This is a genomic window from Williamsia sp. CHRR-6, from assembly GCF_018474015.1.
GTDB lineage: Bacteria > Actinomycetota > Actinomycetes > Mycobacteriales > Mycobacteriaceae > Williamsia_A.
Genome location: NZ_JAHCSG010000002.1, coordinates 287,283 through 344,953, shown reverse-complemented (window position 1 = coordinate 344,953; position 57,671 = coordinate 287,283). Strand labels below are relative to the sequence as shown.

Annotated in this window: 46 protein-coding genes and 1 pseudogene (2 of these 47 cut by a window edge); 10 read left to right on the top strand and 37 right to left on the bottom strand. The window is 68.5% G+C overall.

Annotated features, from left to right (window positions below; all coding sequences use genetic code 11):
* The 17 genes and pseudogenes from KIK15_RS07450 to mrf all read right to left on the bottom strand — a co-directional run.
* On the bottom strand, positions 1-605 hold the 5' portion of the coding sequence (locus tag KIK15_RS07450; RefSeq protein ID WP_214243557.1) for a cation acetate symporter. The gene continues 1,039 nt to the left of window position 1, outside the view; 605 of the gene's 1,644 nt are visible here — the first part of the coding sequence; the start codon lies at positions 603-605; the stop codon falls past the left edge of the window.
* The gene (locus KIK15_RS07445) at positions 602-961 is read right to left on the bottom strand and encodes a DUF485 domain-containing protein (protein ID WP_214243556.1); all 360 of its coding nucleotides are present in this window, start codon (positions 959-961) and stop codon (positions 602-604) included. The genes KIK15_RS07450 and KIK15_RS07445 overlap by 4 nt, the downstream gene beginning before the upstream one ends.
* 222 nt (positions 962-1,183) lie before the next feature.
* Positions 1,184-2,938, bottom strand: a complete 1,755-nt coding sequence (locus KIK15_RS07440; RefSeq protein WP_214243555.1) for a cation acetate symporter — start codon at positions 2,936-2,938, stop codon at positions 1,184-1,186.
* Positions 2,938-3,300, bottom strand: a complete 363-nt coding sequence (locus KIK15_RS07435) for a hypothetical protein (RefSeq protein ID WP_214243554.1) — start codon at positions 3,298-3,300, stop codon at positions 2,938-2,940. The genes KIK15_RS07440 and KIK15_RS07435 overlap by 1 nt, the downstream gene beginning before the upstream one ends.
* Positions 3,297-4,109: a LytTR family DNA-binding domain-containing protein gene (locus KIK15_RS07430; protein WP_214243553.1), complete on the bottom strand. Its 813-nt coding sequence runs from the start codon at positions 4,107-4,109 to the stop codon at positions 3,297-3,299. Before KIK15_RS07430 ends, KIK15_RS07435 begins: the two co-directional genes overlap by 4 nt.
* Before the next feature lie 19 nt (positions 4,110-4,128).
* Positions 4,129-5,232 (bottom strand): annotated as a pseudogene (locus KIK15_RS07425) (sensor histidine kinase); the annotation flags it as partial.
* 64 nt (positions 5,233-5,296) lie between these two features.
* Positions 5,297-5,569 (bottom strand): hypothetical protein, encoded by a 273-nt coding sequence (locus KIK15_RS07420; RefSeq protein WP_214243551.1) that lies wholly within the window; start codon positions 5,567-5,569, stop codon positions 5,297-5,299.
* A 300-nt stretch (positions 5,570-5,869) separates the two neighbouring features.
* On the bottom strand, positions 5,870-6,553 hold the full coding sequence (locus KIK15_RS07415) for an MspA family porin (protein WP_214243550.1): 684 nt from the start codon (positions 6,551-6,553) through the stop codon (positions 5,870-5,872).
* A gap of 69 nt (positions 6,554-6,622) precedes the next feature.
* Positions 6,623-7,219, bottom strand: coding sequence for an MspA family porin (locus KIK15_RS07410; protein WP_214243549.1), 597 nt, complete (start codon positions 7,217-7,219; stop codon positions 6,623-6,625).
* A 387-nt stretch (positions 7,220-7,606) separates the two neighbouring features.
* Positions 7,607-7,783, bottom strand: a complete 177-nt coding sequence (locus tag KIK15_RS07405) for a hypothetical protein (protein WP_250324289.1) — start codon at positions 7,781-7,783, stop codon at positions 7,607-7,609.
* A gap of 70 nt (positions 7,784-7,853) precedes the next feature.
* On the bottom strand, positions 7,854-8,504 hold the full coding sequence (locus KIK15_RS07400; RefSeq protein WP_214243547.1) for a molybdenum cofactor biosynthesis protein B: 651 nt from the start codon (positions 8,502-8,504) through the stop codon (positions 7,854-7,856).
* Positions 8,505-9,872, bottom strand: coding sequence for a S1C family serine protease (locus tag KIK15_RS07395; protein WP_214243546.1), 1,368 nt, complete (start codon positions 9,870-9,872; stop codon positions 8,505-8,507).
* A gap of 232 nt (positions 9,873-10,104) precedes the next feature.
* Entirely contained in the window at positions 10,105-11,520 is a 1,416-nt protein-coding gene (locus KIK15_RS07390) for a HAMP domain-containing sensor histidine kinase (protein WP_250324359.1), read from the bottom strand.
* Between the two features lie 83 nt (positions 11,521-11,603).
* Positions 11,604-12,290 (bottom strand): response regulator transcription factor, encoded by a 687-nt coding sequence (locus KIK15_RS07385; RefSeq protein ID WP_214243545.1) that lies wholly within the window; start codon positions 12,288-12,290, stop codon positions 11,604-11,606.
* Between the two features lie 142 nt (positions 12,291-12,432).
* A complete protein-coding gene (rpmF, locus tag KIK15_RS07380; protein ID WP_214243544.1) occupies positions 12,433-12,606 on the bottom strand; it encodes a 50S ribosomal protein L32 in 174 nt (57 codons plus the stop codon).
* Between the two features lie 65 nt (positions 12,607-12,671).
* Positions 12,672-12,932: a type B 50S ribosomal protein L31 gene (locus KIK15_RS07375; RefSeq protein ID WP_214243543.1), complete on the bottom strand. Its 261-nt coding sequence runs from the start codon at positions 12,930-12,932 to the stop codon at positions 12,672-12,674.
* A complete protein-coding gene (gene mrf, locus KIK15_RS07370) occupies positions 12,932-14,257 on the bottom strand; it encodes a ribosome hibernation factor-recruiting GTPase MRF (protein ID WP_374222829.1) in 1,326 nt (441 codons plus the stop codon). Before mrf ends, KIK15_RS07375 begins: the two co-directional genes overlap by 1 nt.
* A gap of 108 nt (positions 14,258-14,365) precedes the next feature.
* Between mrf and rpmB the strand changes: the two genes are divergently transcribed.
* The 6 genes from rpmB (at position 14,366) to KIK15_RS07340 (ending at position 17,590) form a co-directional block, all read left to right on the top strand.
* Positions 14,366-14,602, top strand: a complete 237-nt coding sequence (gene rpmB, locus KIK15_RS07365) for a 50S ribosomal protein L28 (RefSeq protein ID WP_214243541.1) — start codon at positions 14,366-14,368, stop codon at positions 14,600-14,602.
* Positions 14,602-14,772: a 50S ribosomal protein L33 gene (rpmG, locus tag KIK15_RS07360; protein WP_214243540.1), complete on the top strand. Its 171-nt coding sequence runs from the start codon at positions 14,602-14,604 to the stop codon at positions 14,770-14,772. Before rpmB ends, rpmG begins: the two co-directional genes overlap by 1 nt.
* A gap of 6 nt (positions 14,773-14,778) precedes the next feature.
* Positions 14,779-15,084, top strand: a complete 306-nt coding sequence (gene rpsN, locus KIK15_RS07355; RefSeq protein WP_214243539.1) for a 30S ribosomal protein S14 — start codon at positions 14,779-14,781, stop codon at positions 15,082-15,084.
* Positions 15,085-15,097: 13 nt separating this feature from the next.
* Positions 15,098-15,370 (top strand): 30S ribosomal protein S18, encoded by a 273-nt coding sequence (gene rpsR, locus KIK15_RS07350; protein ID WP_214243538.1) that lies wholly within the window; start codon positions 15,098-15,100, stop codon positions 15,368-15,370.
* Positions 15,371-15,482: 112 nt separating this feature from the next.
* Complete coding sequence (locus KIK15_RS07345; protein ID WP_214243537.1) at positions 15,483-16,421, top strand: AEC family transporter; 939 nt, start codon at positions 15,483-15,485, stop codon at positions 16,419-16,421.
* Between the two features lie 116 nt (positions 16,422-16,537).
* Positions 16,538-17,590: an alpha/beta fold hydrolase gene (locus KIK15_RS07340; protein WP_214243536.1), complete on the top strand. Its 1,053-nt coding sequence runs from the start codon at positions 16,538-16,540 to the stop codon at positions 17,588-17,590.
* A gap of 35 nt (positions 17,591-17,625) precedes the next feature.
* On the opposite strand, the gene KIK15_RS07335 is transcribed toward KIK15_RS07340, so the two are convergent.
* The 12 genes from KIK15_RS07335 to KIK15_RS07280 form a co-directional block, all read right to left on the bottom strand.
* Entirely contained in the window at positions 17,626-19,626 is a 2,001-nt protein-coding gene (locus tag KIK15_RS07335) for a VWA domain-containing protein (protein ID WP_214243535.1), read from the bottom strand.
* Between the two features lie 26 nt (positions 19,627-19,652).
* Positions 19,653-21,077 (bottom strand): sigma 54-interacting transcriptional regulator, encoded by a 1,425-nt coding sequence (locus tag KIK15_RS07330; RefSeq protein ID WP_307851779.1) that lies wholly within the window; start codon positions 21,075-21,077, stop codon positions 19,653-19,655.
* 79 nt (positions 21,078-21,156) lie between these two features.
* Entirely contained in the window at positions 21,157-21,894 is a 738-nt protein-coding gene (locus tag KIK15_RS07325) for a sulfite exporter TauE/SafE family protein (RefSeq protein WP_214243533.1), read from the bottom strand.
* Positions 21,895-22,051: 157 nt separating this feature from the next.
* Entirely contained in the window at positions 22,052-22,798 is a 747-nt protein-coding gene (locus KIK15_RS07320; RefSeq protein ID WP_250324288.1) for a hypothetical protein, read from the bottom strand.
* 5 nt (positions 22,799-22,803) lie between these two features.
* The gene (locus KIK15_RS07315; protein WP_214243532.1) at positions 22,804-23,766 is read right to left on the bottom strand and encodes an MlaD family protein; all 963 of its coding nucleotides are present in this window, start codon (positions 23,764-23,766) and stop codon (positions 22,804-22,806) included.
* Positions 23,763-24,791, bottom strand: coding sequence for an MlaD family protein (locus KIK15_RS07310; protein ID WP_214243531.1), 1,029 nt, complete (start codon positions 24,789-24,791; stop codon positions 23,763-23,765). The genes KIK15_RS07315 and KIK15_RS07310 overlap by 4 nt, the downstream gene beginning before the upstream one ends.
* 38 nt (positions 24,792-24,829) lie before the next feature.
* Positions 24,830-25,930, bottom strand: a complete 1,101-nt coding sequence (locus KIK15_RS07305) for an MlaD family protein (RefSeq protein ID WP_214243530.1) — start codon at positions 25,928-25,930, stop codon at positions 24,830-24,832.
* Complete coding sequence (locus KIK15_RS07300) at positions 25,927-26,934, bottom strand: MlaD family protein (protein WP_214243529.1); 1,008 nt, start codon at positions 26,932-26,934, stop codon at positions 25,927-25,929. Before KIK15_RS07300 ends, KIK15_RS07305 begins: the two co-directional genes overlap by 4 nt.
* A complete protein-coding gene (locus tag KIK15_RS07295; protein ID WP_214243528.1) occupies positions 26,931-27,989 on the bottom strand; it encodes an MlaD family protein in 1,059 nt (352 codons plus the stop codon). Before KIK15_RS07295 ends, KIK15_RS07300 begins: the two co-directional genes overlap by 4 nt.
* Positions 27,986-28,978: an MlaD family protein gene (locus KIK15_RS07290; RefSeq protein ID WP_214243527.1), complete on the bottom strand. Its 993-nt coding sequence runs from the start codon at positions 28,976-28,978 to the stop codon at positions 27,986-27,988. Before KIK15_RS07290 ends, KIK15_RS07295 begins: the two co-directional genes overlap by 4 nt.
* A gap of 47 nt (positions 28,979-29,025) precedes the next feature.
* Positions 29,026-29,883, bottom strand: a complete 858-nt coding sequence (locus KIK15_RS07285; protein ID WP_214243526.1) for an ABC transporter permease — start codon at positions 29,881-29,883, stop codon at positions 29,026-29,028.
* Complete coding sequence (locus tag KIK15_RS07280) at positions 29,884-30,699, bottom strand: ABC transporter permease (protein ID WP_214243525.1); 816 nt, start codon at positions 30,697-30,699, stop codon at positions 29,884-29,886.
* 156 nt (positions 30,700-30,855) lie between these two features.
* Here KIK15_RS07280 and KIK15_RS07275 point away from each other — a divergent pair, with 156 nt between their 5' ends.
* The 3 genes from KIK15_RS07275 to KIK15_RS18565 all read left to right on the top strand — a co-directional run bounded on the left by KIK15_RS07275 (position 30,856) and on the right by KIK15_RS18565 (position 36,584).
* Positions 30,856-32,112 (top strand): CaiB/BaiF CoA-transferase family protein, encoded by a 1,257-nt coding sequence (locus tag KIK15_RS07275; RefSeq protein ID WP_214243524.1) that lies wholly within the window; start codon positions 30,856-30,858, stop codon positions 32,110-32,112.
* Between the two features lie 4 nt (positions 32,113-32,116).
* Entirely contained in the window at positions 32,117-32,794 is a 678-nt protein-coding gene (locus tag KIK15_RS07270; RefSeq protein ID WP_214243523.1) for a TetR/AcrR family transcriptional regulator, read from the top strand.
* A 190-nt stretch (positions 32,795-32,984) separates the two neighbouring features.
* A complete protein-coding gene (locus KIK15_RS18565) occupies positions 32,985-36,584 on the top strand; it encodes a WD40 repeat domain-containing protein (protein WP_214243522.1) in 3,600 nt (1,199 codons plus the stop codon).
* 45 nt (positions 36,585-36,629) lie between these two features.
* Here KIK15_RS18565 and KIK15_RS07260 read toward each other — a convergent pair whose 3' ends face one another.
* From KIK15_RS07260 to KIK15_RS07250, 3 genes are read right to left on the bottom strand one after another with little or no spacing between them, the layout of a single operon-like run.
* Positions 36,630-37,517 carry a DsbA family protein gene (locus tag KIK15_RS07260; protein ID WP_214243521.1) on the bottom strand — a complete coding sequence of 296 codons (888 nt, stop codon included), beginning with the start codon at positions 37,515-37,517 and terminating at the stop codon, positions 36,630-36,632.
* Positions 37,517-38,299: an ABC transporter permease gene (locus KIK15_RS07255; RefSeq protein ID WP_214243832.1), complete on the bottom strand. Its 783-nt coding sequence runs from the start codon at positions 38,297-38,299 to the stop codon at positions 37,517-37,519. The genes KIK15_RS07260 and KIK15_RS07255 overlap by 1 nt, the downstream gene beginning before the upstream one ends.
* A gap of 2 nt (positions 38,300-38,301) precedes the next feature.
* A complete protein-coding gene (locus KIK15_RS07250) occupies positions 38,302-39,465 on the bottom strand; it encodes an ATP-binding cassette domain-containing protein (RefSeq protein WP_214243520.1) in 1,164 nt (387 codons plus the stop codon).
* Between the two features lie 64 nt (positions 39,466-39,529).
* On the opposite strand from KIK15_RS07250, the gene KIK15_RS07245 reads away from it, so the two are divergent.
* A complete protein-coding gene (locus KIK15_RS07245) occupies positions 39,530-39,793 on the top strand; it encodes a hypothetical protein (RefSeq protein WP_214243519.1) in 264 nt (87 codons plus the stop codon).
* 328 nt (positions 39,794-40,121) lie between these two features.
* On the opposite strand, the gene KIK15_RS07240 is transcribed toward KIK15_RS07245, so the two are convergent.
* The 5 genes from KIK15_RS07240 to KIK15_RS07220 all read right to left on the bottom strand — a co-directional run.
* Positions 40,122-40,352: an MbtH family protein gene (locus KIK15_RS07240; protein ID WP_214243518.1), complete on the bottom strand. Its 231-nt coding sequence runs from the start codon at positions 40,350-40,352 to the stop codon at positions 40,122-40,124.
* Positions 40,349-54,085 carry an amino acid adenylation domain-containing protein gene (locus tag KIK15_RS07235; protein ID WP_214243517.1) on the bottom strand — a complete coding sequence of 4,579 codons (13,737 nt, stop codon included), beginning with the start codon at positions 54,083-54,085 and terminating at the stop codon, positions 40,349-40,351. Before KIK15_RS07235 ends, KIK15_RS07240 begins: the two co-directional genes overlap by 4 nt.
* 495 nt (positions 54,086-54,580) lie before the next feature.
* Complete coding sequence (gene purH, locus KIK15_RS07230) at positions 54,581-56,140, bottom strand: bifunctional phosphoribosylaminoimidazolecarboxamide formyltransferase/IMP cyclohydrolase (RefSeq protein ID WP_307851778.1); 1,560 nt, start codon at positions 56,138-56,140, stop codon at positions 54,581-54,583.
* Positions 56,133-56,756, bottom strand: a complete 624-nt coding sequence (gene purN, locus KIK15_RS07225; RefSeq protein ID WP_250324286.1) for a phosphoribosylglycinamide formyltransferase — start codon at positions 56,754-56,756, stop codon at positions 56,133-56,135. Before purN ends, purH begins: the two co-directional genes overlap by 8 nt.
* An 89-nt stretch (positions 56,757-56,845) precedes the next feature.
* A protein-coding gene (locus KIK15_RS07220; RefSeq protein WP_214243514.1) for a DUF6350 family protein crosses the window boundary here: on the bottom strand, positions 56,846-57,671 show its 3' portion. Its footprint extends 668 nt past the window's final position; only the last 826 of its 1,494 coding nucleotides appear in the window; its start codon lies beyond the right edge, outside the window — the gene reads right to left on this strand; it ends in the stop codon at positions 56,846-56,848.

The following is a 57,671-nucleotide window of genomic DNA, read 5'->3' as shown; positions in this document are numbered from 1 at the left end:
ACTGCCTTCACCATCTGCACGTAGGTGGTGCCCTTCATGCCCCCGACGAGCACGTACGCGATCATCAGGACACCCACCACGGCCACCACGACGCCCTGGCCGAACTTGCCGTCGATGTTGAGCAGCAATGCCACCAGACCGCCGGCCCCGGCCATCTGCGCCAACAGGTAGAACAGCGACACCGCCAGCGTCGACAGGGCTGCGGCCATCCGCACCGGCCGTTCCTGCAGGCGGAAGCTCAGCACATCGGCCATCGTGAATCGCCCTGTGTTGCGCAGCAATTCGGCCACCAACAACAGCGCCACCAGCCAGGCGACCAGGAAGCCGATGGAGTAGAGGAACCCGTCGTAGCCGTAAACGGCGATCGCCCCGGCGATACCCAGGAACGACGCCGCCGACAGGTAGTCACCGGCGATGGCGAACCCGTTCTGCGGTCCCGAGAACTGTCCGCCGCCGGTGTAGAAGTCCGACGCCTTCTTGGTGGTGCGGCTGGCGCGGATGACGATCGCCATGGTGATGACGACGAACGCGGCGAAGATGGCGATGTTGAGTGCGGGGCTGCCCACGTCGGTGTGGCCGCCCGCGGCGAGAATTTGCTCGTTCATGCGCTCGGTCCTTCCAGCTCGTTGCGGATGGCTTCGGCGCGGGGGTCGAGCTCACGGTTGGCGAAGCGTACGTAGATCGCGGTGATGGCGAAGGTGGTCACGAACTGTCCCAACCCGAGCAGCAGACCGACGTTGATGTTGCCGAACACCTTGGTAGCCATGAAGTCCTCGGCGTAGGTGGCCAGCAGCACGTAGGCGGCGAACCAGGCCAGAAACAGCCCGGTCACCGGGAACACGAAGGACCGCAGCCGACGGCGCAGTTCCTGGAACTCGGGGCTGGCCTGCATGGCGATGAACGCGTCGGCGTCGGGGGCGGGTTTCGCGTCCGGCGCCGAACTGAGGTCGGATGTGGTCATGGCACTCCCCTGTGCTGGTGGTGGACCTACTGGTGATGTGGCTGACCGTAATGAGGTGTGCGTCACACCCGCGCGGTGTTGTCCCGGTCACACGCCGAACTGTCGAACTGTGCGCCGAACGGTCGCCATGACACGACGAACGGCACGGTCGACGCCCTGTTTCGGCACGGTCGACGCCCTACTTCGGCACGGTCGACGCCCTATTTCGGCACGGTCGACGGGTCAGAGGGTGGTCTCGCGGTCGCGGCCCACGCCTAGACGTTCGGGTGCGTGCAGGCGGGTGAGGATGCGGCCCACATCAGCGGGCACGCGACCTGCGGTCAGCATCGACACGGCCACCATGGTGGCGAACGCCAGCGGCACGCTGATCGCGGCCGGATAGCTCAGCAGCACCTCAGGCCAGCCGTGCAGCACGTCGTCGAGCAGTCCGGACGCCGCGGTGACCACCACCGCCGAACCCGCGGTCACCGCGCCGACCACCAGACCCGCGGCAGCACCGACGGCGGTCAGTCCGCGCCACCAGATGCCCAGCACCAGCAGCGGACACAGGGTGGAGGCGGCGACGGTGAAGGCCAACCCGACGGTGCGTGAGAGGTCGATCGACGAGACCGCCACGGCCAACGCGATCGGCACCAGGCCGGTCAGCACCGAGGCGATGCGAAAGTCGCGGACCCGCCCGCGCAGCACATCGGTGCTCACCACACCGGCCACGCTGACCAACAACCCCGACGCGGTGGCCAGAAACGCCGCCACCGCACCGGCGGCCACCAACGCCGCCAACAGTTGTCCCCAGATCCCCGCCAGCACCCCGCCGGGCAACAGCAGCACCACCGCATCCGATGTCCCGGTGAGCAGCAGCTGCGGCACCCACAGCCGGGTCACCGCGCCCAGCACGGTGGGAAACAGGTAGAACACACCCAGCAGCGCCACCACCGCCATCGAGGTGGCGCGTGCCGCGCGGCCGTCGGGGTTGGTGTAGAAGCGCACCAGCACATGCGGCAGTCCCATGGTGCCCAGGAAGATCCCGATGATCAGCGAATACACCTGATACATGGGGTGCTCGCCACCGAAACCCCAACCCGGACGGGCCCATTGCGCATAGGTGGACGGGGCACCGGCCACCTGTGGAACCGTGGCACCGGCGGGCAACAGCACTCGGCTCTCGGCGTCCACCCGGTGCTCGCCCGGGGCGAGCCGGATGGGTCCGTTCACCGGTCGGCCGTCCACCCGGCCGTCGATCTGCACCGACAGCGGCGTCGAAACGCGCAGCGTCACATCGGTGTTCACCTGTAGTCGGGTGTCTGTGGCCACGGTGGCGGGGGTGTCGGTGGCCGGTGGACGGTCGCCGAGGTACAGATGCAGCCCGAGTACCACTGCGGGCACGGCGATGGCGGTGAGCTTGAGCCAGTACTGGAAGGCCTGTACGAAGGTGACCGAACGCATGCCGCCGCCCACGACGTTGGCGATCACCACCCCACCGACCACCACCGCACCCACCCACGGCGGCAGACCCAGCAGGATGTTCAACGTCAGGCCCGCGCCCTGCAGTTGCGGCACCAGGTACAGCACGCAGATGACCACCACCATCGCGGTGGCCAGGCGACGCAAACCCACTGACCCCAAACGGAACTCCGCGAAGTCGGGCACGGTGTAGGCGCCCGATCGACGCAGTGGGGCGGCCACGAACAGCAGCAGACCCACATACCCGGCGGTGAACCCGATCGGATACCACAGCGCGTCGGCACCGTACTTGGCTATCAGCCCGGCCACCCCGAGAAAGGATGCCGCCGACAGGTATTCCCCGGAGATGGCGGCCGCATTCCACTGCGGTCCCACGCTGCGGGAAGCGACCAGGAAGTCAGATGTGGTGCGGGCCAGCCGAACCCCGTAGGCGCCGATGGCCACGGCGGCCACTGCGGCCGCGATCACCGCTACGACGGTGGCCGGCGGCGCCGAGGTGGTGGTGATGTCGAGCATCAGTCGTCGATCAACTCGGCGAACTCTTGCTCGTTGCGATCGGCGAGGCGGTTGTACACCCAGCACGCGCCCAGCAGCATCGGATACACCGCCACCCCCAGGATCACCCACGGCAGCGCGATACCGGCGACGGTGATGCGGCTCAACGGGTCGATCAGCGCGAACAGCAGTGGCAGCGCACCCAACAGCAGTGCGGTGGCCCCGGCCAGTCGCAGCGCCAGCCCCAGTTGCGCACGCATCAGTCCCCGGATGAACGCCTCCCCGATCTCGGTCTGCTCCACCACCTCTACCCGGGTTCGTACCCGACGCGCGCCCCGCCGCTGCGCGAGCACCACCCGTTCCCGGGGCCGCGGCGTGGTCATCGGCGCGACCCGGGCGAGCCGCCCACCAGACGATCCTTCAGGTCGCGGGTGTGGCGTCGACTGACCGGCAACTCCACCGGCTGACCGCCCACCGCCAGGCACACCACCGTGCCCGAGCCGCGGCTGCGAATCCCGGTCACCAGTGCCATCGCCACCAGGAACGATCGGTGGATTCGGATGAATCCGGCCGGGGCCCAACGGCTTTCCAGCGTGGACAGCGGGATACGCACCAGGTGCGAGCCGGTGGCGGTGTGCAGTCGGGCGTAGTCGCCCTCGGCCTCCACCCACGCCACCGATGACCGCGGCACCAGGCTGGTCACCCCGCCCACCTCGACGGCGATGATCTCGTCGTCGGGTGTCTCGGCGGCTGCGCGGTCTCTGCGGTCGCCGGTACCTGCGCGCGCGGCGACTCGGGCCACCGCCTGAGTCACCCGTTCGGCGCGCAACGGTTTGAGCAGGTAGTCCACTGCACCGAGTTCGAAGGCGGCCACCGCTCGGTCGTCGTGGGCGGTGACGAACACGATCGCCGGTGGGTCGGCGAACGCAGCAAGCACACCGGCGAGTTCCAGTCCACTGAGACCGGGCATGTTGATGTCGAGGAACACTGCGTCGATGTCGGCGCGATCAGTGATCAAACGCAACGCGGTGGTGGCGTCAGCGGCGGTGAGGACATCGGTGATGGCGTGCTGCTCGCGTAGCGCGTAGCGCAGTTCGTCGAGTGCGGGCAGCTCGTCGTCGACGGCGAGCACCGTCAGCCCGCGATGGGCGCCGTCGGCTCTGCTGTCGGAGACTTGCGTCACGCTCGACATCGTGTCATGGCGGGCTCGGTCATGCGGTGACGCCGGGACGGAACTTGGGTATCCGCATGGTCACCTTGGTGCCCGCACCGGGGGCGGTCTCGACCACCAGCCCGTAGTCGTTGCCGAACGCCGCGCGCAGCCGATCGTCGACGTTGGCCAGACCCACGTGCGCGCTCTCGGCCCCGGCGGTGGTCGAACCGCTGCCGCTGGGCACCACTGCGTCGATGGCCCCCGAGCGCAGCAGTTCGGGGTCCATCCCTTTGCCGTCGTCCTCGACGCTGATGACGCAGTCGGTGCCGGCGTCGGCGGCCACGATGGTGATCGTCCCACCGGAGGCCGTGCCGGAGATGCCGTGTCGGACCGCGTTTTCCACCAGCGGCTGCAACGCCAGGAACGGCAGCACCACCGGTAGCACCTCGGGGGCCACCTGGAGTCGCACCTCCAGCGCGCTACCGAATCGGGCTCGTTCCAGGGTGAGGTAGCGGTCGATGTTGCGCAGTTCGTCGGACAGGACGGTGAATTCGCCTGCGGTGCGAAACGAGTATCGGGTGAAGTCGGCGAACTCGAGGATCAACTCGCGGGCCCGATCGGGATCGGTGCGGACGAACGAGGCGACCGTGGTGAGTGCGTTGTAGATGAAGTGTGGGCTGATCTGGGCACGCAGCGCACGTACCTCGGCACGATCGAGGCGAGCCCGGGATGCGTCGAGTTCGGCGAGTTCGAGTTGGTCGCTCACATACCGCGCCACCTCGGTGAGCGCGGCGAGCGTCCCCGGTCCAGGCACCGTGCGCGCGGCCACCCCCAACACCCCCAGCGCACCGGTGTCGTCGAGCAGCGGCTGCACCACCAGCGAGCGCAGCCCCGGATCCAAACGGGCGGTGTCGGTGATCAGGATGCGGCGACCCTGATCGGCCGCACGCGCGGCCTCGGCGGCAAAGGTCTGGGCGACAATCGATTCCGCGCCGGCACCGGGACCGCCGTGCCACCCGAGGGTGACCCCGTCGGCGTCGGCGAGCCCCACCGCGTCGGACTCGGTGAGCGTGCGCAGATGTGGCGCGGCCAGCGCCGCGGATTGGGCGTCGAGACCGCCGCGCAACGGTCGAGCCGCCAACGAGGCTGTGGTGAGTGCACTGCGCGCTCGTGAGCGAAAAAGGCCCGCCCGCGGTACAAAATCACTCACGGGTGCGCAGCACACATCATGCGCGGGCCAGCCACAGACGCTTGCGGCACACCGCCTTCATCTGTTCGACCACCCGACGCGGGACCTCGTCGGTGTCGATGCCATCGAGCCGGTGGCGCAGCTGGGTGAAGTACTCGCGTTCGCTGAGCCCGAACCGCTCGCGAATGGCCTCTGCCGGCCCGCCCCCGCGCTGAAACCAGCCGAGCCCGAAGTCGATCAACTCGTCGTGCGTGGCACGCGAGCCGGTCTCGGTGGTCGAGTGACGTGCCAGGTCGATGTTCACAGTCATGCGCCGTCTTTTGTCGAAGTGATGGTGTTCAGCACGCGCCCCCCGGGCGTGCAGGCCACCATTGTGCACATCGATCCACACCTGTGCCACTGCTTTCGGTCATGTCGGACGCAATAGGTCGGCTTACCCACCCGAGTCTGGAAATCGACCCATTCCCAGCACTTTTCGGCGGTGACGTATCACCGCCCGTTGATGAATCCGAACGCATCCAGACGTGACAGAAGGGGAGCGACCCGATGTGGGCCGCTCCCCCTCTGCGAGAGCACTACTGCGCGTTAGGCGCAGGGTGCGTTCCGCCGATCAGCCACCGAGGGTGAACGGCTTACCGAACAGGGTGACGTAGCCGTCAACCGCATCCGTGGAAACCGAGACCTCGATCTTGGCCTTGGCCGACGCGTAACCGGCACAACCATCAATGCCAAACTGGACTTCGCTGTAGGCAACGCCGCCACGATTTCCATCGAAGCCTGTCGAGTTGACGGTGGAGTCGATGCCGTAGTCGTTGGTCTCGGTGTAGTCGATCATCGGGACCGTGCGGGCTTGGCCGGGCCCCAGGGTGAAGCTTCCGCCCGCGTTGTTGCCACCCTCATTGTCGGGGGTAATGACGGTACCGCCTTGTGGATCGGGCGCGCCGTTGCCCTGAACCCCCGCCGTGACACCAGCGTCGAAGGTGACCTGGCAACCCACGACGTAGGAGGGCGTGATCGAAACCGAGGGCTTTGAGCCAGTCGCTGTGACCAGAACCTTGCCAGACAGCCACACGTTACGCGTCGTGGGCGAGGCCACCACCTTACGGGCATAACGGACTGACTCGTCCTTCAGCGACACGGTGATTTTCGTCCCGTCGACCAGAGTCTGAGTGATGAAGCCACCCGGCAGACGCTGGGCCGAGGCAGCGCCCGTTCCCATGCTGGCCATGGCAACCGCTGAAACGCTGGCGATAGCAACCGCGCCAGCCGTGCGGCGCACGATCTTGTTGTTCATTATTCCCCTTCAGAGGTTCGTCCGCGGGCCTGCGGATCAAGAATGGTGTATGTGTCCAGCGTTCGGAGATCAGAAGTTGACGGGAGTCCCATACAGGGTGGACTGCACGTAGTAGTCACCACGGAGCTCGACAGTCGCAAACGAGCGGGCAATCGCGGCGCCTCCGCAACCTTGGATCTGGATGTCCTGACGCTTGAACTGCACCGCGGACACGCCCTTTTTGATGGACTTCTCGGCCAAGACCACCTTCGTAGTGGTACCAGGCGTGAGGGGAATCGAGACGTTGCCGTTCAGGGTGAAGGTGCCGGCGGTGAGGTTGAGAGCGGTGCTGCCGCCCAAGGAGAGGCTGGAAATGTTGACCTGACACCCGATCAGGTAACCCACGTCGAACACGCCTTCGGCGTCACCCTTGACGTTCGCGAAGTAGTTGCCGCTGATCTCAGCGGCACGACCGACACCGTTGTTGGCAACGGAGGGAACCGGGTAGATGCCTTCGCCTGAGCGGGTGATCTTCACGGCGGTGCCGTCCAGGCCGATGGTGGTCTTCGATCCACCGGGCAGCGGTCCTGCGGCGGCGTTGCCGGCGCCCATGCTGGCGAGTCCGACGGCGGCAACCGCGGCGACGGCAGCCGCGCCGACAACGCGGCGCAGACCAGAGTTGCTCATCTTGCTCATTCGTTCCCTCTCGAGGAAGTGCGTGTTTATCCAGGCGCAGCCGAAGCGTGAGCCCGGAGAGACCTGACGGTTCTGCGAAATAGTGTCGCGAGACCTTGACGATCACATTGCACGGTGTTTCGGGTGCGTTAACTTCGCCCCGCGAAATCCCCCACGTGATCTCAACGACACTGTGTCGGCTGTTCGGGACCCATCAAACTGTGAGACCCCGCTCATCCAGGGAGGAGGTTAGCTTGGGCAACGCCTACGAACAACACTTCCTACCGGGCGCGTCGCGAAGTGCCTGCACAACCGGTGAAAAATCGTTAACACCGCAACGGTCGAAACCAGTCCACCGCGAGAAGTCGTTGGGAACCGTGGTGCTGGTGTGACAAACGTTCAGCCGTGATGTGGCGGCCGGTTCTCCTGCAACCACTGGTCAGAGGCATTGTCAGCGGCATCGCCAGGGCCGCCACCGCTTGCCAGGCCCACCTCATCACGCGTCACCGCCACAAGATCGTCACCGAAGATCTCGGCGATCCGGCGGCGCTGCGCATTGTGATCCACCTCATCCATGGGGCGAAGTTTCCCCATGTATCAATGCCGTGTTCACCGTGCGTTCATCTGATCTGACGATCCGAGAGGATCAGAAGGTGCTGATGGATTCGATGATGTGCTGGGCCAACGGCGTCACCGTCGCCATGCCGTCACGCACCGCCGCCCGGGAGCTGGCCAGGTTCACCACCAGGGTCTGACCCGACATGCCGGCCACCCCGCGCGAGAGCCCCGCATCGGTGGCCCCGGCGGCCAGGCCAGAACTACGGACCGACTCCGCGATGCCCGGCAACGAGCGATCCAGCAAGCTGGTGGTGGCCTCCGGAGTCACGTCGCGCGGACCCACGCCCACGCCACCAACCGAGATGACCAGATCGACGCCACCGATGACAGCGGTGTTGAGCGCATTGCGGATGTCCACCTCGTCGGCCGCCACCGCGACGGTGGCGTCCACATGGAACCCCGCCTCCTCCAACAGCTCACACACCAGCGGCCCGATCAGGGTCTGATCCTCACCGTGGGCGGCCCGGTCGTCGACCACCACCACCAGGGCGCGCCCGAGCTGCTGGGTGCCCAGCCCCGCCGCGCGGTCAGCTGACGCCGCGTTGGCGGCGGCGCGCTCAGCGGCCACCACATCCTCGGGGCTCACCTGCAGGGCGGCGTTCACTGCATCACTGCCGGCGTCGGAATCCAAGGAAGGCAGGATCCGCAGAACCGCCGAGCTCTCGTCTGTCGTATACATTCAGCGTCCTCCGGTGTTCAAGGTGTCCAGGGTGACCTGGACCGTACGGCTGGTTCCGTTGCTGCTGTAGGTGATCTTCACGGTGTCACCCGGCGCGAACGACCTGATGGCCGCCACCAACGCATCACCGGAACCGATCACCCGGTCGTTGACCTTGGTGACCACCGCCCCGGCGGGGATCCCCGCCTTGGATGCGGCGCCGTTGGGCGTCACCTCCGAGATCTGTGCACCCGGGTTGCCGGCGTCGGCCGTCGCCGAGCGAACTGACACGCCCAGGCCGGCCTGGGTGGCCTTGCCGGTGGACTGCAACTCCTTGGCGATGCGCATGGCGTGGTCGATCGGGATGGCAAAGCCCAACCCGATGCTGCCGCCCTGCTGCTCCGAACTCGACGACAGGCTGGCGATGGCGCTGTTGACACCGATCAGCGCACCGTTGGCGTTGACCAGCGCGCCACCGGAGTTGCCCGGGTTGATCGCGGCGTCGGTCTGGATGGCGTCGATCACCGACGCGGTGCTGTTGGGGTCCTCGCCGCGGGTCGACACCGGCCGGTTCAGCGAGGAGATGATGCCGGTGGTCACCGTGCCCGCCAGCCCCAGCGGCGAACCGATCGCGATCACGTCCTGGCCTACCGCGAGGTTCTTCGACGTGCCCACCGCGATGGGCTTCAACCCGGTCTTGTCGGCTTTGATGACGGCGATGTCAGAAATGGGGTCGGCGCCGACCACCCGGGCGCCGGAGGTGGATCCGTCGGAGTAGCTGACCACCAGAGTCGGTGTGCCACTTGATGTCTCCGCAGTGACCACGTGGTTGTTGGTGAGGATCACCCCGTCGGAGGTGAGCACCACACCTGAGCCCTCGCCCTCACGGTCGCCCACCTTGACATCGATGGACACCACCGAGGGCAGCACCCGCGCCGCCACATCCTGCACCGACCCGGGTGGGGCGGCGACCGGTTGAGTGTTCTGCTGGTCGCCCCCGATCGGGGTGCCCACGCTGGAGGCCGAACGGTTGCCCGAGTTGTCGTCGAGGCTGGCCCCGATGACACCACCCACGCCACCGGCCAGCAGCGTCAGCGTCACCGCGCCCAACGCGATGAGCCCCTTGGAATTGCTGCTGCGCGCGGGGCGCTCGGGCGCGGTGTACGCCGGAAATGTCCCGGTGTAGCCCTGGCTGTACTGAGGCGTCGGATAGCTGCTGGTCTGGCCGTAACCGCCCTGGCTGTAGCCGCCCTGACCGTAGGTGCCCTGACCGAGGTCCGACGGGGCATCGTCCGACGGCCGCGACCACGACCCCTGCGCGCCACTGCCCTCAGGGCGCGAGTCGGCGGGATCGTTCGGGGAATCCGACCCGTTCGGGGTGTCGGTCATGCCTGGGTGCCTCCGTCATCGCTGGGGGTCGCGGTGGGCGGCGACCGGCGCAGCCCACAGGTCTGGATCGACCCGACCGTATGACATTAACCGTGCTGCATGGGCCTGAGAGCGGACTGAGACCCACCCCAGGGTTTCCTTATGAGGTCGTGACAATCTGTGCACAACCGCCGCCCAGGCGTAACGGAATCGACTCGAACTGCGGTTGTCGCCGGCCGGTCGCGGGCGGTTCTCAGCTCGGTGCCGGACGACCGGGCAACTCGATGGTGATCAGTGCGCCGCCGAGATCGGAATCGCCCACCGACACCTGGCCACCGTGTTTGGCCACCACCTGCCGAACGATGGCCAACCCCAGGCCCGAACCGGGCATCGACCGGGCCGCATCGGATCGATAGAAGCGCTCGAAGATCAGGGCGCGGTCCTGCGGCCGGATGCCCGGGCCACCGTCGGCCACCGCCAGCTGGGCGCGTTGTGGTCCGATCTGGCGCAGGGTCACCCGCACCGGACGACCCGGCGGCGACCACTTGGCCGCGTTGTCGAGCACGTTGAGCACTGCGCGCGAGAGCCCCGACGGTTCGCCGAAGACGAACCACGGCGCCGCGTGCACCTCGAAGTCGATGTCGCTGCGCCGACGGCGGACCCGCTCCAGCGACCGGTCGAGCACCTCCACCAGGTCGATCTCCTCGAGCACCACCTGCGGAACGTCGTCGCGCGCGAGGTCTACCAAGTCGCCGACGAGGTTGGACAACTCCTCGATCTGGGCCATCACGTCGCTGCGCAACTCGGCCATGTCCGAGGCAGGAACCGCCGGTGCGCCTGGCGCCGAGGACGCGATGAGGAACTCCAGGTTGGTCCGCAGCGAGGTGAGCGGGGTGCGCAGCTCGTGACCGGCGTCGGCCACGAGCCGTGATTGTCGCTCCCGCGATTCCGCCAACGCACGCAGCATCTGGTTGAAACTCGCTGTCAGCCTGGCCAACTCGTCGCTACCGGTGACCGGGATGGGGTTGAGATCGTCGGTACGCGCCACCCGCTCGGCGGCCTGGGTGAGCCGGGCCACCGGGCGCAGACCGGCGCGGGCCACCGTGGTGCCGGCCACCGCAGCCAGGATCACCCCGCAGCCGCCGACGATGGCCAGCACCCACGCCAACCGGCCGAGCACCTTGTCGGTGGGACCCAGGCTCTGCGCCATCACCAACGTGTTGCCATCACCGAGCTTGCGGGCCAGCACCCGTCGGTTGTCGACCGTCCGCAGGCTGTTCACTTGCTCGGATCGTGTTGTCGGAGCGTCGATCACAGCACGCTCGGCGGCACCTATCGGTACGTACCCGATCTGGAAACCCTGCCCACTGGGCAGCACCAGGGCCACCGAGATGTCGGTGGAGAACACCGACGTGGCCACCAGACTTTCTGGCGAGTCGCCCAGCACCCCGTAGTTTGACAGTTGCGTGAGACCTTCTGCGCGATTACGCAATTGGGCGTCGACGTCGGCGTACATCGCGCGATAGACCACCGCGTAGGCCGACACCGCCATCACCGCCACCGCGATGCCCACCACCGTCGCCGCCAGCAGCGTGACCCGCAGTCGCAACGAGATGGACCGCGACAACACCGACCCTTCGGCAAGCCGGTCGGCGTCACGCTCGCGCAGCGCCGCCGCCGCGTGACCGGGGTCGACCACCGGGATGGGTTGCGCCCACGGCTGCCCCGACGCGCCATCGCCGGCGGGTTGACTCACGGTGGCGTCTCGCGCAACACGTAACCGATGCCGCGCACGGTGTGGATCAGACGCGGCTCGTCGTCGGCTTCGGTCTTGCGGCGCAGATAGCCGATGTAGACCTCCAGCGCGTTACCCGAGGTGGGGAAGTCGTAGCCCCACACCTCCTCGAGGATGCGACTACGGGTGAGCACCCGGCGCGGATTGGCCATCAGCATCTCCAGCAGCGCGAACTCGGTGCGCGTGAGGCTGATGGGACGGTCGCCGCGGGAGACGTCGCGGGTCACCGGATCCATGGTCAGGTCGGCGAAGGTCATCACCTCGGAATCGGGATCGGCCTCGGCACCCGCCCGACGCAGCAGTGCGCGCAACCGGGCCAACAGCTCTTCCAACGCGAACGGCTTGGGCAGGTAGTCGTCGGCGCCGGCGTCGAGCCCAGACACACGCTCGGACACGCTGTCACGGGCGGTGAGCACGAGAATCGGCAGGTCGTCGCCGGTGCTGCGCAGCCGACGACACACCTCGAGACCATCCAGACGCGGCATCATCACGTCCAACACCATCGCGTCGGGCCGAGACCCGGAAATGTGATCGAGAGCCTCTACCCCGTCGGTCGCGGTCTCCACGGTGTAGCCGTTGAACGACAGCGACCGACGCAGCGAATCCCGCACCGCGCGGTCGTCATCCACCACCAGAATGCGCATGTAGACCAGTGTGACGCGCAGTTCTGAGAACGCGCTAAGACACCCCACACACACGTTCGCGCTCCACCTTTTGGCCCGCCCTCCGGTTGTACCCGGAGCGAACAGCCAAAACGTGGAGCGCGAACGGCTCAGCGTGGAGAGACTAGCGGCGGTCCAGGTCGATGATCCCGAGCTGGACGGCCTTGACCAGGCGACGCGGCACGCGCTGGCTCACGCCGCCGGCCTTCACCTCTTGCAGGGCGGGGTTGTCCGCCTTCCACTGCGAACGACGACTGCGGGTGTTGGACCGCGACATCCGGCGCTTCGGTACAGCCATGATCTAGCCCTTCCATAGGTGCGCTTCGAGTGCGCGGTACACATGTCTTTTGTCGATGCGGAACCCTATGACGTGGGGCGAGTTCGGCGGCCGTAGCGGCGTTCGAACTTCTGCACTCGTCCTGCGGTGTCCATCACGCGGTGTGCGCCCGTCCAGAACGGATGCGAATCAGACGTGACATCGACAACCACCAGAGGATACCGGTTACCGTCCTCCCAATCCAAAGTGACGTCTGAGGTCAGCGTCGAGCGGGTGAGGAACGTCTTCCCGGTCGAGGAGTCCTGGAACAGAACGGGGTGGTAGTCGGGGTGGATTCCTGGCTTCATCAAAGCTCCTGTCCGGGTCGGTGCTCGCCCGCGTCGGTCGACACGGTCGCAGTGGGGTCGGCTCCCTCGTCGGCTCCGTCATCACACGGGTCGGAGTGGAAGGCGCCGAAGGGGTCGTCGTAGGTGAGCCAGACGTCGAGGCCGTCGGCGAGTTCGGCGTCGGTGACGCACGCCGAGCGCAGCGTCTCCTGCACGGTCACCGGATCGGCGCGGTGAACCAGCACCACGATGCTGGTCTCGCGGTCGCCGAACTCCGGATGCCAGCGCGCGGCGGCCATCGACACCCGTTCGGGATCGCATTCGTCGATCTGGGCCGGCGTCATGGCGGCCAGCCAGGCGCCGCCGGTGGCCACCCGCAACCCGCCGCCCGCGCTCTCCAGCCACAGCGCCTCCTCAGGCTGGGTGGCCAGCCACAACCGACCGCGAGCGCACACCACCCCATCGAGCAGACAGTCGATGGCATCGTGCAGCCGACCCGGATGCAGCGGCCGGTCGGCGTGGAACTCCACGATCTGCACTCCGCAGTCGGGCTCCAGTGGGGGCTGACCGGGCAACAGCGGATCGTGCGCGCCGTAGACCCGACCGCGCCGCGCGTGGGTCGGGATCTGGCTCAGAGCAGCGTCGAGCCGCGACGACGAGACCGGGTGGGCGGTGTCGACGTCGAGCACCGGAACCCCGGGGGCGAGCCGGGCGATCACCGCGCCGAACACCGCGGCGTCCCAGTTCTCCCGACCCCCACCACCGTGCACCACCAGCACATCGGAAAAGTCGACGTGCCCGACCACCACCTGCGACAGGGTGCGCTCGTCGGCGAAGTCGGCACCACTGGCACCGGCCAGACCGGCCTCGGCCAACGTCTCGTCACCGGTGGCCTGCTCCACCCAGGTGCCCGCGTCCACGCAGCCGATCACCGCTTCGATCTCCACATCCAGCGAGGCCGGACCGTCGATCTGGCCGGGCACATCGGTCACCATCACCGAGTCGATGGCCCAGCACAGCGGCTCGGGTTCGATCAGCCCGTCCAGCGCGATCACGATGCGTCGTACCGACGAACGCCGGTGCAGCGCGCGCAGCAGCGGCAGCAGATCCTCGCGCAGCGTGCACGACACACATGCGTGGTCGAGTTCCATCCGTTCCACGCGGGTGACGACCTGCCCGTCGGCGTCGACCATCCGCAGCGTGCGGGTGATCGCGCCCAGGGACAGCTCCACCAGGTCGTGGTGAACGACCACGGTGCCCGGGGTGCAGTGCGCGGCAGCCACCGAGTCGACCACCACCGGGTCCAGACCCGCGATCACCACGAGCGGGGTTCTAGTGCGGGACACGTCCATCCTCCCGGCCACCCAGCAGGTGGCCACTGTTGATAACGGTTGTCGTTTCCGTGTTAGCGTAGCGCAATCGAGAATCATTCCCATTTACGACGAGGAGGCCCCGTGTCAGCGCACTGTCAGGTGACCGGACGCGCACCCGGGTTCGGCAAGCAGGTGTCGCACTCGCATGTGCGCACCAACCGCCGCTGGAACCCCAACATTCAGCGCAAGCGCTACTTCCTGCCCAGCGAGGGCCGCACCGTGACGCTGCGGGTGTCGGCCAAGGGCATCAAGACCATCGACCGCGACGGCATCGAGGCCGTGGTGGCCCGCATCCGCGCCCGAGGGGAGAAGATCTGATGGCCTCCAAGAGCACCGACATCCGCCCGATCATCAAGCTCAAGTCGACTGCGGGGACGGGCTACACCTACGTCACCCGCAAGAACCGTCGCAACGACCCCGACCGCATGGTGATCAAGAAATACGACCCGGTGGTGCGCAGACACGTCGACTTCAAAGAGGAGCGCTGACCGAAAGTGGCCAAGAAGTCCAAGATCAACCGCAACGAGCACCGACGCGAGGTGGTGGCCCGCTACGCCGAGCGCCGCGCGGCGCTGAAGGAGACCGTGCGCAGCCCGGCATCGACCGACGAGCAGCGCGCGGCGGCGCAGCTGGCCCTGCAGCGCCTACCCCGCGACGCCAGCCCCACCCGCCTGCGCAATCGGGACGCCGTCGACGGCCGCCCGCGGGGCTATTTAGGTAAGGCAGGGGTGTCGCGGATACGCTTTCGGCAGATGGCTCACAACGGTGAGCTGCCCGGCATCACCAAGTCGAGCTGGTGACAGGAGAGAACTGATGGCGAACAACTCAGGTGGACCGAAGAAGGGCGGACGGCGGCGCGCCGAGGCGTCCAAGCCGGTCGCCAAACGGAACATCCTGCGCGAGCGCAAGATCGACCACATCGACTACAAGGACGTGGCCCTACTGCGTACCTTCCTGTCTGACCGCGGCAAGATCCGCAGCCGCCGCGTCACGGGTCTGAACCCGCAGCAGCAGCGGCAGGTGGCCACCGCCATCCGCAACGCCCGCGAGATGGCGTTGCTGCCGTTCGTCTCCACCGGTCGCTGACCCAGCGCCGACCAGTTCCGCCGTAAGGCCCGTGTGCGATTGCACACGGGCCTTCTGGCGTATAGCTGCGGTGCTGAGCCACAGCTCCACAGCCCGCACGTAGGCTCCAGCGGTGTCCGGAGTCGCCCAGGGGTTCACCGTCATCTTCATCCTCATCGCGGTGGGCTACGTGCTGGGCCGCACCGGGGTGTTGGGCCCCGACGCCCAGCAGGTGATCAGTCGGCTGGTGTTCTTCGTGTTCACCCCGGCCCTGCTGTTCCACTCGCTCTCGACCACCGACCTCGGCGCCATCTTCTCCCCCACGCTGGTGATCGCCGGCGGCAGCGCGTTCATCATCGGTGCGGTCTACTTCGTCATCGCCCGCGTCGTGCTGGCTCGTGAGATCCCCGAGGCCACCATCGGCGCGCTGGCCTCGAGCTACGTCAACAGCGCCAACCTGGGGATCCCCATCGCCATCTTCGTGTTGGACGACGCGACCTTCGTCGCCCCGCTGCTGCTGTTCCAGATCATGGTCTACTCCCCCATCGCCCTGACCGTGCTCGATCTGACCGTGCTGCGCGACGCCGCACGTGGACGGATAACTTTGCGCGACAGCGTGATCGCGCCGCTGACCAACCCCATCGTGCTCGGCGGGGTCGCCGGACTGGCGCTCTCGGTCGCCGACGTGCGCCTGCCCACGGCGGTGTCCGAGCCGATCACCATGCTGGGCAACGCTTCGGTGCCCGGCGCGCTGTTGGCGTTCGGGCTGTCGCTGACGGGGGTGTCGGTGCTGCGTAAGGGCGACAGTCCGCGCCGGGACGTGGCGCTGGCGTCGGTGCTGAAGATGGTGGCCCAGCCGCTGCTGGTGTTCACCCTGGCCTACCTGGTATTCGGGGAGCGTGGCCACGACCTGTTCGCCCAGGTCGTGATCGCAGCGCTGCCCACCGCACAAAACGTCCTCGTCTACGCCACCCGATACCAGCGCGGCGAGATCCTCGCCCGCGATACCGCCCTGGTCACCACGCTCGCCTCCATCCCCGCCATCGTGGTGATCACCGCGCTGCTGGCCTGAGCACCGCGCACACCGGTAGGCGGTGTACGACAAAGATTCTCAGAACCGCCACCCACCTGACATCCAACGATCTCTAAGCTGGACCGAACTGATCTGTCGACGCGAGGAATCAGCTGATGCCCGAGAGCAACCCCACCTACACGCCGGAAACCCAGGGCCCCTACGACCTCATCTCGATCGGGCGTCTGGAACTCGAGGAGGGTGGGGTGATCGAGGACTGCCAACTGGCGGTCGCGACCGCGGGCACCCTCAACGACGCGCGTGACAACGCGATCCTGATCCCCACCTTCTACTCGGGCACCCATCACACGTGGTTCGAGTCCTACATCGGCCCCGATCACGCCCTCGACCCCACCCGCTACTTCATCATCTCGGTCAACCAGATCGGAAACGGACTCTCGACGTCGCCGAACAATGTCGACGACCCCGCCATCACCGGCCCCCGGTTCCCGCGCATCCGGATCGGTGACGACGTCATCGCTCAGGAAAGGCTCATCCGTGAGCACTTCGGTATCGAGAAGCTCGCACTCGTCGTCGGCGGATCGATGGGGGCACAACAGGTGTGGGAGTGGGCGGTGCGATTCCCCGACACCGTGCTGCGGGCCGCGCCGATCGCAGGCACAGCGCAGAACACTCCGCACGACTTCCTGTTCACCCAGACGCTGATCGACGCGATCACCTCCGACCCGGGGTTCGCAGGCGGTGAGTACGCCTCTCACACCGACGTCGCCGATGGCCTGCGGCGCCACGCCCGCATCCTCGGGACGATGGGTTTCTCCACCGAGTTCTTCAAGACGCGCTTTCACGCCGCGATGGGCATGGAGACCCTGCAGGACTTCCTCGACGGCTTCTTGGAGCCGTATTGCACTGCGCTGGACCCGAACTCACTGCTGACGATGGCATGGAAATGGCAACGTGGCGACGTGGCCCGTAACGCCGACGGCGACCTGGCCGCGGCGCTGGGTCGCGTGACCGCAGACCTGGTGGCCATGCCGATCAGCGAGGACATGTTCTTCCCGGTCCGCGACGTGGCCGCCGACGCCGCTCTGGTGCCGGGCGCGCAGGTTCGCGTCATCGACGACATCGTCGGTCACATGGCGCTTTTCGCGGTGAACCCGACGTTCATGCCGCAGATCGACCACGCCCTGCGTGAGCTGTTGGCGCGCTGAGACGAGGTCATGCCCAGAGGTCCATGACCAGCCGATCAGCGGCGGCGGCCCCGGCGTGCACCCAGATAGTCGCCGACCACCGCCGCACCGAGACCGTCGATGTCGGGAGCCACCACCCGGCCACCCACCCGTCGCGCGATCTGGTCGACGAACCGCTGCAGGCTGGGGTCATCACCCAGCCGGAAAATGGTGATCTGGGTGCCCAGACGGGCCACCGCGTCGAGTTCACGCACCGTCATCGCCAGCGTGGCCGGGTGCGGCGGATAGTAGAAGAACGACTCGCCGTCGGGCTCGAGGTGGGCGGTGGGCTCACCGTCGGTGACGATCAACACCACCGGTTGGGCGTTGGGATGCTTGCGTAGATGCCGACCTGCCAGCAGCAATGCGTGGTGCAAGTTGGTGCCCTGCTCCATCCGCGGTTGCAGACCGGTCAGCTCGGCGATGTCGATGGTGCGCGCGTAGCGGCCGAAGGCGATGATGCTCAACTCGTCGTTGCGAAAACGAGTGCTCACCAGATGGTTCAACGCCACCGCGGTGCGCTTCATCGGGGTCCACCGCCCCTCCATCTCCATGGAGAATGAGGTGTCCACCAACAGCACCACCGCCGCCTGCGACCGGGCTTCAGTCTCCGACACCTCCACGTCGCGCACATCGATGCGCACCCCGTCGCGCGTGATCTGCGCCAGCGCGTCGGCACTGTCGGTACTCTCAGAGATGGTGCGGCGCACCGCATTACCCACGGTCGCGGTGACGTTCCACGGCTCGGTGTCCCCGAACTGCCACTCGCGGGTGGCCCCGGTGGCCTCCCCGGTGGCCCCGGCGCGGCGGGTCTGGCGGTTACCAGAGCGCCCGGAGAGCTGATCGGAGATGTCCTTGACGATCGATTCCCCCAACTGCCGCATGGCTTTCGGCGACAGGCGCAGGTTGCCCTCGGCGTCGCGGTGGAACAGTCCGTCCTCGTTGAGGGCCTTCTCCAACTCGGCCAGCGTGCGCGCGTCCACAGCGGCGTCGACCCCGAGTTGGCGGGCCAACGCCTCGAGGTCGATATCATCCATCTGAGCGCCGTTGTATTGCTGAGACAGCTGCTCGGACAACGCATCCAACTCGGCCAGATCAGCCAGCGCACCCGCGCCCTCACCCATCCCCATGCCCTCGGAGCCGCTGAACTGTTGGGAATCATCCCAGCCCAGACCGGGTCGGGCCTGGCGCAGCGCCGAATCCATCTGCGCCAACTGGTTCGCCAACTCCGGTGAGCCGAACGCCTGCTGCATCAACGCGTCCATCTCCGCCCGCTGCTCGGGGCTCAGCGAGTTGTAGAACGCCTGGGCAGCCGCGGCCCGTTTGGCCAATGCGTCGATCAGCTCGTCGGTGTTGCGGGGGTTGTCGGGAAAGAACTGCCCGTGCTTGTCCATGAAATCGGCAAACTGCTCGGTGGTGTCCTCGCCCCGATTGTGTGCCGCCAGCAGCTCGTTGAGGTCGGTGAGCATCGCTGAGATCGCTTGGCGGTCTTCGTCGGTGGCGTTCTCGAGCATCTGCTTCATGCCCTCGAAGCGTTGCTCGAGCGCCTCCCGGCCCAGCAGGTCCTTGATCGTGTCGTAGGCCTCGCGGGCCTGCGGTGAGCGCCACTGGTAGTCGGCGAGTTCCTGCACCGCCTGCGCCGTGGACGGTGAGAGGTTCTCGATCTGCATCTCGGCGAACCGTGCATCGTCGTCGAGGGCCCGCGCCAACGCTTTTCGCTCCTCGAGCACCGCGCGGTCCAACAGCTCACGGACCTCGGCGAAGGTGCCGTCGAGGTTGCGTTTCTTCAGCAGATCCGCACGCCGCTTGTTGATCTGCTCACGCAGCTTGTCCAGGCCGCGGGTGTTGCGCGACCCCCGTCGCAGGTACTCACGCAGCGCACGCTGCGGCGACACCCCGGCCATGATGTCGTTGCCGATCTCGTCGAGCGCCTCACGCAGGTCGACCGGCGGGGCCAACGGATCTGGTCCGCCGGCATATCGCTGATACCGGGAACGGTGGAAGTTCCTGCGCGCCATGAAGATTCTCTCTCGTAGATGAAGGATCAGCCGTACACGGTCTGACCGGAGTCGTCGGCCTCCTTGCCGATACGGCGAGCCAAGAACAGCCCTTCCAGCGCCAGCTCCAGGGCGCTGGCCCGCTCGCCGGGATCGCCTGCCTCCAAGCGGGCCGCCACCTCGTCGACGACGCCGGCGGCCGAATCCGGGATGGAATCGAGCAGTTCGGTCGCAGTCACCCGGTCGCCGGTGACGATCGGGTCACCCGATTCCAGCGCCGCCACCAATGCGGCCATGTCGATCCCGGCCAGATGCGCGCGGACGGTGTCAGCGGTGGCCTTGCGCAGCAGATGCTCCAGGATCTCCAGTTCGCGTCCCTCCTCGCCGGATTCGAACTCCACCTTGCCGCGCAACACCTCGATGACAGCCGAGAGATCCACCACCCGGGCCACCGCCGAGCTCTCGCCGACGATCGCGGCGCGATGCAGCGCCGCAGCCGCCACGGTCTCGGCGCCGGTGATGGCGAAACGTGCTGAGACACCGGAGCGTTGGTCGATGGAAGGGTGGTCGCGTACGTGTCGGGTGAAGCGGGCCAGGATCTCGGTGATGAACGACGGCACGGTGGCCACCAGATCGGCTTCCTGCTCGATGACCGCCACCTCGTCGTCGAGTTCCAGCGGGTAATGCGTACGGATCTCGGCACCGAACCGGTCTTTGAGCGGGGTGATGATGCGGCCGCGGTTGGTGTAGTCCTCAGGGTTGGCCGAGGCCATCAACATCACATCCAACGGCAGGCGCAGCGAGTAGCCGCGCACCTGGATGTCGCGTTCCTCCATCACGTTGAGCATCGCCACCTGGATACGTTCGGCGAGGTCGGGCAGCTCATTGATGGCCACGATGCCGCGGTGGGCGCGGGGGATGAGACCGAAGTGGATGGTCTCGGGGTCGCCGAGGGTCCGACCCTGCGCCACCTTCATCGGGTCGACGTCGCCGACAAGGTCGCCGACGGAGGTGTCGGGCGTGGCCAACTTCTCGGCGTACCGCTGCGAGCGGTGTTTCCACGTGATCGGCAGGTCGTCGCCCAGTTCGTCGGCGCGGCGGATGGAGGCCGGGGTGATGGGTTCGAACGGGTGCTCGTCGAGTTCGGCACCGGCGATCACCGGGGTCCACTCGTCGAGCAGTCCGACCAGAGTGCGCAACAGCCGCGTCTTGCCCTGTCCACGCTCACCCAACATCACCACGTCGTGGCCGGCGAGCAGGGCCCGCTCCAACTGGGGGATGACGGTGGTCTCGAAGCCCACGATGCCCGGCCACGGGTCCACCCCGGCCCGCAGGGCGGTGAGCAGGTTGTTGCGCACCTCGTCTTTGATGCTGCGCTGCACATGCCCGCAGGCACGCAGCTCTCCCACGGTGGATTCGGTGGGGCGGGGACTGGAGGCGGCCGGGCTCGCGGCGATCTGATCAGACGTCACCACTCCACGCTACGAGGGTTTGCCGCGACGTGCACTGACGTCGCCGGGCGGCGAGGCGTCCGCCGGGTCGGCCGGGGTCTCACCGCACGGCCAACCAGATGGCCAAGCCGACCCCGGCCACCGCGATGACGACCCGCAGCGGGCCGGCCGGTAGCCGCGCCACCACCGGCGGGCCGACGAATCCGCCGAGCAGACAGCCCACCCCCATCGCCACTGCCGCGGGCAGGTGCACCGGCCCGGTGCACAGGAAGATCACCGCGGCCACCCCGTTGCTCAGACCCAGCAACACCGATTTGAGCAGAGTGGACTGCCACAGCGGTGCGCCACTGAAGACCAGCGCCACGGCCAGGAACATCACCCCTGCTCCCGCGCCGAAGTAGCCGCCGTAGACCGACAACGCGAAGACCCCGATCGCGAACGGCACCGGCAGCTCGCGATGTCCGGCCAGTCGCCGCAGCAGCGGCTGCGCCATGAGCGCCGCCGAGGCCAGCGCCACCAGATAGGGCACCACCGACTCGAATGAACTCGCCGGTGCCACCAGCAGGGCCACCGCACCCACCACGCCGCCGAGGATCGACACCGTTGCCAGCACCACCCATCGACGGTTGGACAGATCCAGGGAGCGACCGGCTTTCGCGGTGCTGCCCACCCCGACGGCCACCAACGCCACCGTGTTGGTGACGTTGGCGGCCAACGGTGAGAGTCCGACCAGCAGCAAAGCCGGATAGCTGACGACGGATGCCAGGCCGGTGACGTAACCGACGAGGCCGGCCCCGAATCCCGCAACCGTCAAGAACACGAGATCGAGGACGGACACATCGGCAATTGTTACTGGTCAGAGAGATGTCGGTCGCGTCCGGGGCCGAGTCGGACAGATCGGTGAATCACGCTGAAATCGTCCGTGTAGGGCGCCACGGTGGTCACCTTGTCCACGAAAGGCCAGTGGTCAGACGATCTCAGCAGCGGCCAGACGCCTACTTGGTCGCCAGGGGCGCCACCCCACCACTGATGTCGGTGATGGCCCAGTTCTTGGCCTTGTCCACGGTGATCGGGTATAGCGCGGTGGTTTTCACGCCGTTGGGTGACTGCACGTTGGTCACCTGAACGTCGACGAACACCTGCACAACGTAGACAGATCCGTTGTGGGACTTGATGTCGCTGCCGACCAGAGTGCCCTTGGAGTTCCACTGCAGCTGCCCCAGCAGCTGCCGCAACACCGGTTCGGTGGTGGTGAACTGGGTGCGCATCGCGTCGTCCACCCCGGTGCGCAGCGCGGCAAACCACGGATCGAAGTCGCGGTAATCGATCATTGCAGCCTTCACCGCGTAGGCGGCGGCCACGTCTTGGGCCCGCTGGGCGTCGGCCTGCTGCGACTGCAGGCTGCGGTAGTCGTCGCGGTAGTCGAACGCACGCACCACCGCCACGGCCGCCACCACCGCCAGCGCTGCAGCGAGCACAGCCACGACGACCATCCCCCAGGCACGTCGCGACGACTCCGGTTCGGTGACAACCGATGTCGACTCGGGCTCCGGGTCGGGCTCGACGGTGGTCTCGGGCTCGACCGGCACTGCGGATCGGGTCTTGGCGCGGGGCACCGGCTTACCGGTAGGCGCGGGTTCAGCAGCAGGTTCGGGCGGGGTCGCCGCGTCTGCGGGGTCGTGCGTGGGTGCACCGTCGAGCCCCGAGAAGCTCGAGCGGTTCGCATCCGGATCCGTTGGCATGGGCGTCACTTTCCTTCTGGGGCATCGAGGTCGACTCCGAAACGGACGACACCGTCGGAGTCGACGATCCGTAATCCTTTGCGCACCAATGCCGACACATCTACTGCGGTCGATGGCGAGGTGGTCTGCACCAACGGCAACAACACCCGCAGCACCGGGGTGAGGGGCGGCAACAACTTCTGCAGGTAGGCCGAGAGGGTGGCCACGAACGGGGTGACCGTCTGGGTCCAACCGACTGCTCCCGCACTGGCTTTGGCCAGGCCGGGGAACAACGCCCACAGCATCGTGAACGATGGCAGACCAGTGGCGAGCGCCCGTGCTCCGACGGTGAGCTTGCGATCCGACCCGTCGAGCCGGGTCACCAGCTGCTGCGCGTGGTCGAACAGCGCAGAGAACTCGGTACGTCGGGTGGTCACCGACCGTGAGAAGTAGCCGGCGAACTCACCCAGGCGGGTGATGTCGTCGTCGCGGCCGATCCAGCCCGCGTTGATGGAGTTGGCGATGCTGGTCAGTCGCGCGGTGTCGACCTGTCCGATCAGTCGCTGCACGGTGGTCAGGGTGTCGCCCACGGTGGCTGCGGGCACCACCGGACGGCTGATCACCGCGCCGTCGCTCAGATAGGGACCCCGACCGGTGGTGGAGGTGAAATTCAGGTACTGCTCACCCACCAGCGACAGGTTCTCCACCGTGACGGTGGCATCGGCGGGGATGGAGTATCTCGATGTCACCGACAGCCGGGCGCGCACCGAATCGGGTTGCACCGCCACCGATTCGACGGTGCCCACCTCGACCCCGTTGTAGAGCACCCGAGACTTCGGGAGCAACCCGCCCGACGACGCCATCGACACCGTCACCGTACGGGTGCCGGTGAACGGATCGAGTTTGAGGATGCCCACACCGAGGTAGGCGGCCAGTGTCACCGAGACCACCACCAGCAACACCAACGATGTCCGGACCCCGATCTTCATCGCATCAACCCGATCATCCGCAGCGTGGCCGCCACCGCCCGGATCTGTGCGCCCGAATCGGCCTCGCCCAGACCACCGTCGGGCCGGGAGAAGTCGACGATGTCGACACGCGGCGCCCGCAGCAGCGGGATGATCCGTTGGTCCAACAGGGCTTTCAACCGGGCCAGATCCGACGGCGCCGAAGCATCGAGTGCCACCGCCGTTCTCACCAGCGGGGTGATGGTGGACACGACATCGATCAAAGGCTGCGCACGGGGCACCAACAGATCACCCAACGACACCAGGTTCGGGCCCAAGATGTTGAGCACCCGGGTCAGTCGGACGAAGGCCACCAACGCATTCCCGATGTTCTCCGGTCCCACCGTCAGCGCGTTGCCCAGGTCGGCGCCCTGCGCGGAGACCGTCTGCGCGATGCGCGCCAACGAGTCCAAGGTCTGGGCCACCGGGGTCTGGTTGTCGGCGATTCCCGCGATCAACGCGCGTCCGGTGGCCAACGCACGATCACGGGTGGCATCGTCGCCGAACACCTGGTTGGTGCGGTTGATGATGTCGGAGATCCGTTGCACGGTGCCGCCACTGGCCAACGCCGCGATGCCACCGAGCAGATCCTCGACGGCCGGCGCGATGGTGGTCTGCGCCAACGCGATGGTGTCACCCGGCCGCAACGGCGGGCCGGAGGTGTCGGACCCCGAGGTGAGCGCGATGTAGATGTCCCCGAGCAGGGTGGACTGTCGCAGCGCTGCTCGCGTGGACCGTGGCAGCACCACGTCGTCGGAGATGTCGACGGTGGCCACCGCGACCGGGGTGGCCCGTGCAGAGTCGATGGTGACCGAACGCAACACCCCAGCCTTGGTGCCGTTGAACAGAACCTTGCTGCGTGCAGGCAGATTCAGCACGTTGGCGAACTCGATCCGCAGCCGATGGCTGGACCCCGACACCCCGGTGCCCGGCAACGGCAGATCGGTCACCTGCACTCCGCACCCGGCGCTCCCGACCACCACCGCGACCACCATCGCGGTGATCATCGGGCTTCGCAGCATTCTTCGTGACGACAGCAGGCTCATCACCGACCCACCGATCGCAGCAACAATGCCACCAGCGAGGTGTCGACGGCCGGCGACCCCGGCGACACCCGACACGACGCGGGCGCGAGCGTGTTGATCACCACGCATGCCGCCGCTGGTGCGGCCACCGGCACCCGCACCCGGGGCGCCACCACCTGCACCGACAGTCCCGAGCGCGGGTCGGCGGCGATCGCGTTCATCGCCGCGGTGATACCCGGCAGCATGCGCACGAACCCGACAACTTTGTCCGTGGGCAGCGACTGGGCCAGCGGGACAACGAGATCCAACAGTCCGGTCAGGTAGGGGCGGTATCGCTTGATGGAGTCGATCAGCTTGGGAAGCACCTCGGTGATCTGCACGATCGACGGGTTGAGGGCACGGGTGATGTCGCCCAGCGAGGTGCCGAAGTTCCCCAACTGGTCGATCGCGGACTGCACGTCGCCCCAGTTCTCGACGAAGAACCCCGACAGGCGCGCACCGTTGCGCACCAACGACATCAGCTGATCGTCGCGTTGCGCGGGATCGCCCAGTGCCGCTGACAGGCCCTTCACCGCCCGATTGAAATCGGTTGCAGTACCGGCCAACCCCTTGTCGACCGTGCTGATCGTGTCACCGATCACCGTCGCGCCGCCGGGATTGCGGTCGGAGGTGAGCTGGGTGGCAAAGGTGTCGAAGGCGCTGAAGGTGGCGCTGAGGCTCTTCGGAGTCCGATTGCGCCCCAGCGGGATACACCTCGCGGTGTCCCACCGGGGGCCACCCACATAGGAGATCGGGAAGTCCAGGCGGCGGTCGGTCACGATGGAATCCGACGTGGTGACCGCCGAGACGTCGGCAGGCAGCCGGACGGACGAGTCCATCTCGAATCCCACCCGGACATGGCCACCGGCGGGCCGCACGGAGGTGACCGACCCGATCTTGACCCCCCGCAGGGTGAGGTTGCTGCCCGGATACAGGCCGATGGCATCGGGCATCTCGGCACAGCCGGTGGTGCGGTGAACCTCGCGACCCCAGACGTAGCCCGCCGCAGCCACCACCAGAGCCAGCACCGCCACCAGCACCACCAGCCGCGAACCGGCCGGCCACCACCGACGCCGGGTCATCGGCCGCACCGCCGCTGCAGGGTGGGGACACACAGGCCGGTCCCGGTGATGGTGGTGCCGGACAGGTCGATCCGCGCCCCCGGGGTCACCACCCCCAGTGCTCGACCCAACTGGGTGGCGATGGCGGTCAGCTGATCGAGCATCGGCCCGGTCCGGGCCATGCCCGTCTTGAGGGTGTCGACGATGCCCACGATCTTGTCGAACTGCGGGGTGATGGTGGAGTCGAGGGCGTCGATGGGTGGCTGTAGGAACGCGAACAACGCACCGACACCGTTGATGGTGGCCACCGTGTCGGCCCGATACTCGTAGAACCGGTAGCCCAGCAGGCCGACCAGCCGTAGCAGGTTTACCAACTTGGCGCGCCCGGCGTCGAGAGTGCCGACGTACTCGTCGGTCACCCTGATCGCGCGATCGAGGTCGGCCTGGTTGTCTCCGAGTGTGTCTGTGACATCGGATATCTGGGCGATGATCTGGCGGACCGCACCAGAGCGGCCCCGCAGCGCCTGGTTGACGGCGGTGAACGTGTCCTGCGCGGTCGCCGCGTTTGTCTTCCCGACCACCGCGCCGGAATCGGCGATCACGTCGGTCAATTCGTAGGGTGCGGTGGTGGCGGTGATGTGGCCGCGCAGCGGGGCATTCCCCTGCGGCAACACGGCCAGATAATGGCCGCCGATCGCGGTGAGCAAGCGGATCTCGGCGCGGGTGGCATCACCAAGACGCACCGAATCATCCACACTGAAGCCGATTTCCACGTGATCGCCCACCACCTGCACCGACTGCACCTCACCCACGGTGATGCTGGCCACCCGTACCTCGTCGCCCGGATGCAGTTGTCCGCTGGAGGAGAAGTCGGCCCGATATCCGGCGGTCCCGAACGGCACCGTGTAGACCACTGCGGCAACGATCGCGATCACCACACCCACCACCACACCCGCCAGGCCGATCCGAATCTGGCGACGGCGCAGCACATCGGCGTCGCGGGGGCGACGATCGGGCGGCGTCATCGGCAGATCACCACCGGGGCACCGGCCAGCAACACGGTGGGCACCCCTGCCGCATCGGCACGTCCGGCCGGACACTGCAGCGACACCGCTGATGCCGCGTTGGCGGCAGCCGCGAGCGAATCGAGCAGTCCGGGGACCGCCGCCAGGGCCGCGGACAGGTTGTCGGTGGCAGGTACGTACTTTCGCAGCAACCGATCGACATCGGCGTAGTTGCCGAAGTACGCCTGGTTCAGGCTGTCCAGCAACAGCTTCGTCGGTGTCAGCGACCGGGCGGCCAACGCCACCGAACGTCCGGTGGCGTCGAGGTCGGCCGAGAGTGCACCGAGTGCATCGCCGACGCGACTGATCAGATCGTTGAGTCGCGGCGACTTGTACTCGATCTGGCGGGCCACCGATCCCAGACCCGTGATGAACTGCGCGATCACCTCAGATCGGTTGGCCGCCAACCGCGTGACGTCGTTGAGCTGGTCGACCACCGACCCCAGGTTGCCGCCGGTGCCCTGCACCACTGCGAGCACGTTGTCCAAGAACCGGTTGATCTGCGCCGGGTCGAGCACCCGAAAGATGGGCCGCAACCCGTGGAACAAGGCGGTGATGTCGAAGGAGGGGATGGTCTGGGCGAGCGGCAGCACCGCCGCACGCGACACCACTCGGGCCTCGCCTGCGCTGGCATCGGCGCCGCCCACATCGGGGTTCACGTCGGGGTTCACATCTGGGTTCACATCGATCACGTCGATATAGCGCTCCCCGACGAGGTTGAGGTACCTGATGGCGATGGAGGTGTCGGTGTAGATGACGGTGGAACGGGGGACGGTGAAGGTGACCCGCGCGAGGGTTCGATGCAACCGCACCGAGGACACCGTGCCCACGCGCACGCCCAGACGACGAACATCGTTGCCCACCTTGAGCCCTGACGCATCGGTGAAGTCGGCGGTGACGCTGCGCTGGGCCCCGGGCACCGAGGGCGCCAACGCCTCGACGATGAGCCAGGTGGCGGCGATCATCGCCACCACGAACAGAGTGAGGCCGACCAGCGGCCCACGTCGGATGGTCATCGACCCCCTCCCGTCGGGCCAGGCAGGAACGCGGTGATCTGGGGCAGGTTGGCCAGGCTCACCCCGACTCGCACGGTCGGGCGACCACCGCGCACCGCAACGACTTGCTCCAGGCGTCGCAACAACTCTCGGGCATCGCCCACCGCAGGGGGGATGGACCGCAGGGTGCGGCCCAGCGGGGCCGAGGTGGCGACCAACAGATCGAGTCCGGCGGCCAGGCCGTCGAGGTTGTCTCCGGCCAACCGCCCCAGCGAGATGACGGTGTCGATCAACCCGGTCAGCGAATCACCCACGTCACGAACCACTTTCGGGTCGGCGTAGGCGGCGGTGGTGCGGCTCAGACCGGTGAACACCGACAGGAAGGGACCCAACAGATCGGCGGTCCCTGCGGTGGTGGGCCCCAGGATCTGCAGGAATCTCGACAGCGGCATTTGTCGGCGCTGCGCGGCCAGGTCCAGCAACTCCACCCCCGACCGCAGCGCCGGTTGCAGCGCGATGATCACCCGGTCGATCACCTCGACGCTGCGGGCCGCCGAGTCGCCGGTGATGGTGGTGGCGATCGCACCCAGCTGCTGCAGCAGATCCGACACCGACACCTCGGTCGACCCGGCTCCGATCTGCACCCGGCTGCCGTCTCGCAGACGTCCGGGGCCTGCGCCGGCCGCCGCCTTCAGCTCGATGCCGGTGACGCCCAGGATGTTCGACGGCTGGTAGACCGCACTCACCTCGTCGGGGATGGCGTGCGCCGCAGCGGCGTCGATCGACATGGTGATCTCCTGGCGCCGGCCACCGTCGATGACGCGCACCGTGTCGACCCGGCCGACGATCAGGCCGCGGAACTTCACGTCACCACCGCCGGTGAGACCGTCACCGATCTGATCGGTCACCGCCTGCACGGTGACGCGGTCGTCGAAACCGCCTCGCGCATAGACGGTCAGCGGCACGGCGGCGGCGATCACCACGGCCACGGTGATCAGCCCGATGACCACCAGGCGCAGCCGCGAGGGTCCGCGGCCGGAGAGATCGGGAAACGTGCTTATCCCGAGAACCGGAATCCCACATCCGAACCCCAGAACAGCAGGGTGAGGATCATGTCGAGGACGACGATGGACACGAAGCTCTGTTTGATGGCGCGGCCCGAGGCGATGCCGACGCCCTCCGGCCCGCCGGAGGCGTAAAAGCCTTGGTAACAATGGATCAGGATGACTGCGATCACGAAGACCACCGCCTTGAGCACCGACAGGGCCACGTCGGTGGGGGCGAGGAACGCGTTGAAGTAGTGGTGGTAGGTGCCAGATGACTGGTCGTGCAGGGTGTTGACCACGAACGCGCACGACAGGTAGCTCAGGATCAGCGTGATGAGGAACAACGGAATGATGGTGATCACCCCGGCCACCACCCGGGTGCTGACCACGAACGGGATGGGCCTGATGGCCTGCGCCTCAAGGGCATCGATCTCCTCGGAGATGCGCATGGCACCGATCTCGGCGGTCATCCGGCAGCCGGCCTGGGCGGCGAACCCGATGGCCACCACGATCGGTCCGATCTCGCGGGTGTTGGCATACGCCGAGAGGAACCCGGTCAGTGGTCCTATCCCGAAGAGGTTGAGGGTGGCGAACCCTTGGATGCCGATCGATCCGCCGACCGACAGTCCGAGCACCACCAGCACCGCCACCGTGCCCCCGCCGACGGTCACCCCGCCCGAACCCCACATGAGGTCGGAGAGCACCGCGGCGCTCTGCCTGCGGTAGACGCGCACTGCGTGCGGAATGGAACCCAACGCCTGACCCGCGAAGTGGACACGGTGGCCCACCCGTTCGACGACGCCGACGGGGACACCACCGACCCGGCGGGCCAGGTGTCGCGACGTGGCGTAGGCGTCGAAACCGACCATCTAGCCCACCGCCTGGGGTAGGAACATCGTGACCAGTTGGGTGACAACGAGGTTGAGCATGAACGAGGCCACCACACCGAGAACCACCGCCGCGTTGACCGCGTCGGCCACCCCGCGCGGGCCACCGCGAGCTTCCAGTCCGCGCTGGCAGGCGATGGCCACCACCACCACCCCGAACAGGATCGACTTGCCCAGCGCGATGATCAGGTCGCCGACCCCGGCGAACTGGCCGAACCCGCCCAGGTAACTGCCGGGTGCGCCGCCCTGGAACGACACGTTGATCACATACCCCGAGGCCACCCCCACGAAGATGATCAACACACAGATCAACGGGGCGATGAGCAACACCGCCAGCAGGCGCGGGGCGACCACGCGACGCATCGGGTCGATGCCCATCGTGCGCATCGCGTCGATCTCATCGCGCACGGTGCGGGCCCCGAGGTCGGCGGCGATGGCCGAGCCCACCGCACCGCCGATCAGCAGAGCCGACCCGATGGGTGCGCCCTGCTGCAGGATGCCCAGCGCCCCAGCCGAACCCGCCAGCGAGGACGCACCGAGCTGCGAGGTGAGGCTGCCCACCTGAACGGACAGGATGACACCGAACGGGATGGCCACCAGCACTGCGGGTACCCCGGCCACCCCGGCGAAGAAGATGGTCTGGTTGAGGCTCTCGCGCCAGGGATGCCGACCGGTGCACACATCACGCACCAGGTGGCCCAAACCCCATCCGGTCAACTCGATCAGCCGCCCCAGGGTGGCCAGCGCACCGACGACGGGCTCGACGAGGCGACCCGACGGAGTACCTACCGATGCCATCGTTCTCCTGAGGGTCCTCGATCCCGACATCGAGCGTGGTGTGGGTGCGCGTGCGCGTCACTGTAGGGGACGAAGCCCACCCCCGGAGCGCGAATCGACACCCCCCAGGGGTATCGAATCGTTCGAGTCACGCTGTCGTCGTGCAAGGGTGGAGGTATGACGAACTCCGCTGACGATTCGACCACGATCGCCTCGCCTACGGATGCTGCTGCCCACCGGCCCACCGGCGCCCTGGACGGGGTGCGGGTGCTGGAGCTGGGCACGCTGATCGCCGGACCCTTCGGGACGCGGCTGCTGGGCGACATGGGTGCCGACGTCATCAAGATCGAGGCACCGGGCTCACCAGATCCGCTGCGCACCTGGGGGCAGGCGCAACGCGACGGCCACCACGTCATGTGGACGGTGTTCGCGCGCAACAAGCGAGTGGTCACCCTCAACCTGCGTGCCCCGGCCGGGCGCGAGTTGTTCCTGGATCTGCTCGAGGGCGCCGACGTCGTCGTGGAGAATTTCCGCCCCGGCACCCTGGAACGCATGAACCTGGGCTATGACGTTCTGCGCGAACGTAATCCAGGCATCATCCTGGTACGGGTGTCAGGATATGGGCAGACCGGACCCGATGCCGACAAACCCGGCTACGCCTCGGTGGCCGAGGCGGTCAGCGGGCTGCGCCACCTCAACGGCTACCCCGATCAGCCGCCACCGCGGATGGCGTTGAGCCTGGGCGACACCCTGGCGGCCATGTTCGCCACCCAGGGCGCTCTGGCCGCGCTGTATCGCCGCAGCGTGACCGGCGAAGGCCAGGTGGTCGATGTGGCGCTCAACGAATCCTGTGTGGCGGTGCAGGAGTCGGTGATCCCCGACTACGACGTGGGCGGGGTGGTGCGCGGCCCCTCGGGCACCCGGCTGGCCGGTATCGCCCCGTCCAACATCTACCCGACCGCCGAGGGGTCGATGGTGGTCATCGGGGCCAACCAGGACACCGTGTTCCGGCGACTGTGTGCGGCGATGGGTCGCCCCGAGCTGGCGGATGACCCACGCTATGCCACCCACGGCGCGCGAGGGACCAACCAGGACGAACTCGACGACCTGATCGCCGCCTGGACCGCCACCCAACCCAAAGCCGCACTGCTGGAAAACCTCTCGGCCGCAGGGGTGGTGGTTGGCCCCATCAACACCGTCGCCGAGGTGGTCAACGACCCGCAGCTGTTGGCCCGCGAGATGATCGTGGCCCACCACGACGAGAACCTCGACGCGCCTGTGCTGGGCCCCGGGATCGTGCCACGGATGACCGGCACACCCGGTTCGATCCGCAACTCCGGACCCGCGCGTCCCGGCCAACACAACGACGAGGTGTACGGCCCACTACGCTCACCCGAGCAACTCGCCGACCTCGCCCGCGACGGGATCATCTGATCGCATGGTGAGCAACGCGAACCCCCGGGCCCGACGCCACGACACGGCCGCGGCGCAGGCGCGCCCGACGCCCGGTTCGGCGATCGCCACGTCCAAGGGCCGCCGCACCGAGCGTGCGTTCGTCGACGCAGCGCGAGTCGTGTTCGCCGACAAGGGATATCTCAATGCCAAGATCGCCGACATCGCCGCCACCGCCGGCCGGTCGACCGGATCGTTCTACAACTATTACGACAACAAACAGCAGTTGCTGGAGACCCTGCTCGACGATTTCGGCTCCCAGGTGCTCGAGCGCACCCGCGCCAACGTCACCGACGATCCGGGAACCAACATCGAGCAGGCGGTACGCGCCTACTGGACGACCTACCGCGACTACCTGCCCGAGCTGATCGGCGCGTTCCAACTGTCGATGACCGACGAGCAGTTCGCGCAGTGGTGGCGTGAACGTCGGTCCAACGGCATTCACGGGGTGCTGTCGGTGTTCCGGTCGGCCCAACGCAGCGGCGTGCAGATCGGCCTGGACAAGGACCTGTTCGCCTCGGCGATCGTGTCGATGCTGGAGTCGTTCTGTTGGACCTGGTTCGTCACCGGTCGCGACGACAACCTCGCCGACCGCGACGAGGACGACGCCATCAACATCCTCAGCGAGATCTGGCGACGGGCGTTCTCTCCGGGCAGCATCTGACCCACCGGCGAACACCATCCGACCCATCCCTCACCGATTGCGACCCCGCTTGGACACCACGCCGCCACCCCGGCGATACTGACGCTGGCGACTCGGGGGGCGATTCGCGCCGAACGCCGTTCACATCGGCCCCACGTCCCTTTCTGTTGTCACAGGCCATCTGCGCCCGACCCGAAGGAGCGTGCTCCACATGGACCACATCCCCTCCCCCGGTGCCGGCGACACCACGCCCGGACGGGCCGACGGTGGTTCGAACACGGGCGGGACGACCGGAGACTCTGCGCAGGTGGGACCCACTGAGCGCGCCCAGCTGCGGGGCACCAACCCCTACCCCGGTCTGCGGCCCTACGGCCCCGACGACGCGGGACTGTTCGCCGGGCGCACGGCGATGCGACGGGCGTTGCTCACCGCAGCAGTACCCGGCGGCGGCATCATCGTGCTCATCGGCGGCACCGGCACCGGCAAGACCTCGCTGCTGGCCGCAGGTTTGCGGATGGACGCTGCCCGGCACGGACTGCGCCGCGACGCGACCACCCTCAGTTGCCAGGTGCGGTCCATGTCGCCGGGCGCCGACCCCATGGGCCATCTGGCGACGGTGTTCGCGTTGCCGGCCCCACCGGCCACCCCCGAGAACCCGTCGGCCTGGGTGGAACCAGCGCTGTCGAGAGTGCCTGAGGGCGCGGCCACCCTGCTGATCGTCGACGACATCGTCGACCTGTTCGTGCGGGTCGACGCGGTGACCCGCAACCGTTTCCTCAAGACCATCCGGCGACTCGCCTCCGACCCCCGATGTTGCGTGGTCATCGCCGTCGACGACTCGCTGCTGACCGCGGCCGGCGCCGAGGCCGACCTGGCCGAGGCCATCAGCTCCCGCACGGTGCGCTTGCTGCCGATGACGGTCGAGGAGACCACCGAGGTGATCGTGCAGCCGGCCCGCGCCCGCGGGGTGGGGGTGCAGTCCACCGCGGTGTTCGCCGTGCTCGGTGGTCTCAGTTCGCTGCCCCCCTCGCTGCCTCCGACGATGGCGCTCTCGACGGCCCTGCACGAGCTGTGGCGCGACAACCACACCTCCGAGATCACCGCCGAAGACGTGGCCCGCATCCTGCCGATCGCCGGGGCAGTGGACCGAGAAGCCGAGCGCGCCTGGGCCACACTGACTCCCGAGGAACAGCCGGCCGCCCGAGCGCTGGCCCTGCGCCTGACCGAGCGCGGTGCCGACGGCACCATGTTCGCCGTCACCCGACACATCGACCACCTCGAGGGCTCCCCCACCGCAGATGCGACCCGCCGACTGGTGGGCCAGCTGGTGGCCGCGGGCCTGCTGACGGTGTCGGCCGACGACGAGGTGAGCTTGCGCCACCCGCAGCTGGCTCGCTTGTGGAACCGGTTGCAGCAGTGGGTGACCGATGTCCAGACCACCGACGGCCTGTTCGCAGCGCTGGACGCCGATGCGCAGGCCTGGAAGCGCGGCGGACGCCGCAACTCTGCGCTCTACTCACAGGTGCGACTCGACGAGGTGGACCGCACGGTCCCCGACCCGCGAATGCTCAGCGGCGACACCCGCGACTTCCTGGCCCAGTCGCGTGGCCACATCATCGGCCGCAAACGCGCCCGGATCAGCGCGCTGATCGGCGGCGCGGTGGCCTTGGTGGTGGTGATCGCACTGGTGCTCACCACTCTGATCGGTGGTGGTGGCGACTCCAAGTCCTCAGGAGGGCAGGGCAACTCGGACGCGACGGTCTCCGAGATCGCCGCGCTGGCCCGCACCGACAGCACCGCCGCCGCCCAGCTGGCGCTGTCGGCGTACCAGAAACGCTCCGACGACCCGCAGCTGCGCCAGGCGTTGCTCAACACCCAGAACGTCGCCCTACGCACCGATCTGGGGGCCACCCCGGCCGTCGCGCTGGCCACCGCGCGCACCACCGGCCGCATCGCACTCGGCGACCGCGACGGCAGCATCCGAATCCTAGAGAATCCGGCGCTGACAACTGTTGCCACACTGCCCGATTCGCACGGCGGCAGCGTCACCGACATCACCCTCAACCCGAGCGGCACCATTCTGGCCAGCACCGGCCCCGACGGCACCGTCACCGTGTGGGACCTCAGCGACCTCGCCGCAGTCCGACAGCTGTCCACCATCGCCGCCACCGGTCCGGGGGTTCGCACCGACGCCATCACCTTCGGCACCACCCAGCGGCTGCTCGCGGTGGCCGAGAGCACCGGGACGGTGCGGCTCTACGACCTGTCCGATCCCAGCAGCCCGACGCAACGCAGCGTGCTCGATGCCGTCACCACCCCCGCTCAGTTCGTCGAGTTCAACCCCGCCGCTTCACAATTGGCACTCGGCGGCTCCGACCGACCACTGGTCCTGGTGGACACATCAGACCCGGACAACCCGGCGCGGCTGCAGAGCAGCGGCAAGGAGAACACCACCCCCGAGGCGCTGGACTACTCGCCCAACGCCCAGTTCGCGGTCACCAGCTACGAATCCGGTGCCGTGCAACTGTGGTCGGTGGCCGATCCCACGAATCCCCAGCGCATCGGTGAACCCATCGATCCCGACGGCAAAGGTCCTGCCACCGCGGTGTTCTCACCGTCGGGTACCCGCCTGGCGGTGGTCTCGGCGTCGGGAACCATCTCGGTCTACGACATCACCCGCCCGGCGGCGCGTTACCGACTGACCGCGCCGATCGCCACCGGCATCACCGGCCTGTCCACGACGGTCTTCCAGGGCGAGGACGCGCTGATCACCACCGGCGAGGGTCCGGCCGTTCGCTGGACCCTGCCCTCAGGTCTGGTCACCGGCGGCTACGGCTCGGCCACCACGCCCACCTGTTCGCCCGCCCGCACGGCCTGCGCCACCGGTTTCCTCGGTGGCCCGCTGCACATCATCGACACCGCCAACCCGCTGGCACCGACCACGGTGAGCCAGATGACGCCGACGGACCCACTCAACGGGGCCGCGATGAGCCCCGACGGCAACTGGCTGGTCACCGTCGACGCACGACGTCAGGTGCAACTGTGGGATGCGCGTGACCTCGCCCGTCCGGTGGAGGCGGGTGCGGCCCTGCACGTGGGCCCGCAGCAGAGCAACCCGCTGGTGTTCAGTCCGTCGAGCGCTCTGCTGGCCACCGGAATCGACGGCACCACCTCCATCCGGGTGTGGCAGGTGTCGGCGTCAGGTCTGCTGCCGGTGGGCACACTGCGCGGCGACAGCACCCAGGTCGCCGCGGTGGCGTTCGCACCCGATTCGAAGTCGCTGGCGGTCGCAGGCAACGACGGCACCGTCACCCTGGCCGGGGTCACCCCGACCGGACTACAGCAGGCACCCACCGGCATCCGGGTGGGTGCACCGGTGACCTCGATGAGTTTCGGGGCGGGCCGACTGGTGATCGGAGACGCCGCCGGGTCGATCGGTGAGTACGAGGTGGCCTCGGGCACCACCCCGGCACGGTCGGTGCGCCTGGGCACCCCCGTCACCTCGGTCGCGGTCAGCGGCGCCGACGTGATCGCAGCCGGCGCCGACGGTGGCCTGCGGCGCTGGACCGACAAGGGCCGGCTGGAACCGGTGGGCGCGCCCGCACCGACGATCAGCGACGCATCGGCGGCGGCTGGAGGGATCAGGGCGGCCGCAGCAGCCGACGCCGGGGTGATGGTCACCGGTCCCGACGGATGGCAACGCACCTGGTCCACCGATCCGGCCGCCGTCGCAGCGCGCATCTGTGCCGCCGCACCCGCCCCGATCCGACCCGACACCACCTTCGAGTGCGCACCCCGACCCGCCAAATGAGGCGGCCGGGTCCGCGCGCACGGCGCTCAAATCACGACAACGGCGTCAGCGCAACGCTTTCTGGACCGCAGCCAGCAACTCGCTGGGGGTGGACAGGTCCACGTCGTCGCCGTTGATCCGCACCGTCGGAGTGCCCTGCACCTTGTCGTCGGTGAGCGCGCGACGCGTGATGCCCGCGATGGCCTGCTGATGGGTGCCGCCGGCGATGCAGGACTCGACCGATGTCGGCGCACCCGCGGTGACCGCCATGGTGACCAGCGTCGAATCGGGCAGGCCGGCTGAACCCTCCTGCGGCTGCTGCGCGTACAGCGCATCGTGGAAACGCAACCACACCGCGAATCGCGATGAGCCACCGGACGATTCGGGCACCGGTGCACCGGTCGCCTCGGCCACACACGCCGACGCGTTGGCCGCTCGCGTCGAATAGCGGGTGGACGACGCCGAGTCGAGGAAGGTGATCGGGTGATAATCCACCGCCACCCCGGGCAGCGCGCGAATCTGGGTGAGGACGCCACCGAACATCGACTCGAACTCGCGGCACGCCGGGCACTGGAAGTCCTCGAACAGGCTGAGCGTGACCGCGGCCCCGCTCGCGGGCCCACTGACGCGATAGGCGCCGTCGGCGGTGGAGTTGGGCAGCGGACCCGAGGCCGCCGCAGCGCCGGCCGGTCCGCGAGCGGCGGCACTCGACGATCGGCCGTCGTCCTTGGTGACGATGAGATAGACCCCGACGCTCACCGCCGCGGCGACCACCAGCGCGGTGGCCACGATCTGCGCGATGCGGGTGCGGCGGCGGGCGGTGCCTTGCCGGGCCTGACTGGCTGCGGTCGGCGGTCGCGGCGGGTACGACCCGGGTGGGAGCTGTCCGGGTGGGAACGGGCCGGGCGGGAGCTGACCGGGTGGGACTTGTCCGGGGTGATGCGGTCCAGACATCAGCGACTGGCGACCTTTCGGTACTGCAGCGTGGCGAGCGGCACGAAGATCGCCAAGATCACCAACGACGACACGATCGAGTACAGGGTGGCGTGTTCGGCCACCCAGCCGGTGGGTGTGGGGAACAGCGCAGGTGCCTTGTTGCCGAACAGCTCTCGACACGAGGTGGCCACTGCGGTCACCGGGTTCCACTCGGCGATCGGCTTGAGTGGTCCGGGCAGGCTCTGCGCGGAGACGAATGCGCTGGAGAGGAACGTGACCGGGAACAGCCAGGCGAACCCGAAGCTCTGGGCCACCTCGACGTTCTTCGACAGCAGTCCCACCCACGCGCCGGTCCAGCTCATCGCGAACCCGAACAGCAGGATGATCGCATAGGCGAGTAGCGCGTCGAGAAACGAACCGCGGATCCGCCAGCCGACGATGAGTCCACAGATGGACATCACGAACACGCTGATCACACTGAGCACGAGGTCAGATGCGGTGCGGCCCAGGATGACCGCCATCCGCGACATGGGCAGCGACCGCAGCCGGTCGACGATGCCCTCCTGCAGATCGCTGGCCAGACCGACGGTGGTGAAGGCCGCGTTGAACGCCACGGTCTGGGTGAAGATGCCGGCCATCAGGTATTCGCGGTAGGCCCCACCACCGAAGGTGGCGCCAAAGACGTAGGCGAAGAGGAACACGAACATCAGCGGCTGCAGTGTCGCGGTGGCCAGCAGGGTGGGCACCCGTTTGATGGTGGTCAGGTTGCGCCCCACCATCACGATGCTGTCGTTGAGCACGGTCATCGGACGGCCTCTCCATCGCCTGCCGGGGCGGCTGCGCGAGCCTGGTCGCGCACCCACTGGTCGTAGGTGGGATCACCGGGCAGCGGCCCGAGTGGTTCGTCGACCTGCGCGTGATCGACGGATCCGTGCGCGGTCTCGGTGAGCGCGAGGAACACGTCGTCGAGGGTCGGGGTGGTCACCCGTACATCGGTGACGGTGAACCCTGCGTGCACCAGCGCGGTGACTGCGGTTGCGGCACTGCGGGATCCGTCGTCCACCCCGATGGTCCACTCCCCCGACCGCTCGGAGACCACGTCGCTGCCGTTGCCCACCGGGCGCAGCGCGGCCGCCACCGCATGGGAGTCGACATCACCGGCGATCGCCACCGTGAGCCGGGTGGGCGAGATGCGGGTCTTGAGCTGCTGGGCGGTGCCCTGGGCCACGACGGTGCCCTTGTCGATGACGGTGATCTCGTCGGCGAGGGTGTCGGCCTCCTCGAGGTACTGCGTGGTCAACAAGACCGTGGTGCCGTCGGCCACCAGATCCTCGATCAGCGCCCACATGTCGCGCCGCCCGCGCGGGTCGAGGCCGGTGGTCGGCTCGTCGAGGATGACCAGTCCGGGTCGCGCCACCAGCGCGCCGGCGAGGTCGATGCGCCGGCGCATACCGCCGGAGAAGGTTCGGGTAGGTCGGTCGGCGACGTCGGTGAGGCGGAAATCGGCGAGCAGTTCTTTGGCGCGCTCGGTGGCGGCAAACCAGTTGAGCCCGTAGAGCTGACCGACCATCCGCAGGTTCTCCAAGGCGGTGAGGTTGGCGTCGACGGCGGCGTACTGCCCCGACACGCCGATGGCGCGTCGGATGCCGACCGGGTCGTGCAGGGCATCGTGTCCCAGCACCGACACCGTGCCCGCGTCGGGGCGCAACAGGGTGGAGATGATGCGCACCGTTGTCGTCTTGCCGGCACCGTTGGGGCCGAGGAGAGCGTGGACGGTGCCCGCCTTCACCTCCAGGTCCACCCCGGACAGCGCGTGCACGGTGTCCTTGGATCGGAACCACCCGCCGCCGTAGGTCTTGACCAACCCGCGCACCGAGACCGCGACACCGCCGTCGGCGACCGACATCGCCGGACCGACCGGATGACGGCCCACGAACACGGGCGGGACATCGGTGCCAGACGACATCGGGACTGTGCCGGCACGACCTGTGTCAGCAGGGCCGGGGCCGGCAGGGGCAGAAGCAGGGGCGGTGTCGATCGGGACTCCGCGACCCGCGGCGGCGGGACCCGGGGCGCCGGGACCCGGGGCGCTGGGAGCGGGGGCGCCGGGACCCGGGGCGCTGGGAGCGGGGGCTGCGGCTGCGGGGGCTGCGGCCTGGCCCGCGGTCACCCACTGTCGTGGCTGCGACGGCGCGGCTGCGGGCGGGGTCGGCGGCGGCACCGGGGCAGGGTCGGTGGGTCGGATGGGTGCGATCGGCTCGGCTACCGGAGCCTGTGCTGCGCGTGGTGTCTGAACATCCTGGGGTGGCTGGACGTCGTGCGGCGGCTCGACGTCGCGTGCAGGCTCGGTGCCCTGCGGGCCGGACGCCGGCGACGGCTGCGAGCTCGGCGCGGGCTGCGGTGGCGTCGGAGCCGAATCCGGTTCGTTCGGTACAGATTTCGGCCCAGTCGACGGGGTTTTCGGCCCAGTCGGCGGGGTTTTCCGCCCACTCGACGGGGTTTTCCGCCCACTCGACGGGTCGGGGGTGGTGTCTCCGATCTCAGCGCCGGCGGCCGGGGTCGGCACAGCGGCGCGCCAGGTCTCCCATGGCGCGCCTCCGCCGGGCTGAGAATCGGACGATGTCATCCGGCCGCAGCGGTGCTGTACGAATCCATCGATTCGATCAGGCTCTTGGGCCGCATGTCCTGCCAGTTGGCTTCCACGAAGTCCAAGCATTCCACACGGGACGCCGGACCGTGGTGCGAGTCCCAGCCGGGGGGAACCGCGGCGAACACGGGCCACAACGAGTGCTGGCCTTCGTGGTTCACCAGAACCAGGAACTGCGCAGACTCTTCGTCGAAGGGGTTCTTCATCGGATGCTCCTTGTCGGACGTGCGGACAACAGTTCGGCGTAGGCGCCGACATGCTCGGCGGCGAGCATGTCGGCGTGACGTGATTGCACGACGATCTCGTGGATCGTCCCGGCGATCAGGTCGCGCCAGTCGGCCACGGCGGGTTCTCCGTCGGGTCGGCCGAGTGCGGCGCTGACAAACGTGGCGTCCCCGAGATACACGCGCGGGGACCAGGTTCCGGCCAACGCGGTGGCGTGCCGGTACGCGGCGTACAGCGAGTTGAGATGTACTTCTGTGAGATCGGACAAGGGACCAGGAATGTTACGAATACATTGCGTGGCCTCCGCCACTGTCATGTCCGGATTCACAGTGGCACCGTCGACGAGTCCGAACTCGACGGCCAGGTCGGCCACCGACGGCTCCACGTCCAGCTCCGGGCGCGCCGAGATCACGTAGGCGTCGAGGATGGTCAGCTGCTCGACCTCCTCGCCGAGTTCGAGCAACTGCACCGCGATCTCTTGGGCCAGCAGCCCACCCAGCGACCACCCGATCAGGTGGTACGGGCCATGCGGGGCCACTCGTCGGATCTCGGCCACGTAGCGAGCCGCGAGCTGTCCGATCGAATCGGCCGGCGCCTCCCCGGTGAGCACCGGGTTCTGCAGCCCGTACAGCGGACGGTCACCGGCCAGGTAGGGCAGCAACGTCGTGTACGACCACGACAGACCGATGGCCGGATGGATCGCGAACATCGGCACCCCGTCGACCTGCTCGCTGCGCGGGCGCAGCGGCAACAGCACCGGCAGCACCGTGTCGGCGGGATCGACTGCGGTAGAACCGGTGTCGATGACCGCGGCCAACTCGGCGGGACTCGACGCGGTGAACAACAGCTGCACGCTGATCTCGCGACCGGTCTGTCGACGCAGGGCCGCGACCACCGTCGTCGCCTGCAACGACGTACCGCCGAGCTCGAAGAAGCCGTCGTCGGCGCCCACGTCGTCGAGGCCGAGCACCTCGGCGAACACTCCCGCCACCGTGGTCTCGGTACCGGGCGCCGGGCTGCGCGAACCGCGGGACCGAAGGTGCGGGGCGGGCAGTGCGGCGCGGTCCACCTTGCCCGTGGGACCCAGCGGGATCTCGTCGAGCACGGTGATCACCACCGGAACCATGTGGCGCGGCAGTCGGTGCGCGGCGAAGTCCCGCACCGCACTCACCGCAGCGGTCGGGTCGGCGGGGATGGGATCGGCGAGCACCACGTAGGCGCACAGCGCGGCGTTGTCGGCACCGGGGTTGACCACCACGGTCACCGCCTGACGCACCGCCGGATGATCGGCGAGCACCTCGTCGATCTCGCCGAGTTCGATCCGGAACCCACGCACCTGCACCTGCCCGTCGGTGCGGCCCACGTACTCCAGCGCATGCTCAGGGGTCCACCGCACCAGGTCGCCGGTGCGGTACATGCGCTCCCCGCCGCCCAGCGGGCTGGCCACGAAGCGTTCGGCGGTGAGGCTGCGACGGCCGTGGTAGCCGCGAGCGAGGTTGTCGCCCAACAGATACAACTCGCCCACCACACCCACCGGGACCGGGTTGAGGCGGGTGTCGAGGACCAGCGCACGCAGCCCGCGGTTGGGTCCACCCATGTCCAGGCGACCCTGCGGTGACAACGGCGCGCTGACCGTCGCGATGACGGTGCCCTCGGTGGGGCCGTAGACGTTGAACATCCGGCGATCGACGCTCCACCGGCGCACCAGGTCGGTGCTGTAGGCCTCGCCGCCCACCGCCAGGGTGCGCAGCTCAGGCAGCGCAGCGGGGTCGAGCCCGGCCAACGCGGCCGGGGTGATGAACGCGTGGGTGACGCCGGTGTCGGACAGGAACTGCTCGAGCGGCTCGCCGCCGAACAGATCGGTGGGCGCCACCACCAGCGTGGATCGACCGGCCAGCGCGAACAACATCTCCAGCACCGACGCATCGAAACTTGGTGAGGCGAAGTGCAACACGCGGGAGTCGACGTCGGGCGCCAACTGCTCGCCGAGTTCGTCGTGCACGCCGGCCAACCCGGCGTGGGTGACCAGCACCCCCTTGGGGCGACCGGTCGAACCCGACGTATAGATGACGTAGGCCAACTGCTCCAACGACATCCGCGGCCGCTCGTACCCCGACAGCGGGGCCGTGGGATGCTCGGCGATCGCCTGACCGAACTCGGGATCATCAGGCACCACCCAGGTCACCGCGTCACCCAGCGCGGCCCGGTGTTCTCCGGTGGTGATGCCGAACCGCACTCCGCTGTCATCGAGCATGTGCGCGATGCGCTCGGGCGGGTAGGTGGGGTCGACCGGCAGGTAGGCCGCACCGGTCTTGGCGATCGCCCACAGCGCGGCGATGGCGTACGCCGAGCGTGGGATGGCCATGGCCACAACGGTTTCGGGGCGGGCACCCTGGCTGATGAGGTAGCGCGCCAGGCGGTTGGTGTGTTGGTCGAGATCGCGGTAGGTGTGTCGCCCGTAGGCGTCGATCACCGCCACGCCGTCGGGGTTGGCGGCCACCGCCTCGGCCACCAGATCGGCCAGGGCGCGGGGCCGGGCGGCAGGCCCACCGGTGACCGGGGTCAACGCCGCCAGCTCCTCGCGCTCACCGATCGCGATGTCGCCCAGGCACAGTCCCTCCGGCGCCACCCCGAGTGCGACGGCCGCGATCCGCGCCAACGTCAGTCGCAACCGACGTGCACACGCCTCGACGGTGGCCCGGTCGTAGAGGTCACACGCGTAGGAGATGGCCAGTCGCGCCGGCTCGGCTGCCGATGCCGCCAGTCCGGTGACGGTGAACTGCAGATCGAATTTCGCGGTCTGCGCATCGATCTCGCTGATCGAGAACTGCGGTGCGGCCCGCTCGCTGGGGGCCAACACCACACCATCGGGCGTGATGGCCCGCGTGAACGGATCGGCGGCCGGCGTGCGCTCGGCCAGACCCGACGCGCCCCAGTCGTGGACAGACAGCGCGATCTGGAACAGCGGATGTCGACCGGCCACCCGGGTGGGGTTCACCGCGCCGACCACGTCGTCGAACGGCACATCCACCCGGTCGAGATCGTCGAGATCGTGCTCGCGCACCGACGCGATCAGATCGGGCACCGACATTTCCGGCGACACCGTGGTGCGCAGCGCTGCGGTGTTGACGAACATGCCCACCATCGAGGCCAGCTCGGGGTGCGACCGCCCGGCCACCGGGGTGCCGACCACCAGATCGTCGCCGACCCCCATGCGGTAGAGCAGCGTGACCAGCGCGGCATGCACCAGCATGAACGCCGTGGCACCGGTGGCGGTGGCCGCGGCCTCCACGGCCGCGCGCAGGTCGTCGCCGAGCTCGATCTCGACGTTGTCGGCGGCACCCGTGCGCTGCTGCGGACGCGGACGATCGGTGGGCAGCATCGTCTCACCGGGCACCCCCGCCAGACGCCGGCGCCAGTACTCGATCTGCGCCGACCCCAGGCTCTCGGGATCGGCGAGGTCACCCACCCGGTCGACCTGCCACAGCGAGAAGTCGACATAGTCGAGCAACGGTTCGCCCAGGTTGGGCGACACCCCGCGGCTGCGCGAGGCGTAGGCCGCCGACAGGTCGGAGACCACGATCGGCAGCGACCAGCCATCGGCTGAGATGTGGTGGGCGACAATGAGAATGTGGTTCTCGAGTCCGCCATCGCCGGTGGTCGAGCGCACCACCAACACCCGGATGGGTGCCTCGATCCGCAGATCGGTGCCCACCCGGGCGGCCGCGGTCAGCAGCGCCGGGACGTCCTCGGGGGTCCGATCGAGCACCCCGAACTGGGTGTCCACCACGGCGTGGGCGTCGGGCAGCGGCTGCTGCACCGGTTCGCCGTCGATCTCGGGGTAGAGGGTGCGCAACACCTCGTGGCGGGTGATGACGTCGACCAGCGCCGCGCGCAGCGCCTCCACGTCCAGCGGGCCCTGCACGCGCAGCACGAAGGGCAGGTTGTAGGCGGGCGAGGTGGGATCGGCCCGGTTGAGGAACCACAGGCGACGCTGCGCCGGTGACAGCGGGATCCGCGCGGGCCGGGTGCGTCGCATCAGCACTGTCGGGGCGCCGGACACCTCGCCGTTGGCGATGGCGGTGTCGACCACCGCGGCCAGGTCGGCGATGCTGGGGTGGTCGAAGGCGGTCCGCACCCGCAACGAGGTGCAGAAGGCAGCGTTGACCGCGGCGATGAGCTGGGTGGCCACCAGCGACGTCCCGCCGAGATCGAAGAAGCTCTGCTCTGCCGACAGCGTCGAGGCATCTCGGCCCAGGGTCTGGGCGAACAGGGTGGCCATCGCGCGCTCGGTGGGGGTGCCGGCGAAGCGTTCGCCGGCTGCGGGCACCTCGGGTTGCGGCAGAGCCGAACGATCCACCTTGCCGCTGGCGGTCATCGGGATCTCGTCGATCAGCACCAGCGCACCGGGCACCATGTGCCGCGGCAGCCGCGCTCCCGCGAACCGACGGACGTCGTCGACGTCGACCTCGACGCCGTCGGGGGTCTGGATCCAGGCCGCCAACCCGGCCGCGTCACCGGTGCCGTGGACGTCGACGATGGCGGTGACGACGCCGGGATGGGCCTCCAACGCCGCGACCACCTCACCGAGCTCCACTCGGAAGCCACGGACCTTGACCTGATCATCGCTGCGTCCCACGTAGTACAGGGCACCGGCGCGGTCGTACCGGACGATGTCACCGGTCCGGTAGAACACCCCGCCCGGCTCGAACGGGTCGGCCACGAACCGGGTGGCCGTCAGATCCGGGCGACCGAGGTATCCGCGGGCCACGCCGGGACCGGCCACGTACAGCTCACCGGGGGTGTTGGCGGGCACCGGGCGCAGGTCGGCGTCGAGGACGTAGAGCGAGGTTCCCGGAACCGGGGTCCCGATGGTGACCGCAGAGTCGGGAACCAACGGCGCCATCGTCACCGCCACGGTGGTCTCGGTGGGCCCGTAGGCGTTGAGCAGCAACCGACCCGGCGCGAAGCGGGCGATCAGATCGGTGCTGGGGGCCTCCCCGCCCACGGCGACGGTCTGGAGGTCGGGCAGGTCGGCGGCGTCGACGGTCGCCAGGGCGGCCGGGGTGACGAAGGCGTGGGTGACCCGCTCGGCACGCAACAGCTCGCCGAGTTCCTCGCCGCCGTAGACGGTGGGGGGCGCGATGATCATCGTGGCGCCGCCGGCGAAGGCCAGCAGCAGCTCCAACACCGAGGCGTCGAAGCTGGGCGAGGCGAAGTGCAGGACCCGCGAATCCGGGGTCACCCGATAGCGGCGCCGCTGATCTTCAGCCAGCGAGCTGAGACCACGATGGCTGACCGCCACACCCTTGGGGACACCGGTCGAGCCCGACGTGTAGATCAGGTACGCCAGTCCGGCCGGTCGGACCGCACCCGCGCCCCGATGGATGGGGTCGCCTGCGAACGTCGAAACCACCTGCGCGAAGGCCGAATCGGGGTCGAGGTCCACCCAGCCCACCGAGTCGGGCAGGGATTCGCGGTGGCGGTTGAGGGTGAGTCCGACGGTGGCCTTTGAGTCCTCGATCATGTGCGCGATGCGCTCGGCCGGGTAGGCCGGGTCGATCGGCAGGAAGGCCGCACCGCTCTTGGTGATGGCCCACAACGCCACGATCGACGCAACCGAACGCTCGAGCGCGATCGCCACGATGTCGTCGCCACCCACGCCGCGGCCGATGAGCAGCCGCGCCCAGCGGTTGGACAGCGTGTCGAGGTCGCGGTAGGTGAGTTCGGTGCCCGAGGCCACATCGACCAGCGCAGTCCGATCGGGGTCGACTTCGGCTGCAGCACTGAGGATCTCGGCCAGGGTACGAACCGGCTCGGCCACCTGCGCGGCGGCCAGCGGCACCGCTGAGGACTGCTCGGCCTCGGTCAGCAGCTCGATGTCGGCGACATCGACCGACGGGTCCTCGGCCACCTGGTCGACGATCGCCACGAACCGACGGGCGAGGTCGGCCACGGTCTCGTGATCGAACAGGTCGGCCGCGTAGGTGAACCGCAGCGCCGAGCCGGTCACACGCAGCTCCAGATCGAACCGTGCTGCGCCGGTTTCGATCTCGCGGGCAGCCACTGCGACGTCACCGAGATCCACCAGCTCCGGCGGGGTCTCGGCGAAGGCCAACGCCACCCCGAACAACGGGTGGGCACCGGAGGCCCGGTCGGGGTTGACCAGTTCGACGAGCTGATCGAAGGGGGCGTCCGACCGCGACAAGGCTTCGATGTCGATCTCCCGGACCGCGGTCACCAGGTCGCCGAAGCCGATGTGGCGCGGCACCGGGGTGCGCAGCACCACCGAGTTGACGAACATGCCCACCAGCTCGGCCAACTCGGTGTGTGGGCGCCCGGCCACCGGGGTACCGATGACGATGTCGGCGACGCCGCCGTCGACCTGCACCTCGGGGTCGCTCGACATGCGAGCGAGCAGGGTGGCCAGCACGGCGTGCATCACCATGAACAAACTGGTGTCGCGCTCGCGGGCGATCTCGCGCAGCGACTGCAGTTGCTCGTCGGTCAGCTCCACATCGACCACCCCGCCGGCCCCGGTCGGCTCGGTCGGGCGGGGACGGTCGGTCGGCAACGCCGGTCGCAGCGGCAGGTCGGCCAGCGTGTGTGACCACCAGTCCAGCAGTTCGTGCAGCCGCGAGCCGGGAATGTCTGCCGCACCGAGCATCTCGCTCTGCCAGTCGGCGTAGTCGCGGTAGCGCAACGGAAGTGGCTCGGGCGCCGCCGCGTCGGGACGGATCCGGCGCAGGTAGGCCGCGGCGAGGTCGCGCGCCAGCGGCCCCAACGACCACCCGTCGGCGGCGATGTGATGGACGGCCACGGTCAACTCGTGGTGGTCGTCGGCGACCCGCAGCAGTCGGGCCCGCATCGGCGGGGTGTCGCGTAGGTCGTAGGCGCCGCGGGCCAACTCCTCGTGCAACGCCTGCACACCGCCACCGTCGGCGGCATCGATGACGGTCAGCGCGGTGGGTACGGCATCGGTCGGCAGCACCTCCAGCTGCGCTCGACCGGCCACGTCGGGGTAGATCGTCCGCAGCGGTTCGTGCCGCTCCACCAGATCGGCCAGCGCGCCCGAAAGGGCCTCGACGTCGAGTGCCCCACGCAACTCCACGACGAATGCGATGGTGTAGGAACCTGATTCGGGTTCGAGGCGGTTGAGGAACCACAACCGCTGTTGGGCCGGGGTGGGGTGACCGTCGATCCCCACCTCGGGCCGGTCGGCGCGGCGGGCCAACACGGGTAGATCGGTCTCGACCCGCGACAGCGGCGTCGAGGACTCGAGTGGAGCGCGCAACCGCTCGGCCAGTGCGGCCACGGTCGGGCTGTCGAAGAGCACCCGGACCGGGATGCGTTCGCCGACGATGTTCTCCAACGCCGCGACGAGTTGCGTGCCGAGCAGCGAGTTGCCGCCGATGTCGAAGAAGTTGTCGGCCCGACCGATGGATTCCGGCGTCAGGTGCAGGGTGTCGGCGAAGATGGCGGCCACGCGGCGCTCGGCGTCGTCGCGCGGTGGCACCACGGGGGCCGAGGAGACGGTCGGTTCGGGCAACGCCCGCAGGTCGAGCTTGCCCGAGGTGGTCATCGGCATCCTGTCGAGAACGGTCAGTGATTGCGGGATCATGTGCGAGGGAAGGCGATCGGAGAGCCGATCGCGGATCTCCTCGAGGTCGACCTCGGCGCCGCGCTGCGCAGAGGTGACATAGGAGACCAGGACGTCGTTGCCGTCAGGTCCGGGCCGGGTGGTGGTGACAGCCTCACCGACTGTGGGCAGGTCGGCCAGCGCGGCGTCGATCTCGCCGAGTTCGATACGGAAACCACGGATCTTGACCTGGGTGTCGGCGCGGCCCACGTAGTCCAGCTCGCCGGCGGAGTTCCAGCGCACCAGGTCGCCGGTGCGATACATCCGATCGCCGGGGTCGCCGAAGGGGTTGGCCACGAAGACACCCGAGGTGCGTCGACGGCGACCGTGGTAGCCGCGCGCCAACTGCGGTCCGGTCAGGTACAACTCGCCGATGGTGCCCGGCGGGACCGGCATCAGGCGCTCGTCGAGCACCAGCACACCCATCCCGTGCACCGGGCCACCGATGCTGATCGGGGCGCCGGGCTTGAGCTCGGAGATGGTGGCGACGATGGTGGCCTCGGTGGGGCCGTAGGCGTTGTACACGCGATGATCACGCGCCCACGGACCCAGGATGGCAGGGTTGGGGGCCTCGCCGCCGACGATGACCACCTCGAGGTCGGGCAGTCCGGTGGCCACGGTGCCCAGCACGGACGGGGTGACGAAGGTGTGGGTGATGCACTCGGCGCGCAGGATGTCCTCGAGTTCGCGGCCCCCGAGCACGTCGGGCGGCGCGATGACCATGGTGGCCGATGCACCGACCGCCAACAGGATCTCCAGCATCGAGGCGTCGAAGCTGGGCGAGGCGAACTGCAGTGTGCGACTGCGTGGTCCGGCGGTGAACCGGACCAGCTGCTCGGCGGCGAAGTTGACCAGGCCGCGGTGGCTGATGACCACCCCCTTGGGCACACCGCTGGTTCCCGAGGTGTAGATCAGGTACGCCGGATTGTCCACCGACACCGGGATCACCAGCTCCGAGGCGTCGATGGCAGCTGCCGACACCTGCGCGGTCGCCTCGGCGTATTCGGGGCCACCCACCTCCAGGGTGGGGACGCCGGCGGTGGGCACCGTCGACGACGGCAGGACAAGACACAGGCAGGCCTCGGAGTCGGTCAGCATCCGCTCGATGCGTTCGGCCGGGTAGCGGGGGTCCACCGGCACCCACGCTGCGCCGGTCTTGGTGATGGCCCACAGTGCGGTCACCCACTCGATCGAGCGCGGCATGGCGATGGCCACGTACTGCTCGACCCCGATGCCACGTTCGATCAGTAGGCGCGCCAACACGTTCGAGCGTTCGTCGAGTTCCCGGTAGGAGACGTCCACGCCGTCATAACGGACCGCGACCGCCGCCGGGTCGACGGCAACGGCGTCGGCGAACAACTCGGCCAACGTGACCGGACGTCGCGGGGCCTGACCGGTCGCGGGCACCATCGAGGCGCGCTCGTGACGCTGGAGCATGGGGATGTCGCCGATGGCCAGCGACGGGCGCTCGGCCAGACCGCGCGCCAGCCGCCGCAACCGAACCGCGAGATCGGACACGGTGGACGCGTCGAACAGATCGGTGGCGTATCCGATCGCGATTCTCAGCCCAGCCGGTTGGCCGCTCTCGGTGAACGATTCGGTGGCGGTGAACTGCATGTCGAACTTGATGGTGTGGGTGGGGACCTCACTCGCGGTCACCTGCAGCCCACCCAGCTGCAGCTGCACCCCGGTCTCGGCGTCGAGGGCCACGCTCACCTGGAACAGCGGATGCCGGTTCTCCGCGCGCGCCGGGTTGATCTCGTCGACGATGCGCTCGAACGGTACGTCGGCCATGTCCAGGGCAGCGAGATCGATGGCGCGGCAGCGCTCGACGACGGCCCGGAACGAGTCGTGCTTGCTGACCGGTACCCGCAGCACCACGGTGTTGACGAACATTCCGACCAACGGGTCGAGCGCCAGATCACCACGACCGGCGACCGGGGTGCCGAGCACGATGTCGTCCTCGCTGGCCAGTCGACGCAACGTGATCGCGATCAGGGCATGTACGACCATGAACATCCCGGCATCACCCTCGGCGGCGATGTCGCGCAGTCGGGTGTGGGTGGTGGCGTTGAGCGTGACCTCGGTGACCGCGCCGGCCAGGGTGGGCTCACTGGGGCGGGCCCGATCGAAGGGCAGCTCGACCTCAGCCGGGATGTCGTCGAGTTGTTCACGCCACCAGGCGATCTGGCGCGCGGCCGGGGACGCGGGGTCGCCCTCGTCACCCAGACGATCGCGCTGCCAGAGGGTGTAGTCGGCGTACTGCACCGGCAGCGGGGCGAACGCGGGCGCCTCGCCGGAGATGCGGGCTTCGTAGGCGACGGCGAGGTCGGCGGCCAGCGGACGCAGCGACCACCCGTCGGCCACGATGTGATGCAGGACGACGAGCAGGACGTGACTGCCGTCGGCCTCCGGCCGCAGCCGGGCCCGCACACCGAACTCGCGGGTGAGATCGAAACCACGCGAGGCGAACTCGAGATCGTCGACGGGAACCGGGCGGTGACCGTTCGTCTCGGCCGCGCCGGTGCCGTTCGTCTCGGCCGGGCCGGGAACCACCTCCAGACCCGGGAACTGTGCCGCGGGGCAGATCTCCTGCCGCGGTCCGTCGGCGTCGCTGGGGAACAGGGTGCGCAACGATTCGTGGCGCTCGACGAGGTCGGCGAACGCAGCCACCATGGCTGCGCGGTCGAGGTTGCCCTCGAGATGCAGGCGGAACGGCAGGTTGTAGGCACCGGAGGTGGGGTCGGCATGGTTGAGGAACCACACGCGCTGCTGTGCCGGCGAGAGCGGGATGCGCTCGGGTCGCCGATCAGCCCGGCGCAGGGCCGAGCCGGTCGCCGACACGTCGGAGTCGCCGAGCCCCTGCGCGCGCAGCAGCCGCACGAGCTGGCGGGGTGTGGGGTGGTCGAAGACGGTGCGGATCGCGATCGGGTGGTCGAGGACCGCGCCGAGTCGAGCCGCCATCCGGGTCGCCGAGAGGGAGTTGCCGCCGGCGTCGAAGAACGAGGTGGTCATCGGGATGGACGTCACCCCGAGCACGGCGGCGAAGGTGGCGGCCACGGCCTGCTCCAACGCCCCGACCGGGGCCACCCCACCGTCGTCGACCGGGGTGAAGTCGGGGGCGGGCAGCGCTGCGCGGTCGAGTTTGCCGTTGCTGGTGGTGGGGAAGGCGTCGAGCACCACCACCGCAGCGGGCACCATGAACGCCGGCAGCGAACGCGAGAGGATCCCCCGCACGCCCGCAGAGGTCAGCTCCACACCGATCTCGCCGACCACGTAACCGGCGAGCAGCTGCTCGCCGTCGGTGCCGGTCCGGGCCATCGCCACGGCCTCACGCACACCCTCGACCGCAGCCAACGCGGTCTCGATCTCACCGAGCTCGATTCGCTGACCGCGGATCTTGACCTGGAAGTCGCTGCGCCCCATGTAGATCAGCTCGCCGGCGGGATTCCACCGCACCAGGTCACCGGTGCGGTACATCCGGGCCCCAGCAGAGTCGAAGGGGTTGGCCACGAAACGGTCGGCGGTCAGGTCGGGGCGGGCGAGATAACCGCGCGCCAATTGCACACCGGCGAGGTACAACTCGCCCACGGTGCCCTCGGGTACCGGACGTAGCCGGCGGTCCAGGACGTAAACGCGGGTGTTCCACACCGGGCGGCCGATCGGGATCACCGCTGCTGCGCCGTCGGCGTCGTCGTGGTGGGTGACGTCGATGGCGGCCTCGGTGGGCCCGTAGAGGTTGTGGACCGGCGCCCCCGTCAGCGCGGTGAACCTCGCCACGGTGCCCGGGGCCAACGCTTCACCGCTGGTGAACACCATCCGCAGACCGGTGAGTTCGTCGGCAACCTCGGGCGAGGCGGCGACGGTGGCTGCGAACGCCGCCATCATCGACGGCACGAAGTGCAGCACCGACACCCCGTACTCGGCGATGACCTGCTGCAGGTACCAGGGGTCTCGGTGTCCGTCGGGGGTGGCCACCGCCAGCGTGGCACCGGTTGCCAACGGCCAGAAGAACTCCCACACCGACACGTCGAAGGTGGCGGGGGTCTTCTGCAGCACCACGTCGCGCCCGTCGATCGGGTAGTGGTTCTGCATCCAGATCAGCCGGTTGACCACCGCGCCATGAGAAACCGCGACACCCTTGGGTTTTCCGGTGGAACCGGAGGTGAACAGCACGTAGGCGGTGTTCGACGGCCGCAGCGGCGCCAGCCGGTCGATCTCCTCGATCGGACGGTCGGAGAACTCGGCCACCTCACCGGTGTCGAACACGTCGATGATCTCGCCGTCGAACTCGGGCGCACCGGCGTGGACGATCTCGGCCGCGGCCGCATCGGCGACCAGCACCACCTCTGGCCGCGCGGTCGCGATGAGATGCCCCACTCGATCGGCCGGATCGGCGGGGTCGATGGGCATGAAGGCGGCGCCGGAATGCAGGACCGCCACCAACGCCACCACCTGTTCGAGGCTGCGTGGGATCATCACCCCGACAGTCACCTCGGGCTCCACTCCGGCGGCGATCAACCTGCGCGCCAACCGATGTGCCGCCCGATGCAGTTCGTCGTAGGTCATCGACGCGGCACCACCGGGCAGGCCTGCCTCGGCGTCATGCGCGGCGACGAGCGCGGTGTCACCGTTGCCGAGGTTGCGACCCTCGATCAGCAGGTCCACCAGGGTGCGTTCGGGCAGCAGGTGATCGGTGTGGTTCCACGCCGAGAGCAGCCGCGTGAGCTCGGCGGAGGTGACGGTGTCCAGCGACGCCAGCGTGGTGTCGGTCCCGCAGCTGACGAATCGGCCGAGGTAGTCGACGAACCGCGCGAGATGCTTGGCCAGGGTCGCCTGGTCGTACATCGTGGGGTTGCCCTCGAGGTCGATCCGCAGCACGTCGTCGACGCCCTGATAGACGTTGAGCGAGATGTCCTCGACCGGTCCGGTGGAGAGCACCTGGATGTCGGCCATGGTGTCGCCGAACGGGAACTGCGAGAAGAACATCATCACGTTGACCATCGGGCCGAAGAAGCCCCGACGGGCCAGGCCGCCACCCTCGGCGAAGAACTCCCGGCTGATGTCCTCGTGGCGATACCGCTGGTGTTTCAGCGATGCGCGGATGGTGGCGTCGACGGCTGCGACCACCTGCCCGACGGTGGCGTCGGACGGGGTGTCCATGGTCAGCGGCACCACGTTGGACACCAGGCCCGCGGCCTGCCGGAGTTGCGGGGTGACACGCCCGGACACCGGTAGCGACAGCACCATGTCGTCGCGGCCCCCGAGGGCGGCCAGGTAGGTGCCGAAGGCGGCGGTGACCACCGACGCCAACCGCACACCCGCGGCGTCGGCCAGCGACCGCACGGCGGCCGACACGTCGGTGGCGACGGTCATCGACTCGGTGATCGACGACGCCGAAGCCGCACCCTCCAGCTCGGACAGACTGAACAGCTCGGGACGCCGGGCCAGGCGCTGCGCCCAGAACGCATGATCGGCGGCGAAGTCCTCCGACGCCCGGTAGGCGCGGTCGTACTCGGCGATCTCGGCGGTGCTCAGCATCGGCAGCGGCGGCGGTTGCACCCCCGCGCGCAGCGCACCGTAGACGGCTCCGACGCGGGCGAACATCATGGTCGCGGCGTAGCCGTCCATCACCAGGTGGTTGGCGCAGAAGTACAGCAGATGGTGATCGTCACCGAGGGTGATGATGAAGCTCTCCACCAGGATCTCGCCGCTGTCGAGGTCGACGGGGGTGGATCGGTGTCGATCCATGAACTGCCCGGCGAAATCTCGAGGGTGGGAACGATCACTGAAATCCAGGACGGTGACGATCACCTCGTGGCTGTGGTCGACGGCGATCATCAGATCGTCGGCGCCACTGAACACACTGGTCAGGGCGCCTTCGGTCTCGGCGGCGGTCTGCCGAACGGCGGCGATCATGGCCTCGACGTCGAGGTCGGCGTGGAACTCCAGGCAGGCCGAGATGGACATGGGCGCGTCCGGCGCGATCTGGTGGGCAAACCACACTCCACGCTGCGCCGCAGTCATCGGGATCAGGATCTTCGATCCATGCTCACCGGAATGGTCGCTCGACACGCTTGTTCACCCCCCTCTCGTCTCCTGGCGCCTGGGTCAACCGACCGTCATTCGACGCCGACTCCGCTCTGGATTGGCTGTAGCAAAGAAAACTCGGTCATTTGGATTTCGGACATCGATCATGGCCGACCCGCCGATCCGAAACGGCCTCTGGATGCGGTGTTCCCCCCACTGCCCCAACAACTTTCGTTGCCCAAACCAACCGTCGAACCGGCGGCCGGACGCGTGGGTTCATGATCCACGATCGACGGCGCGAACAACGTCGAAATCCGACATACCGGACCGCCGGATCCCGACCGTTCTCGCCGTTGGCGCATCTGCACATTGGTATCGCAAAGATGCGCGGCCGCGTTACGTGGCCCCGCCGACAACAGCGTCCCTCGTGACATGTTTCCCCCGAAACGAGTCGTCCCCCGAGCTCGTCAGCCCCCCGGCTGCGAGCGTGCACATCATTACATCACATCGATGCTTGAACTTCGTGAACTGTACGTCCGCTCAGTGCGCGAAGTGACGCGCCCCAGCGAGATACAGCGTGATCCCGGCATCGGCAGCCGCCGCGATCACCTCATTGTCCCGGATGGATCCGCCCGGTGCCACCACGGCGCGCACGCCGGCTGCGGTGAGCACCTGTAGGCCGTCGGGAAACGGGAAGAACGCATCGGAGGCACCAACACTCCCGCGGGCGCGCTCCCCCGCCCGTCGCACCGCCAGCTGCGCCGAATCGACCCGATTCACCTGACCCATCCCCACCCCGACCGATGCGCCGTCGGCGGCGAGCAGGATGGCGTTGGACTTCACCGACCGGCACGCACGCCAAGCGAACTCGAGGTCGGCGAGCGTGGCGGCGTCGGCGGCGGGACCGGCCGCGAGCTGCCACCCGGCCGGGTCGTCACCCTGGGCGTCGATGGCATCGCGCTGCTGCAGCAACCATCCACCGGAGATCTGTCGCAGCTCACTGCTCACCCGAGACGGCGGCTCGGCCAACAGGATTCGGATGTTCTTCTTGCGCTCCAGCACCCCCAGCGCACCGTCGGCGAAGCCCGGGGCCACGATCACCTCGGTGAAGATCTCGGCCACCTGCTCGGCCATCTCCACGCTCACCTCGGTGTTGGTGGCGATCACCCCGCCGTAGGCACTCACCGGATCACACTCGTGCGCCTTGCGGTGGGCGGCGGCGACGTCGTCGGCCACTGCGATGCCACATGGGTTGGCGTGCTTGATGATCGCCACCGCCGGCCGGTCGAAGTCGTAGGCCGCCCGCCACGCCGCGTCGGTGTCGGTGTAGTTGTTGTAGCTCATCTCCTTGCCGTGCAGCTGCTGCGCCCGCGCCAGCCCGCCCGAGGCGGCGTCGGTGTCGACGTAGAGCGCGGCGCTCTGATGCGGGTTCTCGCCGTACCGCAGCGGGGCCGCCAGGGTCGCGGTGCGACCCAGCCATCCCGCCGGCTCGCCGTCGCCGGCCTGAGCCGCAGCCAGCCACCCGGCCACCGCCACGTCGTATTCGGCGGTGTGCGCGAATGCCTTGGCTGCCAACGTGGTTCGCTCCGCCAGGGTGAAGCCGCCAGCCGCCACCGCAGCGATCACCGCTGGATAGTCAGCCGGGTCCACGATCACCCCGACCGAGGGATGGTTCTTGGCCGCTGCCCGCACCATCGAGGGACCGCCGATGTCGATCTGCTCCACACAGTCGTCGAACCCCGCTCCCGAGGCGACCGTGGCAGCGAAGGGATAGAGATTGCCGACCACCAGGTCGAACGGCTCGACGCCCAACTCAACCAACTGATCTCGGTGCGATGGCTTACGCGAGTCGGCCAGGATGCCCGCGTGCACCCGCGGATGCAGGGTCTTGACCCGCCCGTCGAGGCACTCGGGGAACCCGGTCACCTCCGACACCTCCACCACCGTCGCTCCGGCCCCGGCGATGGTCTTGGCGGTGGACCCGGTGGACACGATCTGCACCCCGGCCGCCGACAGCGCGGCGGCCAACTCGACCAGACCGGACTTGTCGTACACGCTGATCAGTACGCGGCGGATGGGGATGCGGGTGGACTCACTCACGGAAACGGGCCTTTCGTCCTTGGCAGACAACACCTTTGGTGACACATGCGGATACCACCTGAACCAGCAGCACACGCTCGACGGACTTGATGCGCTCATGCAGGGTGACCTCGTCGTCGTCATCGGAGACCACCACGGGCGCCTGCGCGAGGATGGGGCCGGTGTCCACGCCGTCGTCGACGAGGTGGACCGTCGCCCCGGTCACCTTCACCCCGTGCGCGAGGGCATCGGCCACCGCGCTCGCCCCCGGGAACGACGGCAGCAGCGCCGGATGGGAGTTGATGATCGAGCCGCCGAAGCGGGCGAGGAACGCCGGTCCGAGGATCTTCATGTAACCCGCCGTCACGATCAGGCTCGGCGCACACGACCCCACCACATCGGTCAGGGCCCGATCGAAGGCGGGCCGGTCGGCGAAATCTGACAGCGGGATCACGTGGGTCGCTACGCCGGCGCGCTCGGCGACACCCCTCGCCGGGCACTCACGGTCGACCACGACTGCCACGACCCGCGCCCCGAACTCCGGTGCGGCGGTGGCGGCGAGCAGCGCGGCGAGCAGTGTGCCCGACCCGGACGCCAACACGACCAGGGTGGCGCTGGCCTCGGGCGACGCGTTCAACAACCGGCTCCTCGCGGGTGGGGATGAGTACGGTCTCAACCCTAGTGGGCATGGCGATCGGTGCGATCGGTGCCCCGGCGCGCCGGAGATCAGTAGGCGCGGCCGAACACCTCAGATGCTGGTGCCCGCACGGTCGATGGCGGCGCACGGTCCTCCAGACGCGGACCCGGCGCGGGCTCGGTGGGCACAGCGCCTGCAGCCACCGGCGGTTCGTCCTCGGCGTCGCCGTCGGTCGGGATGTCGTCGGCAGGGATGTCGTCGGCAGGGATGTCGTCGGCAGGGATGTCATCGGTCGGGATGTCGGCAGCGGGATTCTCGGCGGCGGCTGGGATCTCGACCGGCTCGGGGGTGGCGGCAGCGACGTCACCGTCGGGCTCACCGCGTTCGGTGGTGCTCCCGGTGCGGCTCCGACGGGTGGCGGGCATCAAGCCGTGCACCAGCACCACCAGCATTCCCACCACTGCGAACCAGGCGAAGGTGTAGACGCCCGCGGCAGGCACTGCGACACCCGCCGAACCGAGCTCGCCGAGTGACCCACCGGCCAACCACGACAGCACCACCACAACGGTCGCGGCCACTGCGGCGGTGACGGCCACGGTCCGGGTGGCGCGGGTGGGATCTACGTGCCGGGCCGACCGACCGACGATGATGGCGACCACCCCGGTGAGCAGCATCAGCGCCGCTCCCGGGCCACCGCTGACGGGCAACACGGCCAGGATCGGCAGCGGCGGCACGGCGCCGCCGTGCGCGGAGAAGAGGTCCCCGCCGGCCGCGCCGACGTGGACCTGCGCCCCGACCAGCAGGCCCGCGGCGCCGATGACGACGTTGGGGAGGTAGAGGATCGACAGCAGGGTGAGCCCCAGAGCACCGGCCACCCCGCCACCGGACTCGATCACCGCACCGACACCGTCGATG

Bases quoted from the DNA above. Each gene is read 5' to 3' on its own strand.
- KIK15_RS07445 (WP_214243556.1), bottom strand. From the start codon at position 961: ATGACCACATCCGACCTCAGTTCGGCGCCGGACGCGAAACCCGCCCCC.
- KIK15_RS07440 (WP_214243555.1), bottom strand. From the start codon at position 2,938: ATGCTCGACATCACCACCACCTCGGCGCCGCCGGCCACCGTCGTAGCG.
- KIK15_RS07435 (WP_214243554.1), bottom strand. From the start codon at position 3,300: ATGACCACGCCGCGGCCCCGGGAACGGGTGGTGCTCGCGCAGCGGCGG.
- KIK15_RS07430 (WP_214243553.1), bottom strand. From the start codon at position 4,109: ATGTCGAGCGTGACGCAAGTCTCCGACAGCAGAGCCGACGGCGCCCAT.
- KIK15_RS07420 (WP_214243551.1), bottom strand. From the start codon at position 5,569: ATGACTGTGAACATCGACCTGGCACGTCACTCGACCACCGAGACCGGC.
- KIK15_RS07415 (WP_214243550.1), bottom strand. From the start codon at position 6,553: ATGAACAACAAGATCGTGCGCCGCACGGCTGGCGCGGTTGCTATCGCC.
- KIK15_RS07410 (WP_214243549.1), bottom strand. From the start codon at position 7,219: ATGAGCAACTCTGGTCTGCGCCGCGTTGTCGGCGCGGCTGCCGTCGCC.
- KIK15_RS07405 (WP_250324289.1), bottom strand. From the start codon at position 7,783: ATGGATGAGGTGGATCACAATGCGCAGCGCCGCCGGATCGCCGAGATC.
- KIK15_RS07400 (WP_214243547.1), bottom strand. From the start codon at position 8,504: ATGTATACGACAGACGAGAGCTCGGCGGTTCTGCGGATCCTGCCTTCC.
- KIK15_RS07395 (WP_214243546.1), bottom strand. From the start codon at position 9,872: ATGACCGACACCCCGAACGGGTCGGATTCCCCGAACGATCCCGCCGAC.
- KIK15_RS07385 (WP_214243545.1), bottom strand. From the start codon at position 12,290: ATGCGCATTCTGGTGGTGGATGACGACCGCGCGGTGCGGGATTCGCTG.
- rpmF (WP_214243544.1), bottom strand. From the start codon at position 12,606: ATGGCTGTACCGAAGCGCCGGATGTCGCGGTCCAACACCCGCAGTCGT.
- KIK15_RS07375 (WP_214243543.1), bottom strand. From the start codon at position 12,932: ATGAAGCCAGGAATCCACCCCGACTACCACCCCGTTCTGTTCCAGGAC.
- rpmG (WP_214243540.1), top strand. From the start codon at position 14,602: ATGGCCTCCAAGAGCACCGACATCCGCCCGATCATCAAGCTCAAGTCG.
- rpsR (WP_214243538.1), top strand. From the start codon at position 15,098: ATGGCGAACAACTCAGGTGGACCGAAGAAGGGCGGACGGCGGCGCGCC.
- KIK15_RS07340 (WP_214243536.1), top strand. From the start codon at position 16,538: ATGCCCGAGAGCAACCCCACCTACACGCCGGAAACCCAGGGCCCCTAC.
- KIK15_RS07335 (WP_214243535.1), bottom strand. From the start codon at position 19,626: ATGGCGCGCAGGAACTTCCACCGTTCCCGGTATCAGCGATATGCCGGC.
- KIK15_RS07320 (WP_250324288.1), bottom strand. From the start codon at position 22,798: ATGCCAACGGATCCGGATGCGAACCGCTCGAGCTTCTCGGGGCTCGAC.
- KIK15_RS07315 (WP_214243532.1), bottom strand. From the start codon at position 23,766: ATGAAGATCGGGGTCCGGACATCGTTGGTGTTGCTGGTGGTGGTCTCG.
- KIK15_RS07310 (WP_214243531.1), bottom strand. From the start codon at position 24,791: ATGATCACCGCGATGGTGGTCGCGGTGGTGGTCGGGAGCGCCGGGTGC.
- KIK15_RS07305 (WP_214243530.1), bottom strand. From the start codon at position 25,930: ATGACCCGGCGTCGGTGGTGGCCGGCCGGTTCGCGGCTGGTGGTGCTG.
- KIK15_RS07300 (WP_214243529.1), bottom strand. From the start codon at position 26,934: ATGACGCCGCCCGATCGTCGCCCCCGCGACGCCGATGTGCTGCGCCGT.
- KIK15_RS07295 (WP_214243528.1), bottom strand. From the start codon at position 27,989: ATGACCATCCGACGTGGGCCGCTGGTCGGCCTCACTCTGTTCGTGGTG.
- KIK15_RS07285 (WP_214243526.1), bottom strand. From the start codon at position 29,883: ATGGTCGGTTTCGACGCCTACGCCACGTCGCGACACCTGGCCCGCCGG.
- KIK15_RS07280 (WP_214243525.1), bottom strand. From the start codon at position 30,699: ATGGCATCGGTAGGTACTCCGTCGGGTCGCCTCGTCGAGCCCGTCGTC.
- KIK15_RS07275 (WP_214243524.1), top strand. From the start codon at position 30,856: ATGACGAACTCCGCTGACGATTCGACCACGATCGCCTCGCCTACGGAT.
- KIK15_RS07270 (WP_214243523.1), top strand. From the start codon at position 32,117: ATGGTGAGCAACGCGAACCCCCGGGCCCGACGCCACGACACGGCCGCG.
- KIK15_RS18565 (WP_214243522.1), top strand. From the start codon at position 32,985: ATGGACCACATCCCCTCCCCCGGTGCCGGCGACACCACGCCCGGACGG.
- KIK15_RS07260 (WP_214243521.1), bottom strand. From the start codon at position 37,517: ATGTCTGGACCGCATCACCCCGGACAAGTCCCACCCGGTCAGCTCCCG.
- KIK15_RS07250 (WP_214243520.1), bottom strand. From the start codon at position 39,465: ATGTCGTCTGGCACCGATGTCCCGCCCGTGTTCGTGGGCCGTCATCCG.
- KIK15_RS07240 (WP_214243518.1), bottom strand. From the start codon at position 40,352: ATGAAGAACCCCTTCGACGAAGAGTCTGCGCAGTTCCTGGTTCTGGTG.